Annotated in this window: 60 protein-coding genes (2 of these 60 running past the window's edge); 36 read left to right on the top strand and 24 right to left on the bottom strand. The window is 38.4% G+C overall.

What is annotated here, in order from left to right:
- From LC419_RS13485 to LC419_RS13475, 3 genes are all read left to right on the top strand, one after another.
- Window positions 1-855, top strand: partial view of a hypothetical protein gene (locus tag LC419_RS13485; protein WP_223607851.1) — the final stretch only. 951 nt of this gene lie to the left of the window's left edge; the window shows 855 of its 1,806 coding nt (coding positions 952-1,806); the start codon falls outside the window, past its left edge; the stop codon is at window positions 853-855.
- Between the two features lie 222 nt (window positions 856-1,077).
- Window positions 1,078-2,022, top strand: a complete 945-nt coding sequence (locus LC419_RS13480) for an aldo/keto reductase (RefSeq protein WP_223607850.1) — start codon at window positions 1,078-1,080, stop codon at window positions 2,020-2,022.
- Window positions 2,023-2,237: 215 nt separating this feature from the next.
- Window positions 2,238-3,506, top strand: a complete 1,269-nt coding sequence (locus LC419_RS13475; RefSeq protein WP_223607849.1) for a hypothetical protein — start codon at window positions 2,238-2,240, stop codon at window positions 3,504-3,506.
- An 82-nt stretch (window positions 3,507-3,588) separates the two neighbouring features.
- On the opposite strand, the gene LC419_RS13470 is transcribed toward LC419_RS13475, so the two are convergent.
- A complete protein-coding gene (locus LC419_RS13470; protein WP_223607848.1) occupies window positions 3,589-5,433 on the bottom strand; it encodes a chloride channel protein in 1,845 nt (614 codons plus the stop codon).
- 358 nt (window positions 5,434-5,791) lie between these two features.
- On the opposite strand from LC419_RS13470, the gene LC419_RS13465 reads away from it, so the two are divergent.
- The 5 genes from LC419_RS13465 to LC419_RS13445 all read left to right on the top strand — a co-directional run bounded on the left by LC419_RS13465 (window position 5,792) and on the right by LC419_RS13445 (window position 10,109).
- Window positions 5,792-6,619 (top strand): complement C1q domain-containing protein, encoded by an 828-nt coding sequence (locus LC419_RS13465; protein ID WP_223607847.1) that lies wholly within the window; start codon window positions 5,792-5,794, stop codon window positions 6,617-6,619.
- A 10-nt stretch (window positions 6,620-6,629) separates the two neighbouring features.
- Window positions 6,630-7,460 (top strand): hypothetical protein, encoded by an 831-nt coding sequence (locus LC419_RS13460; protein WP_223607846.1) that lies wholly within the window; start codon window positions 6,630-6,632, stop codon window positions 7,458-7,460.
- A 10-nt stretch (window positions 7,461-7,470) separates the two neighbouring features.
- Window positions 7,471-8,367, top strand: a complete 897-nt coding sequence (locus LC419_RS13455; protein ID WP_223607845.1) for a hypothetical protein — start codon at window positions 7,471-7,473, stop codon at window positions 8,365-8,367.
- A gap of 183 nt (window positions 8,368-8,550) precedes the next feature.
- Window positions 8,551-9,543, top strand: coding sequence for an aldo/keto reductase (locus LC419_RS13450; protein WP_223607844.1), 993 nt, complete (start codon window positions 8,551-8,553; stop codon window positions 9,541-9,543).
- Window positions 9,544-9,575: 32 nt separating this feature from the next.
- Window positions 9,576-10,109: a hypothetical protein gene (locus tag LC419_RS13445; RefSeq protein ID WP_223607843.1), complete on the top strand. Its 534-nt coding sequence runs from the start codon at window positions 9,576-9,578 to the stop codon at window positions 10,107-10,109.
- A gap of 173 nt (window positions 10,110-10,282) precedes the next feature.
- Here LC419_RS13445 and LC419_RS13440 read toward each other — a convergent pair whose 3' ends face one another.
- Window positions 10,283-11,086 (bottom strand): SDR family oxidoreductase, encoded by an 804-nt coding sequence (locus LC419_RS13440; protein WP_223607842.1) that lies wholly within the window; start codon window positions 11,084-11,086, stop codon window positions 10,283-10,285.
- Window positions 11,087-11,201: 115 nt separating this feature from the next.
- Complete coding sequence (locus LC419_RS13435) at window positions 11,202-12,860, bottom strand: FAD-binding dehydrogenase (RefSeq protein WP_223607841.1); 1,659 nt, start codon at window positions 12,858-12,860, stop codon at window positions 11,202-11,204.
- Between the two features lie 149 nt (window positions 12,861-13,009).
- Between LC419_RS13435 and LC419_RS13430 the strand changes: the two genes are divergently transcribed.
- The 4 genes from LC419_RS13430 to LC419_RS13415 all read left to right on the top strand — a co-directional run bounded on the left by LC419_RS13430 (window position 13,010) and on the right by LC419_RS13415 (window position 16,467).
- Window positions 13,010-13,444, top strand: coding sequence for a rhodanese-like domain-containing protein (locus LC419_RS13430; protein WP_223607840.1), 435 nt, complete (start codon window positions 13,010-13,012; stop codon window positions 13,442-13,444).
- A gap of 1 nt (window position 13,445) precedes the next feature.
- A complete protein-coding gene (locus tag LC419_RS13425) occupies window positions 13,446-13,955 on the top strand; it encodes a TlpA disulfide reductase family protein (RefSeq protein ID WP_223607839.1) in 510 nt (169 codons plus the stop codon).
- Window positions 13,956-14,075: 120 nt separating this feature from the next.
- Window positions 14,076-15,551: a PLP-dependent aminotransferase family protein gene (locus tag LC419_RS13420; protein WP_223607838.1), complete on the top strand. Its 1,476-nt coding sequence runs from the start codon at window positions 14,076-14,078 to the stop codon at window positions 15,549-15,551.
- Window positions 15,552-15,927: 376 nt separating this feature from the next.
- Window positions 15,928-16,467, top strand: coding sequence for a GNAT family N-acetyltransferase (locus LC419_RS13415; protein WP_223607837.1), 540 nt, complete (start codon window positions 15,928-15,930; stop codon window positions 16,465-16,467).
- A gap of 90 nt (window positions 16,468-16,557) precedes the next feature.
- Here the strand turns inward: LC419_RS13415 and LC419_RS13410 are convergent, their stop codons facing one another.
- The 3 genes from LC419_RS13410 to LC419_RS13400 form a co-directional block, all read right to left on the bottom strand.
- Window positions 16,558-16,725, bottom strand: coding sequence for a lmo0937 family membrane protein (locus tag LC419_RS13410; protein WP_139222110.1), 168 nt, complete (start codon window positions 16,723-16,725; stop codon window positions 16,558-16,560).
- A 226-nt stretch (window positions 16,726-16,951) separates the two neighbouring features.
- On the bottom strand, window positions 16,952-17,338 hold the full coding sequence (locus LC419_RS13405; protein ID WP_223607836.1) for a DoxX family protein: 387 nt from the start codon (window positions 17,336-17,338) through the stop codon (window positions 16,952-16,954).
- 180 nt (window positions 17,339-17,518) lie between these two features.
- Window positions 17,519-18,496, bottom strand: a complete 978-nt coding sequence (locus LC419_RS13400) for a polysaccharide deacetylase family protein (RefSeq protein WP_223607835.1) — start codon at window positions 18,494-18,496, stop codon at window positions 17,519-17,521.
- 88 nt (window positions 18,497-18,584) lie between these two features.
- Here LC419_RS13400 and LC419_RS13395 point away from each other — a divergent pair, with 88 nt between their 5' ends.
- Window positions 18,585-19,436 carry an AraC family transcriptional regulator gene (locus LC419_RS13395; protein ID WP_223607834.1) on the top strand — a complete coding sequence of 284 codons (852 nt, stop codon included), beginning with the start codon at window positions 18,585-18,587 and terminating at the stop codon, window positions 19,434-19,436.
- Window positions 19,437-19,475: 39 nt separating this feature from the next.
- Complete coding sequence (locus LC419_RS13390) at window positions 19,476-19,940, top strand: NUDIX domain-containing protein (protein ID WP_223607833.1); 465 nt, start codon at window positions 19,476-19,478, stop codon at window positions 19,938-19,940.
- 4 nt (window positions 19,941-19,944) lie between these two features.
- Here the strand turns inward: LC419_RS13390 and LC419_RS13385 are convergent, their stop codons facing one another.
- A complete protein-coding gene (locus LC419_RS13385) occupies window positions 19,945-20,472 on the bottom strand; it encodes a hypothetical protein (protein ID WP_223607832.1) in 528 nt (175 codons plus the stop codon).
- 162 nt (window positions 20,473-20,634) lie between these two features.
- Between LC419_RS13385 and LC419_RS13380 the strand changes: the two genes are divergently transcribed.
- Together LC419_RS13380 and LC419_RS13375 are read left to right on the top strand one after the other, a co-directional pair.
- On the top strand, window positions 20,635-20,973 hold the full coding sequence (locus LC419_RS13380) for a MerC domain-containing protein (RefSeq protein ID WP_223607831.1): 339 nt from the start codon (window positions 20,635-20,637) through the stop codon (window positions 20,971-20,973).
- Between the two features lie 192 nt (window positions 20,974-21,165).
- Entirely contained in the window at window positions 21,166-22,563 is a 1,398-nt protein-coding gene (locus LC419_RS13375) for an alkaline phosphatase (protein ID WP_223607830.1), read from the top strand.
- A 53-nt stretch (window positions 22,564-22,616) separates the two neighbouring features.
- Here the strand turns inward: LC419_RS13375 and LC419_RS13370 are convergent, their stop codons facing one another.
- Entirely contained in the window at window positions 22,617-23,225 is a 609-nt protein-coding gene (locus tag LC419_RS13370) for a DNA-3-methyladenine glycosylase (protein ID WP_223607829.1), read from the bottom strand.
- A gap of 192 nt (window positions 23,226-23,417) precedes the next feature.
- Here LC419_RS13370 and LC419_RS13365 point away from each other — a divergent pair, with 192 nt between their 5' ends.
- Both LC419_RS13365 and LC419_RS13360 read left to right on the top strand, forming a co-directional pair.
- Entirely contained in the window at window positions 23,418-23,762 is a 345-nt protein-coding gene (locus LC419_RS13365; protein WP_223607828.1) for a hypothetical protein, read from the top strand.
- Between the two features lie 97 nt (window positions 23,763-23,859).
- Window positions 23,860-24,249 (top strand): hypothetical protein, encoded by a 390-nt coding sequence (locus LC419_RS13360; protein ID WP_223607827.1) that lies wholly within the window; start codon window positions 23,860-23,862, stop codon window positions 24,247-24,249.
- A gap of 200 nt (window positions 24,250-24,449) precedes the next feature.
- Here LC419_RS13360 and LC419_RS13355 read toward each other — a convergent pair whose 3' ends face one another.
- From LC419_RS13355 to LC419_RS13345, 3 genes are all read right to left on the bottom strand, one after another.
- Entirely contained in the window at window positions 24,450-25,016 is a 567-nt protein-coding gene (locus tag LC419_RS13355) for a ferritin-like domain-containing protein (RefSeq protein WP_223607826.1), read from the bottom strand.
- 144 nt (window positions 25,017-25,160) lie between these two features.
- Window positions 25,161-25,391: a hypothetical protein gene (locus tag LC419_RS13350; RefSeq protein WP_223607825.1), complete on the bottom strand. Its 231-nt coding sequence runs from the start codon at window positions 25,389-25,391 to the stop codon at window positions 25,161-25,163.
- A 10-nt stretch (window positions 25,392-25,401) separates the two neighbouring features.
- A complete protein-coding gene (locus tag LC419_RS13345; RefSeq protein WP_223607824.1) occupies window positions 25,402-25,629 on the bottom strand; it encodes a glutathione synthase in 228 nt (75 codons plus the stop codon).
- Window positions 25,630-25,796: 167 nt separating this feature from the next.
- On the opposite strand from LC419_RS13345, the gene xth reads away from it, so the two are divergent.
- Window positions 25,797-26,570, top strand: coding sequence for an exodeoxyribonuclease III (gene xth, locus LC419_RS13340; RefSeq protein ID WP_223607823.1), 774 nt, complete (start codon window positions 25,797-25,799; stop codon window positions 26,568-26,570).
- Window positions 26,571-26,591: 21 nt separating this feature from the next.
- On the opposite strand, the gene LC419_RS13335 is transcribed toward xth, so the two are convergent.
- Together LC419_RS13335 and LC419_RS13330 are read right to left on the bottom strand one after the other, a co-directional pair.
- Window positions 26,592-27,206 (bottom strand): alpha-ketoglutarate-dependent dioxygenase AlkB, encoded by a 615-nt coding sequence (locus tag LC419_RS13335; protein WP_223607822.1) that lies wholly within the window; start codon window positions 27,204-27,206, stop codon window positions 26,592-26,594.
- A gap of 19 nt (window positions 27,207-27,225) precedes the next feature.
- A complete protein-coding gene (locus LC419_RS13330) occupies window positions 27,226-28,011 on the bottom strand; it encodes a LexA family transcriptional regulator (RefSeq protein ID WP_223607821.1) in 786 nt (261 codons plus the stop codon).
- A gap of 350 nt (window positions 28,012-28,361) precedes the next feature.
- Between LC419_RS13330 and dinB the strand changes: the two genes are divergently transcribed.
- Both dinB and LC419_RS13320 read left to right on the top strand, forming a co-directional pair.
- Window positions 28,362-29,507, top strand: coding sequence for a DNA polymerase IV (dinB, locus tag LC419_RS13325; protein ID WP_223607820.1), 1,146 nt, complete (start codon window positions 28,362-28,364; stop codon window positions 29,505-29,507).
- A 20-nt stretch (window positions 29,508-29,527) separates the two neighbouring features.
- On the top strand, window positions 29,528-32,581 hold the full coding sequence (locus tag LC419_RS13320; protein ID WP_223607819.1) for a DNA polymerase III subunit alpha: 3,054 nt from the start codon (window positions 29,528-29,530) through the stop codon (window positions 32,579-32,581).
- A 33-nt stretch (window positions 32,582-32,614) separates the two neighbouring features.
- On the opposite strand, the gene LC419_RS13315 is transcribed toward LC419_RS13320, so the two are convergent.
- The gene (locus LC419_RS13315; RefSeq protein ID WP_223607818.1) at window positions 32,615-35,482 is read right to left on the bottom strand and encodes an AsmA-like C-terminal region-containing protein; all 2,868 of its coding nucleotides are present in this window, start codon (window positions 35,480-35,482) and stop codon (window positions 32,615-32,617) included.
- Window positions 35,483-35,562: 80 nt separating this feature from the next.
- A complete protein-coding gene (locus LC419_RS13310) occupies window positions 35,563-35,874 on the bottom strand; it encodes a hypothetical protein (RefSeq protein WP_223607817.1) in 312 nt (103 codons plus the stop codon).
- A 43-nt stretch (window positions 35,875-35,917) separates the two neighbouring features.
- On the opposite strand from LC419_RS13310, the gene LC419_RS13305 reads away from it, so the two are divergent.
- Entirely contained in the window at window positions 35,918-36,061 is a 144-nt protein-coding gene (locus LC419_RS13305) for a hypothetical protein (RefSeq protein WP_223607816.1), read from the top strand.
- A gap of 134 nt (window positions 36,062-36,195) precedes the next feature.
- Here the strand turns inward: LC419_RS13305 and map are convergent, their stop codons facing one another.
- Together map and LC419_RS13295 are read right to left on the bottom strand one after the other, a co-directional pair.
- Entirely contained in the window at window positions 36,196-36,960 is a 765-nt protein-coding gene (gene map, locus LC419_RS13300; protein ID WP_223607815.1) for a type I methionyl aminopeptidase, read from the bottom strand.
- A gap of 315 nt (window positions 36,961-37,275) precedes the next feature.
- Window positions 37,276-38,238: a beta-1,6-N-acetylglucosaminyltransferase gene (locus tag LC419_RS13295; protein ID WP_223607814.1), complete on the bottom strand. Its 963-nt coding sequence runs from the start codon at window positions 38,236-38,238 to the stop codon at window positions 37,276-37,278.
- A gap of 467 nt (window positions 38,239-38,705) precedes the next feature.
- On the opposite strand from LC419_RS13295, the gene LC419_RS13290 reads away from it, so the two are divergent.
- The 3 genes from LC419_RS13290 (at window position 38,706) to LC419_RS13280 (ending at window position 42,631) form a co-directional block, all read left to right on the top strand.
- Complete coding sequence (locus LC419_RS13290; protein ID WP_034725567.1) at window positions 38,706-38,990, top strand: hypothetical protein; 285 nt, start codon at window positions 38,706-38,708, stop codon at window positions 38,988-38,990.
- A gap of 303 nt (window positions 38,991-39,293) precedes the next feature.
- On the top strand, window positions 39,294-40,661 hold the full coding sequence (locus LC419_RS13285) for a PQQ-dependent sugar dehydrogenase (protein WP_223607813.1): 1,368 nt from the start codon (window positions 39,294-39,296) through the stop codon (window positions 40,659-40,661).
- Window positions 40,662-41,137: 476 nt separating this feature from the next.
- Window positions 41,138-42,631 carry a BspA family leucine-rich repeat surface protein gene (locus LC419_RS13280; RefSeq protein WP_223607812.1) on the top strand — a complete coding sequence of 498 codons (1,494 nt, stop codon included), beginning with the start codon at window positions 41,138-41,140 and terminating at the stop codon, window positions 42,629-42,631.
- A gap of 135 nt (window positions 42,632-42,766) precedes the next feature.
- Here the strand turns inward: LC419_RS13280 and LC419_RS13275 are convergent, their stop codons facing one another.
- From LC419_RS13275 to LC419_RS13260, 4 genes are all read right to left on the bottom strand, one after another.
- Window positions 42,767-43,285 (bottom strand): hypothetical protein, encoded by a 519-nt coding sequence (locus LC419_RS13275; protein WP_223607811.1) that lies wholly within the window; start codon window positions 43,283-43,285, stop codon window positions 42,767-42,769.
- Between the two features lie 15 nt (window positions 43,286-43,300).
- Window positions 43,301-43,678, bottom strand: coding sequence for a hypothetical protein (locus tag LC419_RS13270; RefSeq protein ID WP_223607810.1), 378 nt, complete (start codon window positions 43,676-43,678; stop codon window positions 43,301-43,303).
- Between the two features lie 349 nt (window positions 43,679-44,027).
- Window positions 44,028-44,621, bottom strand: a complete 594-nt coding sequence (locus tag LC419_RS13265; RefSeq protein WP_223607809.1) for a hypothetical protein — start codon at window positions 44,619-44,621, stop codon at window positions 44,028-44,030.
- Window positions 44,622-44,658: 37 nt separating this feature from the next.
- Window positions 44,659-45,177, bottom strand: a complete 519-nt coding sequence (locus LC419_RS13260) for a hypothetical protein (protein ID WP_223607808.1) — start codon at window positions 45,175-45,177, stop codon at window positions 44,659-44,661.
- Window positions 45,178-45,436: 259 nt separating this feature from the next.
- On the opposite strand from LC419_RS13260, the gene LC419_RS13255 reads away from it, so the two are divergent.
- The 9 genes from LC419_RS13255 to LC419_RS13215 all read left to right on the top strand — a co-directional run bounded on the left by LC419_RS13255 (window position 45,437) and on the right by LC419_RS13215 (window position 51,939).
- A complete protein-coding gene (locus LC419_RS13255) occupies window positions 45,437-46,306 on the top strand; it encodes a DMT family transporter (protein ID WP_223607807.1) in 870 nt (289 codons plus the stop codon).
- Window positions 46,307-46,461: 155 nt separating this feature from the next.
- A complete protein-coding gene (locus tag LC419_RS13250; protein WP_223607806.1) occupies window positions 46,462-47,274 on the top strand; it encodes a DUF6597 domain-containing transcriptional factor in 813 nt (270 codons plus the stop codon).
- 72 nt (window positions 47,275-47,346) lie between these two features.
- The gene (locus LC419_RS13245) at window positions 47,347-47,820 is read left to right on the top strand and encodes a DUF6265 family protein (RefSeq protein WP_223607805.1); all 474 of its coding nucleotides are present in this window, start codon (window positions 47,347-47,349) and stop codon (window positions 47,818-47,820) included.
- A gap of 263 nt (window positions 47,821-48,083) precedes the next feature.
- Window positions 48,084-48,761 carry a hypothetical protein gene (locus LC419_RS13240; RefSeq protein ID WP_223607804.1) on the top strand — a complete coding sequence of 226 codons (678 nt, stop codon included), beginning with the start codon at window positions 48,084-48,086 and terminating at the stop codon, window positions 48,759-48,761.
- 331 nt (window positions 48,762-49,092) lie between these two features.
- Window positions 49,093-49,422 (top strand): helix-turn-helix transcriptional regulator, encoded by a 330-nt coding sequence (locus LC419_RS13235; RefSeq protein WP_223607803.1) that lies wholly within the window; start codon window positions 49,093-49,095, stop codon window positions 49,420-49,422.
- A gap of 82 nt (window positions 49,423-49,504) precedes the next feature.
- The gene (locus tag LC419_RS13230) at window positions 49,505-49,966 is read left to right on the top strand and encodes an SRPBCC domain-containing protein (protein WP_223607802.1); all 462 of its coding nucleotides are present in this window, start codon (window positions 49,505-49,507) and stop codon (window positions 49,964-49,966) included.
- A gap of 172 nt (window positions 49,967-50,138) precedes the next feature.
- A complete protein-coding gene (locus tag LC419_RS13225; RefSeq protein WP_223607801.1) occupies window positions 50,139-50,717 on the top strand; it encodes a YdeI family protein in 579 nt (192 codons plus the stop codon).
- Between the two features lie 220 nt (window positions 50,718-50,937).
- Window positions 50,938-51,336 carry a DoxX family protein gene (locus tag LC419_RS13220; RefSeq protein WP_223607800.1) on the top strand — a complete coding sequence of 133 codons (399 nt, stop codon included), beginning with the start codon at window positions 50,938-50,940 and terminating at the stop codon, window positions 51,334-51,336.
- Between the two features lie 45 nt (window positions 51,337-51,381).
- Window positions 51,382-51,939, top strand: coding sequence for a DUF4256 domain-containing protein (locus LC419_RS13215; RefSeq protein WP_223607799.1), 558 nt, complete (start codon window positions 51,382-51,384; stop codon window positions 51,937-51,939).
- Between the two features lie 454 nt (window positions 51,940-52,393).
- Here the strand turns inward: LC419_RS13215 and LC419_RS13210 are convergent, their stop codons facing one another.
- Window positions 52,394-53,353, bottom strand: coding sequence for a hypothetical protein (locus LC419_RS13210; protein ID WP_223607798.1), 960 nt, complete (start codon window positions 53,351-53,353; stop codon window positions 52,394-52,396).
- A 223-nt stretch (window positions 53,354-53,576) separates the two neighbouring features.
- On the opposite strand from LC419_RS13210, the gene LC419_RS13205 reads away from it, so the two are divergent.
- Window positions 53,577-54,077: a hypothetical protein gene (locus LC419_RS13205; RefSeq protein WP_223607797.1), complete on the top strand. Its 501-nt coding sequence runs from the start codon at window positions 53,577-53,579 to the stop codon at window positions 54,075-54,077.
- A gap of 91 nt (window positions 54,078-54,168) precedes the next feature.
- Window positions 54,169-54,492 (top strand): hypothetical protein, encoded by a 324-nt coding sequence (locus LC419_RS13200; RefSeq protein WP_223607796.1) that lies wholly within the window; start codon window positions 54,169-54,171, stop codon window positions 54,490-54,492.
- A gap of 116 nt (window positions 54,493-54,608) precedes the next feature.
- Here the strand turns inward: LC419_RS13200 and LC419_RS13195 are convergent, their stop codons facing one another.
- Both LC419_RS13195 and LC419_RS13190 read right to left on the bottom strand, forming a co-directional pair.
- Window positions 54,609-57,368 (bottom strand): polysaccharide lyase family 8 super-sandwich domain-containing protein, encoded by a 2,760-nt coding sequence (locus tag LC419_RS13195; protein ID WP_223607795.1) that lies wholly within the window; start codon window positions 57,366-57,368, stop codon window positions 54,609-54,611.
- A 67-nt stretch (window positions 57,369-57,435) separates the two neighbouring features.
- Window positions 57,436-57,671 carry the 3' end of a low specificity L-threonine aldolase gene (locus LC419_RS13190; protein WP_223607794.1) on the bottom strand. It continues 796 nt past the right edge of the window, so the window shows 236 of its 1,032 coding nt (coding positions 797-1,032); its start codon lies beyond the right edge, outside the window; its stop codon occupies window positions 57,436-57,438.

Here is a 57,671-nt window from a genome sequence, read left to right as displayed (position 1 = left end):
TCCGAAGAACATGAGTTTCTGCTTGAAAACTATCAGGTAGACAGCGTAGGATGGGGATCGCCGTTTTTATTGGTTCCTGAAGCAACTTCTGTAGATACGGAAACCAGAAACCTGCTTGTAAAATCAAAAGAAGAGGACTTTTATCTGAGTAATATTTCACCTTTGGGCGTACCTTTCAATACGGTAAAAGGAACTTCCAATGAATTACTGAAAGAACAGAAAGAAGCCGCCGGGAAATACGGAAGCTCGTGTCCGAAAAAACTGCTGGCATTAAGCAAAGAATTTTCACCGCAGGGAACGTGTACTGCTTCTAAAAAATACCAGGATATTAAATTAAAAGAACTTCAGGCTGATCTTGAAATGACATCTGAGGAGTTTAACAAAAGGAAAACGGAAATTACGGATAAAGCCTGCCTGTGTGTAGGTTTGGTGAATGCCGCCTATATGGAGCAGGATCTGGAAATAAAAGGAGAAAAACAAGGCGTAGTGATCTGTCCGGGACCAAATCTTGCCTTTTTTGACAAAGAAGTTTCGCTTTCGGAAATGGTACAGCATATTTATGGAAATGCCAATATCCTTCCGGATAATCAGCGTCCGAATATGTTCATCAATGAACTGAAAATGTACGTTGATTATCTTAGAAAAGAAATCGCGAATTCTTCAGCACAAATTACCCATTCCCAAACGAAAAAATGGAATGCGTTCAAGAAAAATGTTCTGGAAGGTATTGAATATTACCATCAACTGTTTCATACATCCACTTTCTTCAAAAGCGGGTTGAAAACCATAGACCTGCAGCTGCAGGAATACAAACTGATGCTGGCAGCCATTGAGGTTCCTCAGGTTGAAAAGTAACAGTATTTTTTTTAATTGATAGATCAAACAGCTTTCATCGTGGAAGCTGTTTTTTATTTGATTCTGATGATGTAAAAACCTATTTAATAATGATAAAAAAGTAGAAATAATCACCTTTTCCATTTATACTAACTATAAACGGTATGCTTATTTTGAATCTGAATCCTCTCTGATATTCCTTACCTTAGATCCTTCTTAAATTTTTAATTACAATTCATTTTTATGGAAAAAAGGAATATAAAAAATACCGATCTGTCGGTAGCTCCTGTCAATTTTGGAGGAAATGTTTTCGGATGGACGCTGGATGAGAAACAGTCTTTTGATATATTGGATCAATTCACAGAAGCCGGATTCAATTTTATAGACACTGCTGACACCTATTCATGGTGGGTGAACGGAAAAGGAGGCCAGTCTGAGGAAATCATCGGAAAGTGGATGAAGAGCCGTGGTAACCGTCAGGACATCGTCTTAGCCACAAAGGTAGGATCCGAAACTAAAGAACACGGTTTTGACATCAGCAAAAAACATATTCTGAAATCGGTAGATGAATCGCTACAGAGACTTCAGACCGATCATATTGATCTTTATTACACCCATTTTGACGATCATACTACGCCAGTGGAAGAAACGCTTTCCGCGTACGATGAAATCATTAAAGCTGGAAAAGTACGCTATATCGCGGCATCCAATCTTTCTCCCGAGCGTCTGAAAGCATCATTTGAAGCGGCAGAAAAAAACAATCTTCCTAAATATGTGGCACTGCAGCCTCATTATAATTTAATGGAAAGAGAAGGCTTTGAAAAAAATTATGCTCCGCTGGTAAAAGAATTTGATTTAAGCGTATTCCCTTATTGGTCATTGGCTGCGGGTTTCCTTACCGGAAAATACCGTACAGAAGCTGATCTGGGTAAAAGCCAGAGAGGTGAGGGCGTGAGAAAATACCTTAATGATAAAGGACTTGAAGTGTTAAAAGCTTTGGATCAGGTGAGTGAAAAGCATCAGACGACACAAGGGACCACTGCTTTAGCATGGCTTTTGGCTAATCCACTGATCACAGCACCCATCGTAAGTGCCACCAGCGCATCTCAGCTGGATACCTTATTCAAAGCTCCGGAACTTATTCTTGATCAGGAAGATATTGAACTTCTTAATCGGGCGAGTAACTAACTTCAACTCAGAAACTTTATTTTAACTCAATAAAAAGATCCGTTCGGTAGGTACTGAGCGGATCTTTATTTGTGGAAATATCATGATAAAAAAGAAGCTAACCGCATTTGTGAATATGTTGTGAATGTACTGTTAAATATGGAAAAATTAATTATTTTTTATTTCTCATTAATTGGATTTATTAATATATTTGCGCCCTTTAAATACTAAGAACAATGAAGAAAAAACTACTGCCGCTATTCCTTTTTGGAGGTATGCTGGCCTTATTTTCACTACAGGGGTGTGCTCATGATGCACTAGAAACCGAAACTGAAACTGTGAAGCTTCAGGAAAATCCGCTTTCTTACATCAGAAAAAACTATGTAAAGGATATGGCCGCTATTTCGGGAAAGCAGATCGAATGGCAAAATGCAAGAACTTTTAAACATGAGAATAACGTTATTCTGATCTCAGTGCCGGTAAAAAATGAAAGCGAAAAATTGATTGAAGAACTGACATTCAGGATTGATGGTGACAAGGTTTCCGGTCATTTATGGAAATTCGAAGGTAATGAAAAATTTTCTGCTGAAGATCACAGACTCGCCGCTCACGAGATCATGAAAAAGATGACGGGAAATGTTACCTACATCGCATTGGAAGGTTCTATGAGATACCAAATCAAGGTGGTTGACGGAAAAATCATTTCGGATATTTCCTCCAAATTTTCGGGAGATGGAGATATGGATTCCTGTGGTAAAAAATGCCATGGTTCCATAGAAGAGGTCGTGATCACAGTACCTAACCCACCAACCAATCCACAGCCTCCGACAGGTCCGCCGATTCCTCCAATCACTGTCATTCCGCCTACCAATAACCCGAATGATCCCTGTACAAAAGCTCAGGCAGGTTCACAAAAAGCCACAGAAAATTCTAAAACACAGAAATTCAGTGAGGCGAAACAGGGAATTATCAATAATTTCAATCAAAACGGAAAAGAAAATGGAGTAGGTCTGGGACGAGACACTCCGAACGGTGAGCTTAAGGCAACCGGTGTACAGGAATTAAATGCCAACAGCGGGAATATCAGTAATCCATACAATTATCCTGAAGCTGATATCCATAACCATCCGGGGAATACGCCACCTTCTGCAGGAGATGTTTACAGTATGATCAGCTATCACAACAGCCATCAAAGCTTTAATACCAGATATATTGTAACTCCCGGTGGTACAGTCTACGCACTGGTCGTTACCAATGCAAACTTATTTGAATCTTTTATCTCGAACTATCCTCCAAGTCAGATTCCGGGTTTTGCCCCGAATTTTTCAGGAAGCATGTTTGACGATTATACAGATATTCCAAACAGAGAAACCGGGCTGGCGCATGTCCTGGATAAATACAATTCAGGAATTGCATTAACAAAAATGGATGCCAATGGTAATTTTAAGAAAATCAATGCCAAGCCGAACAGCAATGGAGGTTATTCGCAAACCCCTTGTCCATAATCTTTGAAATAATTGATATTGTAAAAGCGGCCTTAAAAGGCCGCTTTTTTATGTTTTCAGAATGTTTCTTAAGGTTAAAAATTTAATCAGAATATTCCTTTAAAAGCTGTCTGTAGCTCATCAGGATAGAAGATTTTGAAATAAATCCGATGAAATCATTGTTTTCACTGGTTACGGGAAGATTCCAGACGCCGGTATCATCAAAGATCTGAAGGATTTCCAAAGGCTGATTTTCCCGGTAAATGACTGCCGGCGGAGTTTTCATAATCTGAGCTACTGTTTGTAAATTGTCTATTTCCTTGTTAAATAGATACGGACGGATATCATCCAAAGTAAGAATTCCTTTCAGTTTTCCGGCTTCATCCGTGGCTGCGTAAATATTTTTGTTTCCGTTTTTTACCAGTTCAAATAAGTCATTAACAGAAGCATTTTCATTGATCGTTTCTGAAAATTTATCGATAAAATCTTCCGTTCTCAAGGCAAAAAGAAGGTTTTTATCATGCTTGCTGGTGAATATTTTCCCTTGATCAGCCAGAGATTTTAATTCCGGGGAAATCGGGGAGAACCATTTGGCGATAAGATAAGAAATAATAGAAACGATCATTAACGGAATAAAAAGATCATACCCGAAACTGGATTCAGCAATCAGGAATATGGCTGTAAGAGGGGCATACAGTACGCCACTCATGGCTCCGGCCATTCCTACCAGAACAAGATTCGTTACCGGAACTTCTGTAAATCCGATATGCTGACAGACCAATGCGAATAAATATCCCACGGTACCGCCTGCAAAAAGTGACGGAGCAAAATTTCCTCCGTTTCCTCCGCTGAAGATCGTAAATGACGTTGCAAAAGCTTTTAAAAGACACACCAGCACCAAAAATATAATGATGGTCCAGTCTCCGATCTCAAAATATCTGAAAAAACTGTTTCTGATAATAGAGTGGGTACTTCCGTTGGTAAATGCTTTTACCGTTTCATATCCTTCCCCAAATAATGGCGGAAAAAGAACACAAAGCAGTGACAGCACCAGACCTCCAAACATCGCTTTTCGCATTCTGGAAAGCTTAAGCCCTTTGATAAAATGCTCTACTTTTTGAGAAATCACGACAAAATAGCGTGCATACAATCCGGTTACAATCCCCAGAATAAGGTAATAAGGAACATTTTTATAATTAAAAGCCTCTCTCGCATAAAATCTGAAAAGGATATCTTCCTGAAGCAAAACCCGCGATAAAAGACTTCCACAAACCGCCGCCACTACCAGAGGAATAAAGTCTGTAAAGACGACACCTGTCAGAAGAATTTCAAAAGCAAACATAATCCCGGCAATCGGAGCATTGAATGCTGAAGCGATTCCCGCCGTAGCGCCTGCAGCCAATAAAAGCGTACGCTCCTTGTAACTGAGTCGGTAAGTTTGTGCATAATTGGAACCGATAGCTGCACCGGTAACCGCAATAGGACTTTCCAATCCGGCAGAACCTCCGAGTCCAACCGTCACCGCGCTCTGAATTACCTGTGAATACATTTTTACAGAAGCCACGATGCTTGAATTCTGGGCAATTTCATACAAAATAGCACCGATTCCTTTTCGGTCCTGACCTTTAAACAGAGTAATCACGATCGCAGTTGTCAATACAATTCCCAAAAAAGGAAAGACAATATAAAACAGGATTTGATACTCAAAATGGATATGGGTAATAAAATTGTGAATGGTATGAACAAGCGTTTTCAGAATTACTCCGGCCAGACCGGCAGTACATCCCACAAGGATTCCGGAAAGCACCAGAAACTGATTTCTGCTGAGTCTGTTATTCAGCCAATGCAGGATAAGCTCATAGCTGCGTGCCTTTTCCAGGCCGTACTCCTGAAAGTCTCGTTTAAATTTTAGAAAGCTTAAATATTTTTTTTTATTGTGAATTTTCACCTGGGAACCAATTTTAAAACCATAATGGTTCCGTAAATTTATGAAATATCTTGATAAGGAATTTTGGTACAACTGCCAAAAAACAGCAATGACTACATCTAAACACCTGATAGGTAGTTAATTATTTAATTTTAAATTTTTCTAATAAATTTTTAATAACAGAGATTACGGTTTTAATTAATATGCTTTTTTAAGGTAATTTATCCATTTTATATTCATGCTATAACTTTAGTTTTCTTTTTTTTAAATTCTTTCAAAAAGAATACTTTACTTTGCAGTCTGGAATTCAACAGTTAATGAATTATCTAAAAATAATTTAGATTTCATTAAAACAAGAACCATAAAAAAACACAACATAATGAAAAAAAACCTGCTATCACTGGCTCTGGTGATGTCGTCACTTATGAGCGCACAGATAGGAATCAACACCAGTTACCCACTGGGAAATTTGCACATAGACGGGGCAAAAGATAATGCCACTTCGGCAACTCCCGCACAGATCAGCAACGACCTTATCATTACCAGCACAGGCTTTATAGGAGCAGGGGTCTCCAATCCCGTTGTAAAACTTGATATGAGATCTTCAGGATTACAGAATGCAGTAGGACTAGGGTCCACAACGATGACAGCCAATGCTGCCGGTGCAGGTGCGGTAAGATATGAACCTACCCAGGCCAAAATTCAGGTATCTGACGGAAATGTCTGGGAAACCACCTTGATCCTGCCTACGAAAGCCGTAGTCGTTGCAAGAATGACAAGCCCGTTCTCAGTAGCCTACAATTCCGATGTTAATATTACCGGCTGGGACGAAGTGAGAGATCTCTCCAATAGCTTTGATCCTTCCACGGGAATTTTTACTGCCCCACGAGCTGGAGTGTATACGTTTCTGATGACCTATAATTTTGTTTCCGGCTCAGTCGCCAATTCTTCTGAAGTGACCAGCCAGTTTTACAGCCCCACTACAGGTGCTATTCTGGCCCGTTCCTACAAGACCTTTGCGCGCGCCAATGAAGATGCTCAGGTGGGTGGTTCTGCAGCGATTACGGTGAGTTTAAATGCCAGTCAGACGGTACGTCCTCAACTTAATCAGAATATTACAGGATCTGCGGTAAGAGCTTTAAGGGTAAACGCAGACTGGTCCAATCCGGATGCAGGTTTCAACAATCTGACTATTATTGAACATTAAAAACACAAAAATGAAAATGAAGACGCTCTATAAAGGATTGATCTTTTTCCTTCCCTTCTTTGTACAGGCACAAACCGGGGTATTCACGAAAGACCCCATGCAGACCTTTCATGTAGATGCTGCGAAAGATAACAGTAGTGTGCCCCCTTCGGCACCCCAGATATTAAATGATATTGTGGTGACATCTGAAGGCAAGCTGGGCGTGGGACTGTTAAATCCCAAAACAAAAGTAGATGTCCGTTCTGTCGATCAGAAAGGGATTATCGGCTTGGGTACGAGTACACAGACCGCTGCAGCTGCCGGTGGCGGAGCAATACGATACAATGCAGGAAATATTATCCAGTACTCCGACGGTGTGGCCTGGCATAATCTTCCCATGACATTGCCCCCAAAAGCACTGGTGCTGGCCAATAAAAGCAGCGCCCTAACTTTTACAAATAACGCGATCACACAGGTAGATGGATGGTCTGTACTTACCGATGCTCAGTCTAACTTTATGGCTAGTTCAGGAACTTTTACAGCACCGAGAAACGGATTTTATATTGTGTCTTTCAATATTACCCTGGCAGATGCAAATATTGCACAGAATTCGAGGATAGAGACCATTATTGAAAGTAGTACGGCCACGAATAATATCCAGACCTACAGGAGCGTAAATTCCTATCCTGCATGGGATGTTTCTACGGTCAGTAATATCGTAGGAGGCAACTGTACCGCTATTTTTAATTTGTCAACAGGCAATACGATTCAATTTAAAGTGTTTCACAATTTCGGAGGCAACAGAAGCATAAACACAGCTAACAGCGGTACCAATAACAGTATCAGCATTTACGAACTATAAACAAAGGATGATGAAATTAAATAAAAAAATGATGCTGTTCATAGGTCTTGGAGTTCTTTCCAACGCTGCGTCAGCACAGATAGGTATCGGTATTAATAATCCAAGCTCAGCCAATGCCGTTGAGATCAATGCGACTGAAAAAGTTGTAATCGACAAAACAGGAAAAATAGGCGCAGGAGTAGCGGCTCCCAAAATGGCGATTGATCTCAGAAATGGTGTTAATGGTTCTATGGCGATAGGAATGACCAATCAAACCGCTGCAGAAGCCGGCGCCGGGGCTGTACGTTACAATCCGAATCCAGCCATCGGAGTACAGGGATACATCGAATACTCTGACGGAACGGTTTGGGTACCTATTCTTCCGTATGGAAAACCGAGAATCGTAGTGATGGCAGAGAAAACCAACAATAATTCCACCGTTTTTGAAACCGGTCTCTGGCCGATAGGTGACTATACAGACGGAATTCCGGGAAGATCTTCTGCTTATCTTACTTCATGGACAGAAAAGCTGGATTCGGATTCCGGGCAGCCAAGAACAAATTTTAACCCTTCCACAGGAGAGTTTATAGCTCCAAGAGCAGGGGTCTATTTTGTGACTTTTACTTTTGCGCTTGCACCGAGCCAGGTGAACACCAGTTTCGGACAAAATCAGACAGAGGCTATCTGGGAAGTAAGGAATCCTTCAAATGCAGTGATACAGAGAATCAAAACCAACAACGGTTATCCACAGGATACGGGAAATGCTCCCAATGCTGTGATCGTAGGATCGGCAAGTACCGCAAGTTTATATCTGAATGCAGGGGATAAACTAAGACCTTTCGTATGGATCAATGTATCCTGGGATCCGGATAAGCGGCCTCTTTTGAATACGGGTGGTTACAATGTCTTAACGGTTGTTGAGCTCTAATGCTGCAAGCCTTATTGAATTTTAACCCTTCAATTAATTGATTTAATAAATACATTAAACTATTGTATTACAGTTGTTTTAACCTATTTATTTAAAGTGTATTTCTTATCTTTTTTTACTTTCATGGGTAAGCCCTGCACGATGTTTGCATCCTGTTTATGACCAACACTTAAATACAGTCATATGAAAACAGATGCTTTAATAGAAAAACACAGATTAGGAATAGGGGGAGTAGCCATAGGAACTGCCTTCGAAAATATAAGTGACGAAGAATCTCATCAGATTCTGCAGGCCGCATGGGACTTGGGTATCCGCTATTACGATACCTCTCCGTGGTACGGACTTACAAAAAGTGAAAGAAGATTCGGAGACTTTCTGAAAGGCCAGGACAGGAATGATTTTGTATTTTCAACCAAAGTAGGAAGATTGTTCCATGAAGTCCCGGAGTCTGAAGTTCCGCCTACCATGTGGAAAAAACCTTTGAATTATGATTTTAAGCATGATTATACCGCAGATGCTATAAAAAGATCCATTGCAGACAGTTTGCAGAGGACAGGGCTGAATTATATTGACATCGTTTATATTCATGATCTGTCTGAAGATCAGGTGGGAGACCGCTATCCTTATTTTCTGAAACAGGCGAGAGAAGGAGCATTCAAAGTTCTTTCCGAGCTGCGCGATCAGGGTGTTATCAAAGCCTGGGGAATGGGAGTGAATAAGATTGAACCCATCTTAGACTGTATTGAATCGGCAGATCCCGATATCTGTCTTTCTGCTACCCAATATTCAATCCTGGAACATGAAGATGCGGTTGACAGACTTCTTCCGGCTGTAAAAAAAGCAGGTGTAAAACTGGTTTCCGGAGCAGGGTATAACTCAGGATACATTGCAGGTAGAGAAAGATATAACTACAAAGATGTGATTCCAAAAGGGATGGCTGAAAAACGGGCCGGAATTGCTGATATTGCCAGAAAATATAATACAGATATTGTACACGCCGCCCTGCATTTTGTCCTGGCTTCTGATGAATTTGCTTCGATAATTCCCGGAGCGAGTACAACAGATCAGGTGAAAGATAATGTGGATGCGCTTAATGCAGATATTCCTTCAGACTTCTGGAATGAACTCAAATCTGAAGGATTGATCTACGAAAAAGCTCAGCTTCCCAACCGTTAGACATATATTTAATTACTTATAAACTAATTCTTATGATCCGGAAAATAAATGTAACGGCGCTGATCATTTTGGGAATGACCCTTCTTCATTCCTGCAGCGATAAAAAGGCTGAAAATCTTCAATCTGTTCTCACTAAAAAAGAATCCCAGACCTCCGGCATGCTGATTGGTGAAAAAGGATTTGAATCCGCGAAACTGGATTATCTGATCGCTCATGATTACATAAAAGCGCTGTATATCATCGACAAAGAGGAAGCTGAATTCAACAGGATCATTACAGATATTGAAAAAATAGATACTGAAGGTATTAAGAATGGAAAAGAAGTTAAGCAGGCAGCGGTCAATTATTATGTTGTGCTGAAAGAACTTTTTATGTTTTCAAGAAAAGAAATTGAACAGGAAAAACTGATGCGGTACAGTAAGGATGAAAAGGTAATCCGTGCTGCACAGGATAAGATGCTTGAACTGGGTCGCGAAAAGCAACAACTGTATCAGAAAGTGTTCAAAGCAGATGAAAAACTTTTTACCATACAAAGACAGTTTGAATCTGAGAATCAGTTGAAATAACCTGATTTTAAGCTGGAAGATGGAAGTTTATCGATGTTAAGGATTTCAACCTTGACATCGATTTTTCTTTTTGCTGCATTTTCAATGATGATGGTTAATAAAACTGCACGGGAGCGATGTTTTATACTTCAATAACTTCCCTCTTCCAGCTTCCAACTTCCTGATATTAACAATTAAACCACTTTTGCTTTACGCACAATTCTCGCGAGCAGACCTGGAAAAAATCTCTTCAGATAAGTTCCCATCACTTCCTGACCGCCAATAGCCGCCTGGTTTTTCTTTTTCTCTATTGCAGCAAGCATCTTTCTGGCAAAAACATCAGCAGGCATTCCGTTTCCCGTAGCATCATCCATTGTTCCCTGCAGAGAACCATCGCCAGTGACTGCATTAATAGAAATATTCGTCTGTATAAAACCGGGGCAGATGAGTGTTACCAGAATTTTCCTCGTGTATAATTCAGCACGCAACGCATCAAAAAAACCGTGAAGGGCATGCTTTGCAGCGGCATAACTGCTTCTCATCGGAGCTCCGAAAACTCCCATAAGACTGGTTACGACAGCAATCTGACCACCACCGTCCCTTATCATATAAGGAAGAACTGTTTTAGTAAGGGCCACGGTTCCTAAAAAATCAACATCCATCAGTCGTTTGTCTACTTCAATATCTGTTTCCATAGCGAGAGATCGCTGTGAAAGCCCTGCATTGTTGATCAGAATGTCAATTTTCCCGAATTTTTCTATCGCTTCTGCTGCAATATCCGGCATCTTTTTATACTCTTCCAGATCCAATGGCAGTACAGCAAAACGGGAAGCATCCAGTCCTGCCTTTTCAGCAACGGCATACAGTTGTTCTCTATTTCTTGAGGAAAGAATCAATTTCGCACTGGTTTTGGCAGCCAGCTCATTGACCAGCGCTTCTCCGATTCCTGATGAAGCTCCTGTAAGCCAAACCACTTTATGATCAAAATATCTGTTCATTGTATTGGTATCTAAAATCTTGTTTCTTGGCTCTTATTTCTTAAATCTATCATTCACCATTCACTTGCAAAGCAAAATTTACCTTTCACCATTGACATTTAAGAATTGAAACTCTCTAAAGTCCAGCAATATATCGCCCGGCTGTCATCCCTGAGAAGATACATCCACCCAGAAATGTTCCTTCTAGCGCTCTGTAGCCATGCATTCCGCCACCTCCAAAGCCTGCGGCTTCTCCCGCTGCATAAAGCCCTTCAATGACACTGTCGTCTTCCCTTAAGACCTGTCCGTTGAGATTGGTCTTAATTCCTCCGAGTGTTTTCCGGGTAAGAATATTGAGACGGACAGCGATGAGAGGGCCGTTTTCAGGGGCTAATATTTTATGCGGAGCGGCTACACGGCCTAATTTATCCCCTAAATAATTTCGTGTATTCCGGATATAATTGACCTGGGTATCTTTTGAATACTTATTGTCCAGTTCACGGTCTCTGGCTTCGATCTGTTCTTTAATTTTTTCATAGTTTAAAAGACGCTTGCCGGACAGTTCGTTCATTCTTTCTACCAGATCTTTCAGATCATTGGAAACAATAAAATCCTTTCCGTGTTCCTTAAAAGCTTCTACAGGTCCCGGTGCTTTTTTTCCAAAGATTCTTTTTAGGAAAAGTCCGTAATCTTTATTCGTAATATCCGGATTCTGTTCTGATCCCGAAAGGGCAAATTCTTTCTTAATAATCTTCTGTGTCAGAATAAACCATGAATAGGAAAACCCAGTATCCTGTATGTGTTTCAGTGTTCCTAATGTATCAAATCCGGGCAGAAAAGGAGCGGGGAGACGATTTCCATTAGCATCAAACCACAACGAAGACGGACCGGGTAATATTCTTATGCCGTGTTTGGGCCATATCGGGTTCCAGTTTTGTATGCCTTCCGTATAATGCCACATTCTGTCAGGGTTGATAATATGTGCTCCGGAATTTTCTGTAATCCCGATCATTTTACCATCCACATAACCGGGAACACCACAAATCATATTTTCAGGGGCTTTTCCTAATCTTTCCGGCCAGTTTTTCCTTACCAGCTCTTGATTGGCACCAATTCCGCCGGATGCCACAATGACGTGAGGAGCATGATATTCAAAGGGAGCGATCACATTTCTGTTGGTTTCAACGCCTCTTTCTTTGTCATCATTTTCAAGGATATCGCCTTTAAGACCTTTAATTTTGCCATTTTCTGTGATCAGTTCAGTGACTCTATGCCTGAATTCCATCTGTAGAAGACCATTTTCCTTAGCCTCGTAAGCTTTTTCTACAAAAGGTTTTATGACGCCTGTTCCGGTTCCCCAACTGACATGAAACCGTGGCACAGAATTCCCATGGCCGGTTGCTGATCCGTCACCACGTTCTGCCCATCCTACCATAAACATTAGCTTAATCCCCAGTTTAGAAATATAAGTGTACTTCTCATTGGCCGCGAATTTCAAATAAGCTTCTGCCCATTTTCTGGGCCAGTAATCTTCCTCACGGTCAAAACCAGCCGTCCCTTTCCAGTCCTGAAGAGCTAGTTCATAAGAATCTTTAATTCCCATTCTTCGCTGTTGGGGAGAATTGATCAGAAATAGTCCTCCAAATGACCAGAATGCCTGCCCACCGATGTTCTGTTTCGTTTCCTGATCCAGAAGAAGCACTTTTTTCCCGACGTTGGTAATTTCCATAGCAGCCGTAAGTCCTGCTAATCCAGTTCCTACAATAATAACGTCAGGCTGGAACTTTTCTTCCATGGTATTGATTGGGTTTTGTTTGTACTTTCATGATATATCTACAATAAATATATAAATTTTTTAAGCTCAGATGGATTAAAACAGATCAAACTTCCTTATGCTTACCATAGATCTGATGGCTAATTTCATATCTTTGTTAAAAAAGAAGAATGAAATATTTGTTTATCATGGCTTGTATGGTCTGTTCCATGTTCAGCCAGTTTTCCGCACAGCAGAAACAGGATCCGTGGAATGAAAGTCAACTAATGGATCCCGCGCTTTTAGCCGCAAGAATCACAGAAAACAAAACAAAAGACGTCGTAATCATTTCTGTGGGTCCGGAAGCTATTATCAAAGGCTCCGTGGATATCGGTCCAACCCATGAACCTGAAAATCTTGAAAAATTAAGAAACTATCTCAAAAACATCCCGAAAGGAAAAGAAGTAGTGATTTACTGCGGTTGCTGTCCTTTTGTGAAATGTCCAAACATCCGTCCTGCATTTAATCTGCTACAGGAAATGGGATTCAAAAATGCCAAACTTTTGAACCTTCCCAAAAATATCAAAGTAGACTGGCTGGACAAAGATTATCCTACCAATGATTAGTATGAGAGCTTTTCTTACTTTATTTTCTGTACTTATTCTTACAGGATATACCGCTGCACAGCAGACTAAAATAGAGATTGGCCATCAAGCCCCTGAAATCACTTTATCAAAACCAGATGGCAGCTCATTTTCTCTTTCATCATTAAAAGGAAAAGTCGTCCTGATCGATTTCTGGGCTACCTGGTGCGCTCCGTGCGTTGGTGAACAGCCGGAACTGAAAACTTTATACAACACTTTTTCTGATCAGGTGAAAGGACAACAGTTTGAAATCTTAGGCGTTTCTTTGGATAAGAACAAAGAGAGCTGGCAAAAAGCTATAGACCGTTTCGTCATCAACTGGATTCAGGTGAGTGACTTGAAATTCTGGAAAAGTCCTGTAGCTAAAGCCTATAATATCGAGGAGCTTCCTTTTAATGTGATTATAGATGGGGAAGGGAAAATTATAGCTAAAAATCTTCACGGGAAGGAGCTGGAGGAGTTTCTTGGTACGTACTTCAGAAAAAAGAAATAATAGTAAATATGTCATTACAGAGCGGTCGTTGTACCGCTCTTTTTTATTGAGAGATTTTTTTTGGCTTCATGAAAATATTCAGGCAATATTGGTTTATATTTATGATTCAATATATGTAAAATGGATAGTCCAATATTCAAGCAGATTCTGAATGATTTTGAACTGAACCGCAGTTTAGAAAAGCCTGTTTACCTTCAGCTTGCCGATCGTATTCTTTCTTTGATAAAGACCGGAAAGATTCAATCCGGGCAGAAGTTACCCAGTTCGAGACAGCTGGCTGATATTTTGAATATTAATAGAATTACCGTTTCTAAAGCTTATGAAGAATTACAGACTCAGGGCTGGCTGGAAAGCTTTGTAGGAAAGGGAACCTTTATCTCCTCCTATCTTCCTGAATACAAACCTGAAACCCTTCAGGGCTCTCATCAGCTTATTCCACAAAAACAGGCAGGGTTTAAGATCGATCAAAAGGATTATCTTGTGACTTTTTCTCCGGTCAAAGCAAAACTTCATCTGGACGATGGATTTCCCGATCCTACGCTTGCTCCGCTCCATGAATTATACCGGGCTTACAGAAATCAGCTGACCAGAAGCGGACTCTATGACAAATTCGGAAACTACAGCTATCCGGATGGTTCCGTTTATTACAGAGAAGCTATTTCAAAATATCTGACTGAAAGCAGAGGACTGAAAACGACCTTAAAAAATATTCTTTCTGTGCGGGGTACTTTAATGGGTCTTAATACTGTCTGCAATGGATTGATAGAGCCCGGAGACACTATTGTTTCCGGCTATCCGGGATGGGGAAGGGCTGAAGCGAATTTTGCTCATGCCAAAGCCAATCACATGATGATTCCTGTGGACGAACATGGTCTTGTAGTAGATGAATTGAAAAAAATCTGTGAAAAGCAACAGGTGAGAATGGTTTATGTAACTCCACATCATCATTTTCCGACTACGGTTCCGCTTCGTATCGACAGAAGACTTGAGCTGCTGAGACTGGCGAAAGAATATCAGTTCATTATCTTTGAGGACGATTACGATTTTGATTTTCATTACAGTCATCGACCGCTGCTTCCATTAGCAAGTGCGGATGAAAACGGAATGGTGATTTATTGTGGTTCATTCAGTAAAACGCTTTCTCCTGCTTTCAGGATGGGCTATCTGGTGGCTTCTGAAAATGTGATCGAATATCTTTCTAAAATACGTCTTTTGCTGGATCGTCAGGGAGATCATATTCTGGATAATGCCATGGGAGAAATTCTGAATGATGGCACGGTACAGCGATACCTCAGAAAAACGTTGTTGGTCTACGAAGAAAGAAGGAATTTTTTCTGTCAACAACTAAGCGATAAACTGAAAGATGCCGTGGAATTTACAATACCCACCGGAGGAATGTCTGTCTGGACAAAATTTGACAGGTCCATTGACCTTGAAAAATTAGCTAAAAAAGCTTTGTCAAAAGGATTATATGTATCAGACGGAAAAGCTCACCGATATCCTCAATTTGATGAAAATGCCTTAAGATTAGGATTTGCATCACCGTCTCTTGAAGAACTGGAAAGGAGTGTAGCTATTTTGAAGGAAGTCTTGTAAAATAAAATTAGGCCCAGTCTTAAAACCTTTGTAGAATTTTTGTATTGATGCATTCTCACAGATTTAGCTGAAGGAACAGATTCTCATTTCACACTTTTTAAACATTAAAATCAATGAAGAATGTAAGGTTAGTTAAGATAAGCTATACGTCTTGAAGCGAAGCTAAAACCTAATATTCTTAAAAGCTTAACACAATCTTAATGGTTTGAATTTTTTTAGCAGATTATAATGGTATAACAGATTAGGACGCAAAAATCTGCATCTCAAGTTTTGCAATTGGTCTTAAATTGGTCTATTCATTTTATTCATAATGGACTATTTGTGACCTCCAATACTGGTTTAATTTTGTACAAGTTAAACCCGTAAAATTTATATGATGAATTTCAATATTCAACCTATTTTAGAAAATGAAAAAGTGCGTCTTATGCCTTTGAAGAAAGAAGATTTCGAAGTGCTGTACGCCTTAGCTTCCGATCCCAAAATATGGGAACAGCATCCGCAGAAAAACCGCTGGAAAAAAGAAGAATTTGACAAGTTCTTTGAAGGGGCAATGGTAAGCAAGGGAGCTTTTAAAATTATAGATAAAGAGACCAATACGATCATCGGAAGTACCCGTTTCTATGATTATCATGAAGAGGAAGACATTATATTCATCGGTTATACTTTTTTCACAAGAGATTATTGGGGAACAGGGATCAATCCTTCGGTGAAATCGCTGATGATGAGTTATATTTTACAATTTGTTTCCAAGGTGGGATTTCATGTAGGCGCGCATAACATCCGCTCTCAGATTGCGGTAGGCCGTATTGGCGGGGAGAAAACAGCAGAGCAGGAAATAGCCTATTTTGGAGAAAGTCCCCAGATCAATTTCATTTATGAAATTACCAGAAGCAAGTGGGAATCTGTGAATTTATAAAATGTAATGATATAATTTTCAGTTTCCAATGATCTGATTAAAAGCTATTTCCTGCCGTTTACTGTTATTTTTAAGGATTACAATAATAGATTAAAGTGGTTTTTTACCCGAAATGATATTGTAAAGAACTACAATAATGGCAATAACCAATAAAACGTGAACTAAATATCCGGTACTTATACCAGGCACGATGTTTAACATTCCTAGAAGCCAAACGACAATACAAATGACAGCGACTAACCATAATAAATTTCTCATGACTTTAAATTTTTAATGTTATTTGCTTAATTTAATACACATTCTATGCCTTTATAGGTTAAAAGATTAAAATGTGGTACCTATATTGTTTTATCACTTAAAATTAGACAGGTTATTTTATATTTTCAACAAGTCTTTAAATCACTAAATAACAGTGCTTTAAATCCGAATAAATAAAAAAATGGAAGGGACAGAAATGAATATCTGCCCCTTTTTATTTAAACCTTTATTTTCGATCTAAAGCATAGCGGTTATCTTCCAGTCTGCTGATCAGAATATAGAAGAATAAGGCATAAATCATCTGTATTCCCATAGCTTCCCAGTTTTCAATGGTACTGCTTCCGAAAAGCAGCGCAATGATGAGCACGGCTCCTGCACAATTGGCGATCCGGGTCTTAAAACCAAGGATAAGCATTGCCCCAATCAGAAATTCAAGGAAGGGTAGAGTTGTACTGAACAGATGCACAAGCGGCGGTGGCAGCCAGCTTTTTTCAAAACTTTTCGTCATTCCTTCTGCAAAAACAGAGAGTTTAGGGATTCTGGCTAAACCGTGCCCCAAAAGATTTATACCCATGGATGCACGCAACAGGAAATAGGCTATATTTTTATTCATAATGTTTCATTTTTTTTAGATGGAAGAGGGAAGTTTGTACAAGCCGAAAGTCACTACTTGTCTTATTATTTAATATTTGTATTTCAAATGATTAAACGTAAATAATCTCTATCAAAGGTCTGTCAGACCATGATCGTCTTTCAGAACCTCAATATTCCATCTTCATACTCCCAAACCTTCCTAGTTATTATATTTCTCCTCACTATTGTCCACGGGAGTTTGCGGATCAGTGACCACCATTTTTGCGATATCGTCTTTACGCATAAAAACAACGCCTTGCTTTTCCTTGGTATATTTAATGAATTCTTCCATTGCATGGACCATTGCAGGTGTTCCGCCAATTCTGTCGTGAAAACTGATGCTCATCATTCTTCTCTTTGAAGCTCCTTCTTCATACAAACGGTCAAATTCAAATTTTAGCTGGTTAAGAAACTGATCCGGACTCCAGTTTTTTCCTTCCATATTGACAATATCATTATTTCGGAGCGTGTAAGGCATCACAACAAAGTTTTTTCCACTTACTTTGGTGATAAAAGGCTCATCACGGCTTAGGTCATCAATGTGATAAAGAAAACCCAGTTCCTGCAGGACTTTTAAGGTATTCGGACTTCTTCGGAGCCAGTTACAATTATAGCCTACTGCTTTTTGTCCGGTAATTTTTTCCACTGCATCTACGCCATCTTTTACAAAACGAAGTTCATCAGCATAGTTTTTATTCCATTGGTTGTCCCAGGCAATTCCGTGGGCTGCGATTTCATGTCCTCCGGCGGCAATCGCTTTTGCAATATCGGGGTATTTTTCAGCGGCGGTTCCTACAACGTGGGAAGTTACTTTAATGTCATACTTTTTCCAGAGATCCAGCATGCGGTAGATTCCTTCATTGGCTCCGTACCGGTACCAGCTTTCTGCTGGCAGATCGGGTTGTCCTTTGGGAAGGGGAGTTCCGCTGAACGGACTTTCTGCCCCTTCGGGTTGTCCACCCGTTTCAAACTGCATGGATACTGAAATAACGAGCTGAGCACCGTTTGGCCAGTGTTTTTTAGAAGCTGTTTCCGTTTTAGCAGATGATTCCGCCCGATCTTTTTTATTTTGATCAAAGCAGGAAACCATGAATATCGCGGAAGCAATAACTAAGGCGGATTGTTTTAAATATTTCATTTTTAATGGTTTATTCCGCAAAATTGTTCAAAAAACGAATAATCTCTATTGTAATAATTTATGCTAAATTTGTAAAAATCCATGTTTCATGAAACGTATTGTGAATTTCAGTTCTTTTAATGTATTCAGTATTGAGAAAGAGGTTTGGGACATTGAATACCACAACCATAATTTCTACGAACTGATCGTTATTGAAAGCGGCAAAGGAATACATCATCTGAACGGCGTTACTTTTACCTATAAAAAAGGGGATGTTTTTCTGCTTCGGCCGAGTGATGCGCACGAATTTTCTATAAAAAACAAAACCACATTCATTTATATAAAGTTCACAGAGCAACATATCTGGGAAAGTCTGCAGACCGATAAGAAAAAAGAACTGAGCAAGGTTGTTCAAATGCTGATGGAAGACCGTTCTTTCGTGTATGAATCAGCGATTAAAAATAAGGCCGACAGAGAACACATTTTGCAGCTTGCCCGAATCCTTCTCCATGAATTCACGGACAAAAATCTGTACCATAAAGAAACGTGCGCAGATCTTTTTTCAGCGATGATGACTATTCTCATCAGGAATACGATGAACAGCGGTGGTTTGGAACAAATTGCGCAGGGGTTGAATCAGGCGGAAAGAATTCTGTATTATATCAATGTAAATGCAATGAATCCGGACAAGATGAAGCTTGAGCATTTGGCGCGGGAATTCATGCTTTCACCCAATTATATCAGTATCTACATTAAAAAGCAGACTGGATTTTCCGTACAGCAGCATGTCATGCAGCATAAAATAAAAGCGGCAGAAAAGCTTCTGAAACAAAGCAATTATAATATTAATGAAATTGCAGATCAGCTTGGATTTAATGATGCCAGTCATTTTAATAAAATCTTTAAAAGCTATACAAATACGGCTCCATCCGCATTCAGGAAAAGCGGTAAACCTGTCTGATCAGTAGTTTTTCTTCTAAAATAATGTATCTTTAAGACAATGAAAACAAGTGCGGGTATTTTATTGTTTAAAAGAGATCAGAATCATTTATATTACTTTCTGGTGCATCCCGGAGGTCCTTTTTGGAAGCATAAGGATGAAGGAGCCTGGTCTATCCCGAAAGGTGAAATCTCACCCGATGAAGATCCACTCGAACGTGCACTTATTGAATTTAAAGAAGAAACCGGTCAATCCGTGGAAGGAGAGTTCATTCCGTTGCAGCCTGTTAAGCAGAAAGGCGGGAAAACAGTCTATGCCTGGGCGTTAGAAAAAGACATTGAAACCTCAGGACTTTACAGCAATACCGTAGAAATAGAATGGCCTCCAAGATCCTCTGCAATGATTGAAATTCCGGAAGTCGACCAATGGGAATGGTTTGAATCAGCAGAAGCGCAAAAAAGGATCAATATAGCACAGGCCGGCTTTATCACGGAACTGGAAAAAATACTAAAGGAAAAAGAGTAGGGTTTTATTTTTTGATCCCGATCGTCTTTAAAGCTTTAGCCGTCAGGAAAATAGTATCGAAAACAGTAAGCGATTCCACATCCGGAAATGCAGGTGACATCAGATCGCTTTTATTGAAGGACAGTTCAATACTTGGGTTATAGGAAGCTTCAATCCTTACCACAGAATATCCGTTGTAGGCTACGGTAAAGCCCTCAAACACACAGTTTTGCTCTGCCTTCTGGTATTGAATATTCTCTTCAAATCCGGTTGCATTATTTCTTTTCCCGTCATTATGTTCAAGGGATTTCCATGCGGTATAATTTTTCGGTTCTTTCAGTGCATTTCCTTGTGCATCTACAGGAACAAACATTCCAAGCGTTAAAGGTTTTCTCAGAAATTGGGCATAGTTTTTCATCAGGCTCAAGGTCTGAAGATCGGCGTATCCTTCGTTGGAGTAATACTCGATGACAAAATCCGTCATCGGAATCAGCTTATGGGAAGCTTCGGTGGGCATATTGGGTGTTTTCTTTTGTGAAAATAAAATTAGCATTTTTATTGGGTTCAAACAAGACTAATGGCAAGATAAAAGCAGTGTTTCAACCGGATAGGGCTAATTTGTTTTGATTATTAATTGCAACAAAGTTGCGTTATTTAGTTTTTATCTCTACTTTTGCCATAGAATTACAATAAGAAATTTAAATCCCTTTAGTTTATGAAATCGAAAATTCTTGATGCAGTTGGAATTTCTGCGGCAGTTCTGTGTCTTATTCATTGTATTGCTTTTCCTTTGTTAATGATCATTCCCCTGGGAATATCGCACAATCCTTATATCGATCTGGCTTTCCTTGTTATTGGTGCCGTAGTAGTTTACAGAGTGACCAGACGTATGACCAGCCGATGGCTGAAACTGTTGTTCTGGGCTTCCATTGTTCTGATCTCTGTTTCCGTTTTGGCCGATTTTATCTTTGAAGTTCATATCCCTTTGATTTATGCAGGTGCAGCAGGATTAATTGCAGGTCATATTATTAATTTTAAAAATCATAAACACTAGATTTTGGATATAAGGAAATTAAAAGGGACAGGATTCTAATTACCGGAAAACTGTTAAAATTATCGCTCAACAATAACTTCCATCCTCCCTCTTCCAGCTTCCAGCCTTAATTCAAAATTCATAATTAATTAACGCAACGTTGATTCAATAAATAAAATAGTTTTCTAACTTTCTCTACGAAATTGTATGATCATGGACAGACGTAAATTTTTAAAAGGTTCAGCATTACTGTCAGGCCTTCTTACTTTAAACCCGGTTGATTTCTTTGCTAATAATGGGAAAAACATCCCGGATTCCGGGAAAAAGGCAAAGAATATTATTTTCATGGTCAGTGACGGAATGAGCTCAGGAACTTTGGCCATGGCCAATCTTTATTCCCAGAATATCTTGGGTAAAAACGGCAACTGGATGAATCTCTATCATGAAAATAAAGTTTCACGGGCGCTTATGGATACGGCTTCAGCCAGTTCTGTCGTGACGGATTCGGCTGCAGCCAGTTCTTCTTTCGGTGGCGGATTCCGGGTGAAAAACGGGGTCCTGAATGTTGGAGCCAACGGTGAAAAATATCTTCCCATCTGGCAAAAATTCAAAAAAGCAGGAAAAAAGACGGGTTGTGTAACGACTGTAACCATTACCCATGCAACGCCGGCGGGCTTCTGTGTGAATTCAGACAGCAGAAATGCAGAAAGTGAAATTGCGGAAATGTATGCTGAAATAGGTTTTGATGTGATGATGGGCGGCGGTGATGAATTTTTTAACCCTTCAAAAAGGAAAGATCAAAAAGATGTGTACGCCCTTTACAAACAGAAAGGTTATCAGGTTCTGAAAAACAAAACCGATCTTAAAAATACAGAAAAAGGGAAGAAGATTTTAGGGGTCTTCAATTCCGGAGCTTTGCCATATTCCATCGACAGAGCTCATATTTCCGAACTTCAGACTACGCCGTCTCTTGCCGAAATGGCGCAAACAGCCATTGATCAGATGAAAGATCATAAGGAAGGTTTCGTATTACAGATCGAAGGCGGAAAAGTAGATTGGGCAGCTCATGCCAATGATATTGCTGCTTTGATTCATGATCAGCTTGCCTTTGACGAAGCCGTAAAAACAGCCATTGATTTTGCAGAGAAAGATGAAAATACTCTCGTCATTATCACTACAGACCACGGGAATGCCAATCCGGGAACCATCTACGGTGCTGATGCCACGAAAAACTTTAACAGCATCTCCAATTATCAATACACCAATGAATATATTCTGAATGCTATCCATCCGGATTTTAATCTTCAGAAAATGAAAGACTGGATCTATGAAACCAATGCAATAAGCCTTGCCGATGACGAAGCCAAACATTTGCTCAGCTTTTATTCAGGGCTGGAAAAGCAGGAAGCCGGACTTTACAACTATAAAAAACTGCCATTCAAGGCCTATTCAGATATTCAGAAGAAGCATAATTCTGTCGGCTGGATCAGTATGGATCATTCGGGAGATTATGTTGAAGTCGCGGTTTATGGCCCGGGAAGAGAGCTTTTGCCGGCTTTTATTAAAAATACGGATTTGCATTATCTGATGTTGAAAGCGGCGCAGGTATAGGTTAATTTATTTGCCCATTCTGTCACTTTTCGTGGAAAAAAGGGAAGGAGGAGCTAGGATCTGGGCTTGCTTACGTATTTATTTCCCCTGACATAAAACCGCCAAGGCAGCAATGCATCTTCCTGTGCATAGGCAACTCCAATGCGAGGTCCTGCAATAATGTCTTCGGAACCATATCTGATCCCATGATCTTCAATCCAGATTTCATTTTCAGTCAGATCTTTTTTGTTAAAAGAACGGTCGATTCCTAAAGCCTTAGCTGCTGAACCGGGACCGGATGAAATAGCAGCTTTATCAGCCGGCATATTTCTTCTGAGTTCCATGATTTCCTGCCCAATCAGAGGCTCAACAGCGCGTACCAAAACGGCATGCGGCTCGCCATCCACAGAAGTTACCACATTAAAGAGATGATGGATTCCATAGCATAAATAAACATAGGAAACACCACCTTGACTGTATAGCGTTTCAGTGCGTTCCGTACGGCGGCCTCCGTAAGCATGGGAAGCTTTATCTACTACACCGAAATAGGCTTCGGTTTCGACAATAATACCTGCCGTTATTTCACCATTTATTTCTGTAAAAAGTACTTTTCCCAAAAGATCTTTGGCCAAAAAAATAACATCCTGATTCAGGTAATAGGAAAGAGGCAGCTTTAAATTCATAGTTTTAAACTTAAACAAAAATAAACATCTGAAATCTATTATCAAAGTATTTAAAGTCCTACAGAGGACTCAGGTTTTGGAAGATCATTTAAAAACAGGATAGGCACAAAAACTTTTATCTAAAATTATCAATTTCAACCCTGAATGATTTATCTTAGATACCTTATTGGTATTTAAAAATAATTTGAACTTATGGGCAATTATCATTTTTCAGACACCCCGGATCCGGACACCAGTCCGTTTGGAGAGAGGCTTGCCAATCTTGTTGCAGATCAACTACAGACCGGTGAGATTCTGGCCTACGGTCATCGGGATTATTGTGGAATGGGCATGAAAGTAAATGAAGATCAGCAATTTTTATACGGAGAAGTATATGACGGGGATTTTGATTCTCCGAGAATTTTTGAAACGCGGGATTTATTTGTCACCTGGCTTTCCGCACAATCTACAGCATCACTGGCACGATTGGATGACAAAGAGTTTTTCCAGGGAAATCAGGTTATTACAAAAAAGCGCCTGCTGGATTTTATCAGCTGATCAATAATGTACAACGATCTAAATTTCTGTTATGGAAACATTTAATATATCAACAACAAATAACGATAGAAAAAGATTGAAAACTCGGGGGAACTTTTTGAAATGTATTCCTGCAATATTATTTGCAATCCCTTTTTCTATCATTTCCTGTACTCCGGATGGTGCAAAAAAAACTACACAAAAAACGGAACCTCTTTGCTGGAAGGATATCCGGGTGGGAGAACTTCCTCCGGAAGGAGCCTATGGCGGCATCGACAGTCTGGTAAAAAAATGGAATTTATGTTATGAACGGATAGAAACCGGATGTGAAGTCACCGACAGTATTACCAGGCTACAAAGGAAATACGACCGTTCCAATGGGATATATTTTAAAAGTCTTGAGAAAAAACTGGGAAAGAACTGGAAACAGCAGTTTGATAAGGAACTTCAGGTCGCAGACCGTATTAACTGGATAAAAATCAACAAACAAATAGACCGTTTGAATTAATAATTTCTATGTACATATTAGAGTTCCAATCTCAACAATTAAAAGGCAGGAAGCTGGAAGAGAAATGCCGGAAGTTACTTGTTGGATATGTAATTTCTGACTGTCGTTATAGAAGTTGAAGTAATCTTTACAGTAAAACTACATTCTGACATTCTGACTTTAACAACTTTTCTGTTCCAGCTCCAAGCTTTCTTACTTTATTATTTCGCTTTGCTGTTAATCGCAGTATCCGCTATTTTACTTAACAACTGATCGCATTTCTTTTCTTCAGTCAAAGTAGCGAGAAGATTTTTAAGACAATCTTTTTCATTAAGAACTTTCGCGTAAGCAGCTAATGAACCATAGGTGGCAATTTCGTAATGTTCAACTTTTTGAGCAGCAGCAATGATCCCTGCATCTCTTACAGCTCCCTGCTCGGTTTCCTCCATAATGCCTTTTCCTTCATCCAGTAGTCCCTGCATCGCATCGCATTTTTTAGCCTGAGCCTTTTTTCCGAGTGCAGCGAAACATTCTTCCAGCCTTTTCACATGAACCTGAGTTTCATTAAAATGCTTTTCAATAGCCGTTTTCAGTTTTTTATCTGTAGCATTTTTATGCATTTTCGGAAGCGCTTTTACAAGAGCTTTCTCTGCCCAGTAAATATCTTTCAGTGAATCCTCAAATAAGTCTTTCAGCTGTTTGGCAGCATCTTTTTTAGCCGGAGTTTTCCCTGTTTTCTTCGTCACAGTTTTCGACGCCGTCTTTTGTGCTGTTTTTTTAGTTGCCATAATAATTATAATTTAGTGATTAGTGTTTATGACCTGCAATTATAGGACCAGTATGCCGTTTCGGGTACTGATGTGGTATCCGGTGTACTGTTGTTTTGAACAACAGTAAATTATATAATTTAAAAAATATGAATGCGTAGACGATTAGCTTTCGTTCTCCTTATTGAAGCTAACGACCTCATACTCGTCATTCGAGCAGTATTCTTTGCAGCTGTTGTCTTTAAAATCATCCGGATTTTTAGAAAAAGCTTCAATATATTTCGCACTTTCAGCTGTATCAGCAGGGACAATAATAATATGATAGCTTTTCAGTACAGATTCATCCGCTTTTTGTAAAGCTTCTTTTTTATAGGTTAAGGCTTCGCTGTATTTCATAAGATATTTTTTAGTTTTCAAAAATAAGTCTGCCGTCAAAAGGTTCGCTCCATTTTATAAAGACCCGGTCATTCAGTCTGGTGATCATGGCCTGTACGGTTTCAAATTCCCCGTCTTCCTTTTTCCTTTCAACGGTTAAATTTGATCCCTGGCCGATTTCGTCTTTACTGTATTCCAGCTGATATTGATTTTCATTATTCAATATGAATTCTGCTTTGGTGAAGTTTTTACTTAACATGGGACAATGTTTTATTTTTTAAGCTAATGAATAAACTATGCCAACATGAATCCGGCTCTTAACTGAGTGAAGAATAATTCATTAAAAATACCTTGCTTTTCCTCAATGGGATGGAATAATTATTGCCATCTGAAAAGAAATCACCAGTCTTTTAATCACCTCAAAATATGAAAATAGCAACCTATAATGTGAACGGGATCAATGGCCGTCTTCCGGTACTCCTGCAATGGCTGAAAGAAGCCAGTCCTGATATTGTCTGTCTTCAGGAATTAAAAGCGCCACAGGAACGTTTTCCCCTGAAAGAAATCAATGCTGCAGGATATCAGGCCCTATGGAAGGGGCAGAAAAGCTGGAATGGGGTAGCCATACTTACCAAAGACCTTGAAATTACTGAAGTTCAGGATAGTTTGCCCGGAGATCCGGAAGATCTGCAGAGCCGTTATATTGAAGCTATTATTGATCAGATGGTGGTATGCTGTATGTATATCCCCAATGGAAATCCTTATCCGGGGCCTAAATTTGACTATAAACTAGACTGGATCAAGCGTTTAAAAAAGCGAACGAATGAATTAATCAAAATGGAGCTTCCTGCCATACTCATCGGCGATTTCAATATGATTCCGGAACCGATAGATGTATACAAACCTGAACGCTGGGAAAATGATGCATTATACAGAACAGAAGTCAGAAAAGCTTACAAAGAGCTGCAAAATAAAGGCTGGCTGGATTCTATCCGTACGCTCTATCCCGATGAAACGGTTTACACCTTTTGGGATTATTTATACAAAGCCTATGACAGAAATGCAGGGATAAGACTGGATCATATCCTGCTGAGTCCTTATCTGCATTCAAGCTTAAAGTCGGGTGGAGTAGACCGTCATGTCCGGGGGTGGACAAAAAGCAGTGATCATGCGCCGGTATGGATTCAGCTGGAAAAATAGATAATTTCAAGATCAGGTGAATCACGATATTTCATGAACAAGTCTGAATGTAAGATTGATCCGTGATTTCATAGGTTGTACAGACTTGGCAATGCGGTGTTCCCAATTCAGCTGAAGATCTCCTTTCATGATCAGCAGAGAACCGTGCTGAAGTGGTAAACTGTATTTATTCCGGTGGTCATCCGCTTTCCGGAAATCAAAATTCCTGACCTGTCCGAGACTTACAGAAGCAATGATCGGACGTGTTCCCAGTTCACTGTCTTTATCCTGATGCCAGGCAACCGAATCATTCCCGTCACGGTATAAATTCAACAATACAGAATTAAACTGGTATCTCGATGATTGCTCTATCTTCTGTTTCAAAGCTAACAGTTCCGGTAGCCAGGGATTAACGTTAAAATCATTTCCACCCAGTTTGTAGGTTTTGCTTTCGTCTCCGTACCAGGCTGTCAATCGGGGCGTCAAAACCATTTTATCATACATTTTCTGGGTTCTCTGTTTCCACGGAGCAGTACGGATCAGAAGCTCCTCCAGCTGAGAAGCTTCATGTTCCGGCAAAAAATGATCTGTATATTCCAGCAGCTCTTTCGGAAACCGGAAAAATTCTTCTGAATCAAATAAACTAAGCTGATCCATTGCATGGTATGTATTAACGTTATGAAGACTTCCGGCGCCCTGAAACTTTACGGTCCAGATCTTTGATATCCTGTTTCAGTTCGCGGAACATTTCTTTAAAATTATAGCTTTCATAATCACCCGGTTCAAAGTCTTCCGGGAAAATTCCTGAAGCATACTGCCAGATCTCTACAATCTCGTTAAACGGAATGTCATAAGGTTCATAAAAAGAATTATCAGCACTTACACAAACGGAGTTCCCTTTTGTTTCTTTAAAACGTTTATAGGTAATTCCATCATTTAATGTAATGAAGACATAGGTTTTCCCCGGTTTCAGTTCACTGATCCCTTCTACATATTTTCCTACGATATACGAACCGTTTCTGAATGGTGGCATAGAGTCTCCATCTGCAGGAAAAGCCCTATATTTGCCGTTCGTAAGGAAGGGAAGAGCAATTCTCTGAAGACTTTCGATGTAGCCGATGTCACTGTATCCCTCAAGGTATCCCATGGATGCTTTTTGAGGAATGATCTCAATGGTATCATTTCCAAGGTGATCTACAGCTACCGGCAGGACAATTCTGTTATCAGGAAGTTTCAGCATTTCTTCCATCGGGTATTTGCGGATATCTACAGAGACCAGCAGGTCGATGCTGACGTGAAAATATTTGGACATTTTGACAAGCAGCTCGATAGGCGGTTCAGATACTCCGTTCTCATATTTGGAATAGCGTACGCGGGAAATCACCAGTTCAGTGGCTACAGCCTGTTGGGAAAGGCTTCTCTTGCCTCTCAAAAAACGGATATTATTTGAAAAAATTGACATTGATACAAAATATATCAACAAAAGTACAAATTTTGATTCAAAACATTCCCCTATTCATCAAATAAACTCATCTATTCCACGGTTAATCCTGAAAATTAAACACTTCCGGAACTTTATTTTAAAATAATTTCATCAAAAAAAACTTAGGATCATTCATCTCATCATTTTAACGTTATTTTTTGATTTTCCATTAATTGATTTCTGACAGATTTCGCAGATTTTTTTGAAACTTCTCTGATCTTCTTTTCAAAGGAAGGGAAACCCCTATGATCCCTCAAAAAATAAATATTGATACAAAATATATCATTTAAAATACAAAGTTTGATTCAAAACATATCTAATTTTGTATCATGGAACGTGCGATTGTACATATGGACCTGGATACATTTTTTGTATCCTGTGAGCGTCTTGTCAATTCTAAATTTAACGGAATCCCCCTGATCATCGGAGGTGGAGACAGGGGCGTTGTGGCTTCATGTTCCTATGAAGCACGTCATTTCGGGGTACGTTCTGCCATGCCGATCAGGATGGCACTCAGGCTTTGTCCGGATGCAAAAGTCGTTCGTGGAGATCATGAAATGTATTCCAGACTTTCCCATACTGTAACCGATATTATCCAGGAAAAGGTGCCTTTAATGGAAAAAGCAAGTATTGACGAATTCTATCTGGATCTTTCCGGAATGGATAAGTTTTTCGGTTGCTACAAATGGACCGATGAGATCGCTGCTGCCGTCACCAGAGAAACAGGACTTCCGATAAGTTTTGCCCTGTCTACGAATAAAACGGTTTCCAAAATCGGAACGGGAGAAGCCAAACCCGGAAAAATGGAAATCAAACTTCAGGAAGTCAAACCTTTTCTGGATCCTCTGTCCATAAAAAAAATCCCGATGGTAGGAGACAAAACCTTTCATCTGCTTTCCCGGGTAGGAATCCGCACCATCCAGACCTTATCTGAAATGCCGGTATTAGTTCTTCAGCAGATGATTGGACAAAACGGTAGTGAACTGTGGAAAAAAGCAAACGGAATCGATGAAAATCCCGTGATCCCTTATTCCGAAAGAAAATCAATATCTACAGAAAGAACTTTTACTTCAGACACGATGGATATTCCTGAGCTCAGACGGCTGATCTCCGGAATGGTTGAGCAGCTGACCTATCAGCTTAGAAAAGAAAAATGGCTGACATCCACCGTGGCCGTGAAGATCCGCTATGCTAATTTTGATACGGAAACCAAACAGTCCAGAGTGGCATATACTTCTGCGGATCACACTTTGTCAAGGGTTGCTTTGGACCTGTTTAACAAAGCATATACCAGAAGAATGAGACTCCGTCTGGTAGGATTGCGTTTTACCGGACTGGTTCATGGCAGCCATCAGATGAATCTTTTTGAAGATACCGAAGAACAGATGAGTCTTTATCAGGCCATGGATGATCTCAAAAACCGCTTTGGATCCCATGCGGTAGGCAGAGCTTCCGGGTTCGATTTCGGAAAATAAAAATCAATAAAACCCAGATTATGTTTCTCAACTGTCATTCCTATCACAGCCTCCGTTACGGAACTTTATCCGTGAAAGAACTGGTTGCCAAGGCGCATTCATTGGGCATCAGGGAACTCGTGCTTACGGATATCAATACGGTTACCGGTATTTATGAGTTTAAAAAGGAATGCGAAGAACAGGGAATTCAACCTGTTGCCGGTGTTGAGATCAGGAAAGAGGGCAGGCTTCTCTATATTGCAGTGGCCAAAGAGTTCAGTGGCATAGGAGAAGTGAATAAAATGATCACAGATCATCATTGTGACGGTAAGGATTTGCATGAAACAGCTCCGGAATTTGAGAATGTGTTCGTGATTTATCCGATTGAAAACATGCCGGAAATACTGAAAGACCACGAGTTTATTGGCATCCGGGAAGAGGAACTTACGCTTCTTATCCGCCCAGAACTTCAGAAGATGATCTCCAAAATGGTTGTTCTTCAGCCTGTCACCTTCAGTACCAAACAGGAATACCACCTTCACCGAATTCTCAGAGCTATCGATAACAATACGCTGCTCAGCAAACTTGAAGAAACAGATATATGCAGGAAATCTGAATATCTGAGGGCTGAAAAAAACATTCTTGACGCGTTTCAGAGATATCAGGAAATCATTCAAAATACAAAACATATTTTCAGCAGCTGCAGTTTTGAATTTGATTTTAAAAAAGTCAGAAACAAACTTCATTTTACAAAATCCAAGGAAAGTGACCTGAAATTCCTGAGCAGACTTGCTTATTTAGGACTGAAAAAACGATACGGTCTGGGGCATGAGGAAGCAGGCAAAAGAGTAGAAAAGGAACTCAAAGTGATCGACGAACTTAATTTCTCCTCTTACTTTCTGATCACCTGGGATATTGTGCGATACAGCAACAGGATGGGATTTATGCATGTAGGGCGGGGAAGCGGAGCCAACAGTATGGTAAGCTACTGCCTGGGAATTACAGATATCTGTCCTTTGGAACTGGATCTTTATTTTGAACGTTTTCTGAACCTTAACCGCCTCAGACCTCCTGACTTTGATGTCGACTGGAGCTGGCAGGAGAGGGATGCGATGCTGCAGTATATCGTTGACCGCTATGGTAAAGATCATGTGGCTTTCTGCGGAACCAATGTAGAATTTAAATACAGATCGATATTCCGGGAAGTGGGAAAAGCTTTTGGACTGCCTAAGGAAGAACTTGATAACCTCGCCACCCAATCCGTGGAAACCTATGACCGAAATAAGGTAGTGGATATGGTTGCCAAATATGGTAAACTGCTGGAAAAATTCCCTAACCAAAGGAGCATGCACGCCTGTGGGATCCTGATCTCTGAAGAACCGATCACTCACTTTACAGCACTGGAAATGCCCCCGAAAGGATTTCCGATTGTACAGTTTGACATGTATACTGCGGAAGACATAGGACTGGAAAAGTTTGATATCCTTTCCCAGAGAGGCCTGGGAACCATTAATGATACCGTAAAATTAATCAAGGAAACCAGAGGAATTACCGTGGATATCCGGGATACAAGCATTTCTAAAGATGAAGCTGTTGCCAACGAACATCTGGCTCAGGGAAAAACGATAGGCTGTTTCTATATCGAATCTCCTGCAATGCGTGGTCTTTTAAGAAGATTAAAATGTGATAATTACAGAACACTGGTCGCCGCGTCATCCATCATCAGACCCGGAGTAGCGCAAAGCGGAATGATGCGTGAATATATTTTCCGGCATAATCATCCGGACAGGTTTGAGTATTTCCATGATGTTTTTAAAGAACATCTGGGAGAGACTTACGGGATTATGGTGTATCAGGAAGATGTGATCAAAATTGCGCAGTATTTTGGCGGGCTGTCACTGGCTGATGGAGATATTTTACGGCGTGCCATGAGTGGAAAAGGACGTTCACTGTCTAAACTTCAGGAAGTAAGAACCAACTTTTTCAATTCCTGCATGGACCTGGGACACCCGGAAGATCTTTCCGCTGAAGTTTACCGGCAGATCGAGTCATTTGCAGGTTATTCTTTCTGTAAGGCCCACTCAGCTTCATATGCCGTGGAAAGCTATCAGAGTCTTTATCTGAAAGTCTATTATCCGCTGGAATTCATGGTTTCGGTTATTAATAATCAGGGGGGATTCTACCGGACTGAGGTGTATATTCATGAGGCCAGAATGTCCGGGGCATCTGTTCAGACTCCCTGCGTTAATACCAGTGGTTTTCAGACGGTATTGAGAGGAAAGGACATTTACCTTGGTTTTATGCTTCTGCAGGGTCTGGAGACCAGATTAGCCCACGGAATTGCTGAAGAAAGGGAGAAAAACGGAAATTATAAATCGTTGGAGGATTTTATCCGTCGTGTTCCCGTGGGTATTGAAACCATACAGACCCTTATTTTTATCGGAGCATTCCGTTTTACAGGAAAACCGAAGAATGAACTTTTGGTAGAAGCCCGATTGCTGCTGATCAATTTTAAGCCTGAAAACAGAGGACTGATGCTGATCGAGGAACCTGTCCAGGAATATAAGCTGCCACAACTGAAACGGGAACATTTTGAGGATGCTTTTGATGAAATCGAGATCATAGGATTTCCGGTTTCCTGCAGTCCGTTTGACCTGCTGCAAACCCGGTACAGAGGGTCCGTTTTTGTAAAAGATCTTGTCATCTACCATAAGAAGCAGGTGAAAATGCTGGCCTATCTGATCTCCAGAAAACATGTCCCGACTAAAAAGGGAACCATGTATTTTGGAACATGGACAGATGTGAACGGAGATTATTTTGATACCGCTCATTTTCCGGACAGCCTGAATGACTATCCATTTCAGGGTGGCGGATGTTATCTGCTGCTGGGAACTGTAGAAGTGGATTATCATTTCCCGACCGTCACCATTCATAAGATGGCAAAAATGCAGATGATCCCTGATCCGAGGTATGCGTATGATAAAGATAAACAGTATGATATTCACCGGCAGATTAAAGAAGATGTGAGTATGACCTCCAGAAAGCCTTATCCACAGGCGCATGAGATTGGTCTGCCAAGACAGAAATTCCAATAAAATAAAGACTGCCACACCGGACAGTCTTTCTTTTTATTTTTCCTTAAGATCTTTGTTGATCTGCTTTTCTGCTTTTTTAGCCCGCTCTTCCTGAGCTTCTTTTTCTTTCCGCTGTTGCCTTCTTGTTTTTTTCTCGGCCCGTCTTTCTTCACGGATCACTTTATTTGATTTCTGATTATATAGAGCATCTACAATTCCCTGCCCGGTTTTACTGAAAATCTTGATTTTCGGTTTGCTGTGAGTTCCCGTAACAACAATTGGGAAGCCAATCCAGCCACCGGGAGGAAGACCTACTCTTACTCTTAAGTCCAATAATCCGTTGAAACTTGTCGTTCCGCTGATGGACGGTCTCAGAACGGAAACTTTAAAGGTGAATTTATCTACATGGATCAGGTTGTTTTTGATATTGGTTTCAATCGTTACGCCTTTCATATCCGGATTGTCAAAAGCCTTTGCCCCGATATTATCCCCGACAGCAGAAAGCATTTTCAGGTTTTTCACTTCTACATCCCGTAGATTAACCGTTCCGCCACCTTCAAGTGAAGGGTAAATCGGGCTCATATTTTTATCAAAATCACCTTTCAGTTTATAATCCAGGGATACGATTCCTTTGACATCTTTGGCTGCAGTGGCCATTTCACGCACCATATCAATTTCTTTGTAAGCCCGCTGAACATCAAAATCCTGAACTTTAAGGGCTACATCATAATTAGCCGTCAGTGGAGATTCGTTCTGATAACGGGCATCAATATTCATGCGGCTTCCGATAATGTCAAACGAGGTATTTTTAAGATAAACCTCGCCTTTATTCACAGAAGCATTTCCTTTCAGATGATTAAGTGTTAGTCCTTTAAATTCAACCTTTTGCGCATTGGCTTCCAGAGAAACATCCAGGTTTTTAGGGATGATGACCACGCCGCTGCTTTTCGGGTTTTCTACTTTTGCGTACTCCACTTCGATAGATGTATCGGTATTATCGCCATTTTTAAGCGCCATAAATTCATCGATCAGAATGTAATTGGAATTCAAGGTAAACTTCCCGTGAAGCGTTCCTTTTCTTTCGATAAAATAATTGATGGTATTAAGAAGATAACCATTCAGGGCAAAATCAGATTTTCCGTAGGTGGCCAGGAATTTTCTGAACCACATTTTTTCATTTTCAAACTGGAAATTTCCTTCTCTGATAAAAAATGATTTTGGAAGGTATTCTGTCGTGGCTTTAATGTTCTTTAAAATTAAAGTTCCTTTGTTGTCAAGTTTGCTGTACTGGCCTGTTGTGGCATAACTCTGGCGGCCATTGAGGGAAAGGTCAGCCATAATCAATCCACTGATGTCAAATCCTTTTTTCGCAAAAACTTTATAAATTCTTCCGATATTCAATACGCCTTTTGCGCGGACTTTATACAGCAAATCTTCAAAGTTTTGGAGATCGGCATTCACAAAAACAGGATTTCCTTCAAAATCAAAGCTGAAAGGGTCCAGTTTTACGCCGAGGCTTTTGAAAGTCCCGTCGGTATTGATCATATTCGCTACCACATTGATATTCTGGATAGGGTTGGGATAGTATTTTGTTTTGATCAGACCGTTTTTAAGATTCAGGTAGCCATTGGTTTTCGGGAACAGCTTTTTATCAAGACTGAAAATTCCATTGGCTTTAATATTGGTATCCATCAATCCCCGGATATCAATATCTTTCAGTCCTAAAGCACGGCTCAACGTCTTAAGGTCTACAGCCCCTTTGATATTGGCATCTACCTGCATTTCATTCAGGCCTTTGGTTTTTACATAAGCGCGGAAATTATTATTCGGTCCCAGATCAAAGCTCAGTCTTTTTAAGTCTATAGCAAGCTGATCGGTATCTAATGATGGTAAATCCACATTCAAATCCATATTCAGATTATTCATCGGAACAGGTGCTTTTCCATTAGCAACAAAGCCATTTTTAACCAAAAGGCGTACTTTGACTCTCGGTTTCATACTTTTTGGTTCACTGAATCTGCCTTTGATATGAAAATACAGATCACTGTTACCTTCTATTTTAGTGTCTTTGGCCCAGTCGAGATATTGCGGAGGCAGCACAGAGATCATTTCACGGATCGTTGTTTTTTCCGAAGCCGCCTTAATATCCATATTATATCCATCCTTAAGAATGCTTATAAAACCGATGAATTTCAAAGGGAGATCATTAATCCTCAACTCATTCTTTTTTAATACAAAAGTTAAGGCATTGGTGTTAATTCGGGTAATCAGGTCAGCATGTAAGGTTTTTTGTTTGGCGTAATAAATTCTGTTCAGACTGAAATCCACTTTATCAATATCAAGATTGGTCTGAAGATCAAAAATATCCTCACTCAATCCGCCTTTCCCTGTATAATTCAGCCCTTTGGCATCTACTAAAACCCTTGCAGAATGGTCATTATATTTAATATTCCAGTTTTTAAACCTGATCAGATCCAATTTTATTGAAGCTCCCGTTTCTGTAGTATCTTTAGGTTTTCCGGAAGGTTTGGAGACGTAAACATTGTAATTCGCTTCTCCTTTGCTGTTGACAAAAACATTGGCATTGGCATCGGTGACATAAATTTCATCAATTTTCACTTCACGGTTGAAAATCAGATTTTTAAGATTGATTCCCACTGCGACTTCTTTGGCCGTCAGTAAAGTGTCGTTCTGAAAAGGTTTTGAGCCCTGTAAAACGAGGTTATCCACAGAAACCGTAAGAGAAGGGAAGTGCCGGAAGAACGTGAGATGCGTTTTTTTATAATCGAGTTTTCCCGCAAGATGTTGATTCGCAAATATTTTTACCTGCTGAGAAATCGTCCCCGGAAAAAGTATGGGAATGATAAACATTAAAAATAAAATAGCTGCTATTGAAATTCCTGTCCATTTTAGAATTTTCAAAATTATTTTTTTAAAATTTTCCATAAATCCATAATTTTGATGAATATTGACAATAATAATTAGTTATTTCTAATCTAAAATCAAGCCATTCGCTCATTCTCCTTTTCTTTAATATTATTTTTTTGTAAGTTCGCGCCGCGGTAAAATAAGCTAAAAGAAATAGATAAAAATATCTGTTCATCGCTATTAACGTTAAAATCTATGAGAAAAAAATTATTGACTGTATTGTCTTTTGGTCTTATCCTTTCAACCACTTCATGTGCAAGTATTTTTACAGGAACTAAAGATTCAATATCATTTACATCATCGCCAGAAGGAGCCAAAGTATTCCATAAAGGTGTAGAAAAATGTACAACACCGTGTACGGCTGATATTTCAAGGTCGCTGAGCAAACAGACTGTTACCTTTTAAAAAGAAGGATATAATACGAAGGAGGTGAAGCTGGTGAAAAACTTTAATGCAGTAACCCTGCTGAATATTCTTCTTGGTGGAGCCATCGGTGTAGGAATTGATGCTGCAACAGGTTCTCTGACTAAATACTCTCCAAAACAATACACCGTTGAATTAGAAAATAAATAAAACCGGATTATCCAACATAAAAAAGCATCTGTAAAATGTACAGATGCTTTTGTTTTATAGTAAAAAATGAAGAGAGTCAAGTCAATGAAAGGTCTGATAAAAACTTCCATCATCCTTCTTCCTGCTTCCAATCTCTAGTTCAAGATCTCATTCATTTCAGTTAAAATGATAGGTTTCCCATCGGTTACAACAATGGTATGTTCGTGCTGTGCCATATAGCCGCCTTTGTTGCCTACCATCGTCCAGCCGTCATTCAGTTCTACTGCAATATTGGAGGATGTAGAGATAAAAGTCTCAATGGCCACCACGGAATTCTTTTTAAACCTTCTGGAGTCATATCGGTTTCTGTAATTCATCAGTTCATCCGGCTGTTCGTGCAGGCTTCTTCCGATGCCATGCCCGGCCAGGTTTCTGATGACTTTAAACCCTCTTTTTTTAGCTTCGGTTTCCATGAGAAATCCTATGTCTGCTATTTTTACGCCGCCTTTTATATTGTTGATGGCTTTCTGTAAAATTTCTTTGGAAGCATTCACAAGTTTCTGGTGCTGATGAATATCTTTCCCGATCACAAAAGAACCGCCGTTATCAGACCAGTACCCGTCGAGTTCTGCAGAAACATCAATATTGATGAGATCTCCTTCCTTTAAAACTCTTTTGTCAGTAGGAATACCGTGGCAGAACTCATTGTCTACACTGATGCAGGTCCAGCCGGGAAATCCGTAGGTAAGATGCGGCGCAGATTTCGCCCCAAAATCAGAGAGAATCTTCGCTCCATATTCATCAAGGTCTTTCGTGGTCATGCCGGGTTTAGCGTACTGAATCATTTCTTTTAAAGTATAGGCCACAGCTTCACTCGCTTTCTGCATTCCTGCCAACTCCTGTTCATTGGTTATAGACATAGTCTTTTATTTACGGTTAAATAATTATTTAGAAACGGCAAAGTTAACAAATAAAAAATATTTCAATCCGACAAAAGGAACTGCTCAATTACTGTTCTTAATATTTCAAGTGATTTCACTTCCATAAATCTTGTTTTTCTGAGCACAAAATTAGGAAGACTCTGAGCCACTTTAGTCACCCAGTTTTATAAAACAAGATGGCCCAGATGACCGGAAAAAATCTTCCCCAATTTTCTGCAAATAAAAACCCTGACCGATTGAGCCAGGGTACCTATAGATATTGAAACCTCTTTCAAGGATTCAATTCAATAATTTCTAATTGAGGTGGTTTAAATTGTTGGTAATACTTTTTATATCATTCACTTTGATCAGGGTTTCAAAAGGTTCGTCGTATTGAATTTTAATCGAGTCAATAATTTGATTGTCTACATGGTCATCAAACTTTCGTGCAAAGAGGTGATTGCCGGTTTGCAGAAAATCCAGATCCGTCTCAGTGAACGTTTTGGGGCGTAATTTAATATCACCGTCAGGAATCCAGATGATGGCTCTTTTGTCGTCATCTACCAGAATACCGTCGAAAGAAGTATTCATCAGAACAGTCTGGAAAAATGACTCATCTGCAATCAAGGTATTCAGGTAATAGTCTTCAAACTTTTTCACTTCGGTACTGTTGCAGATAAATTCACAACAGCTTCTGGTAAGGATCATCCACTGTCCGCCAATATAAGGAATGACATCTTTCATAAAACCTCTCGCATGCGTTTTCTCAGACATTTTATCTTCGGATTCTTCAAAGTAGTTTTCGATCCTGTTCATGGTTTCAGGTCTGCTTTTTTCCTGATCAGCAATTTTTATGTAACTCTTCCCATTGTTCTTTGAAAGAAAATCTTTGATGATTTCCTGTGATTTTAAAGGATAATCCTGACCACTTAAATTGATAAAGTAGTCCCATTTCATCTTCATCTCCAAAAGATATTTCATTCCATCCAGTTCAGCCTGAACCATGCTGTAACCTCCCCAAACAACATTTTTACTCTTAAGAATATGCACATTCGGATATTTTTGCAAAAAGACACCTACCTCTTCACCAATTTCCTCATGGGCTTTTTTATCGATGTGAATAAGATAAAAATTGGAAGGATCGTAGATGGCCTCGAAAAGTCGTTTGAATTGATCGGGTAAACGATGTACCAGGATCAGGTACGCAATATTGACAGATTTCACCGGAATATTGCCGATACTATGCCCATTGTTATCGTTTGGGTAAACATTATTCATTTTATATTATTTAAAAATTATGAATGTTTACAACTTATTTTATAAAGTATTAATAGACATTTCCGTAAATATACAAAAAATAAATAACATTTTTTAACAAAAACACAATTCAAAAGAATCAAGTAGGGCTGGGATGAATTTTTCAGGTTGTTGAATTTTAAAGAAGTAGAATAAAGAATTGGTGACGCAATTTCATTTTTATTTTTAATAGAAATAAGCATGAATGTAAGGGATCAATAAAAGTTTAAAATTCAGGGGAAAAATTTAATTTCATAAATATCCCCTGTAAATTGTTCATTTTCATGAAAATAAGAAAGATAATTCAAATAATGATATATTCATTAAATATCGTTTATATTAATCAAATATTAATTTATAAATATATTTAATTATTTTTTTCGAAATAATATAAACATATTGTAATTATTCTTATCTTAGTGATGTAATAACAATATAAAATTATACTCATGAAAAATTTTAAAAAATTGAACAGAAACGAATTGAAAACTATTTCAGGTGACGGAATCTTTGATAACATCGGAGGTGTTATCGGAGGACTAGGTGGAGTAGTTGGCGGAGTTGTAGGTGGTGTAGGTACTATCGTAGGTGGCGTTGTAGGTGGCGTTACCAATACAGTAGGAGGTGCTGTAAACGGTGTAGGTGTTCTTGTAGGGAATACATTATGCCAGGTACAGTGCGTTGTAAACGGCGTTGTACACATCCAGGTCCTTTCATGTGGATCTACTTGCTAAGCCAAGCCATTAAAATTAAAAAAGTATACCGCCCTGAAAAGGGCGGTTTTTTTATGCAAATCTATGAAGATTAAGAAGTTTAGATTCAAATCCCGGCTTCAAGAAAAAAAATTAAATTAAAATAAAAACCGAAAATGTGTGAATTAAATACAAGAGAATAAATTTTTTATAATTTAAAATTAATGCTTTCAACAAAACTTTAGGATAAACCATATAACAATCTATAAACCAGCATTTAAATAAATAAAAAGAATCTTGTTTGTATACTTTTTTTTCTAAATTTGAATACTCAATATTAAAATTATGATGAAAATTTACACTCTCGCTATTGCTGCATTGATTAATGTTCAACTTTTTGCACAAACAAACGATTATTCCATAAGAGAAGTTAAAAACGGATTATACATTCCCTGGGAAATGGTTAGTGCACCGGATGGCAATATCTGGTTTACACAAAGACATGGTGCTATTTCGAGACTCAACCCGGTGACCGGTGAAATAAAGCAACTTATCCTTGAACAAAACGTGTCCATCAATAACGGCGAAGGGGGAATGCTTGGTTTGGCCCTACATCCTGATTTCCCTAATACACCTGAAGTATTCTGCTCTTACAATTATTTGGCAAACGGGAATGACTATCGGGAAAAATTAGTGGTGTATGAATATAACCCAACTACAGATGCACTTACTTATAAAAGATTAATCGTAGATTTTATAGATGCCGCTGTCATCCATAATGGCAGCCGTTTGCTCATCAGCAATAATATGCTGTATATGACTACAGGCGATGCAGCAGATCAAACTCTTCCTCAAAATACATCATCACTGAACGGTAAAATTCTCCGCTATAATCTTGACGGTACTATCCCTGCCGGCAATCCCATACCTGGCTCTGCAGTATGGAGTTATGGTCATCGTAATCCGCAAGGGCTAACTATGATGGGCAATAAACTTGTCAGCAGTGAACACGGTCCCAGTAACGATGACGAGATCAACATCATAGAAGCTGGCAGGAACTATGGCTGGCCCAATGTTGAAGGCTATTGCAATTTACCGGGGGAGATCACTTTTTGCAACGCCAACAATGTTTATGAACCTGCTAAATCCTGGACCCCAACGATTGCTGTATGCGGTATTGAATTTTACACCCATTCGCTCTTCCCTCAATGGCAAAATAAACTGCTCCTGGCTTCATTGAAAAATCAGGCTATATATGTGCTCACATTCAATGCTAATCAAAGCAGTATCATTTCAGAAGTAGATATACCTCAGGTAAGTTTTGGAAGAATAAGGGATGTGTTGGCAGCACCTAACGGAAAAATTTATTTTAGCACGAGTAACTCAAATAATGTGAACAACAAGATCGATAAAATTTACGAAATATATGATCCTACACCCACTAATTTAGATACAAAGGAAACCAATAATTTAAAAAATAATTGGACGGTAAGTCCCGTTCCTGCCAATCATACCATCACCATACAACACAAATCGAATAGGGGGATCGCAGAGATTGATCTGGTAGATATGAGTGGAAAACTCATAAAGCAATCGCATTATCAAGGAAAACAAATGCAGATTGATATTACCGGCCTCGCGACGGGATTCTATTACCTGAAGATTAAAGAAAACGGTTCTGTATCACAAATTTTAAAAATTCAGAAACAATAAATCTATTTCTTATAACGATTATAAAACAGCACCTTCAGAAATGACAGGTGCTATTTTATATTAACAAACACCTATTGTAATTTTATTTTTGTCCATTTTTGACGTTCAGCTTACTCAGAAAAAACCGGTTTATTCATTACATTCCGGTCAAATCTCATAAAGAAAAACATACAAAATAATATCGTCATAAAATTATATTACGACATGTTCTGTCGCTGTGCGTCTATATCTTTGTATCAGAGATAAGATCAAGAATCCCGGGAAATTATTGTCTTACCCAACGAAATTTTAACCTTAAAAATTATGATTATGAAAATCCAGCATGTGAAGTTTTTAATTCCAACAATCTTTATGATAAAGCAGGAGGGTAGTGATAGCAATCCACCAGTCAGGAAAGGAAAATAATTCATTTTAAATTAACCGTACTTTCTTTTTTTTTGTGAAATAACTCTTATTTTTGTGAAATTTTTTAAATTATGTATAAAAAACAACTAATTACCATTTTCTTATTTTTATTTTTCAGTTCTTATGCACAGACTGAATTTATTACTTTGTGGAAACCCAATGTAACCGGTACCATCGATAATGCCATATCTTTTGGTGGAACCGGAACCAGTTATACCATTAACTGGGAAGAAGTAGGATATCCTCAACATAGTGGAGTTCTTAATTCTGTCACATCCAGCAGTAGCAGTCCTACTGTCATTCCTTTTGGAACCTCTTTAAATGCAAACCCTCTCCAAGCCACCTACAAAGTGAAGGTATCCAATGGCAGTGGATTATTTTATGGGTTTAAGGCTAACGTCAACTCAATCACTGAAAATCCGGAACTTATCGAAGTGAGTCAATGGGGAAACATTATTTGGCTTGAGCAATTCAATAGAGGATTTGCGAAATGTCCGAACCTTGACGTAACTGCTACAGATGCCCCCAATCTGACACAAATTAATAACTTATCTGAAATGTTCATCTATTGTCCATCTCTGATTGGCAATAATTCATTTTCTAATTGGAATACAAGTAGTATTACTAACATGAGCGGTATGTTTAGCAGAGCAACATTATTTAATCAAAATATCGGAACCTGGAATACGGCTAATGTAACCAACTTTAGTGATATGTTTTCGTTGGCATCTTCTTTTAATCAAAATATCTCTAACTGGAATACGGGGTCCGGAACCAATTTCTCTTCAATGTTTACGTTTGCAGTGGCTTTCAACCAGCCATTAAATTCATGGAATACATCAAATGCTACTAATTTTCGCTATGTATTCTCTAATGCTACATCCTTTAATCAACCCCTTAATAATTGGAATACGGGTAATGTAAAAGATTTTGAGCAAATGTTTACCAATGCTAAATCCTTTAATCAACCTATTGGAAACTGGGATGTGAGTAAAGTTAATATTTCTATTGGATTTAATATGTTTAATGGTGCTTTGAATTTTAATCAGGATATTTCTACCTGGAACATTAAGCTTCAAAACTTTCTTGATAATTCAATCTATTTCGGATTAAAAAATACGGGTTTATCATGCACCAATTATAATAAATTTCTAATTGCTCTCATCAATAATCCTACATGGGCCAGCTCAGGAATAGTATCTGGAACGATAGATGCAACAGGGCTAACTTATTCTACACCGCAAGCCATTATGGCAAGGGCTCAATTGGTTAACAAAGGGTTTAATATTATTGGAGATACCTATAACTCCGCTTGCAACGGAAGTTTATCAACTGGAGAAATTTCAACGCCATTAAAAACTCCGGCTTATCCTAACCCGACAACAGGAGTGATCACTGTGGAGTCTGCTGAAAACGAAAATGCTTATTTATATGACAGCACGGGTAGAATTATTAAAAATTTGACTTTAAGCAAAGGAAAAAACAGCATTGATCTTAGTGAATATCCATCAGGGAATTACCTGTTAAAAGGCGATACAACTTTTAGTAAAATAGTTAAGAAATAAGTTGTTTCAGAGATCGGTTTACCGAACGGTTACTTATATAAATTAATCTTCGGAGTCTTTGTTTACATCCTAAAAAATAACCCTACAATTGCTTATTGTAGGGTTATTTTCTTTTATATTTAGAATAAAAAATCCTTAGAATATCGTAAGAACTTGTTGGGCGGGTGTAACCAAAGTATTAGTAGTAGCGATCCTACCGGATGGAGTGGCCCCCGAATTGTATGTAGGTGTACCTGGCTCTGTACAGCCTCTTCCTAAATCAATTGTTTCACCATTGGCAAATACGATTGTAATACTCTGCCAATTAATAATAGATGATATAGCAGTTGGTATGGTTGCCCCGGCACTTACATTATATATGGCATCAGGAATACCTATATAGTGTGACATAATATCCCATTGATTTATTGGTGGTGTTTTTGTTGCACTGGTATTCATTAAATCATAAGTAACAGTGGTGCCGGGTTGAATTAATCCTGATGTTTCTCCAGAAGCAATCGGATGGCAATCATATCGCCAAGTTGTTGGATCTGTGACTTTAATTTTCAATTTCGTAACAGCAACAGGGCTAAAATTATAAACGACTAACGGGTATTGCTGAGCTTTAATAATTACAGCTAAAAGAACTAAAAGCAGTGGAAGAATTTTTCTCATATTTTCTGTGATGTATTATGGTTTTTGTTCATTTGACATGGAAATAAAGGCTTGTGAAATAATGGCATCATCTTCTAAGCCATTTACTTTATCTTTAGACATTCCTGTTGACAGTAAAACCATTTTTGCCGGTTCTAATATGATTTTTTTTCTTGAAGGGCCAAATCCCTGGCTCCCAGAATTGGTTTCAATTTCTTCTTTGATTAGTGTTGGGTTATTTGCATTAACCAATGCTTTTTTAAAGTCATCAATTGCTTGATTTTTAGAAGGAATTGATTGGTTAGTGCGTGCTTCTAATGGGTTTCTCGTCAGATTATTTTCTTCAGAACCTTCTAATGAACATGAAATCATCGATAGGGAAGATAAAAAAGACAAAAAAAATACTTTTTTCATATTTTAAAAATTAATTTGATAGTGATCAAAAATAGTAAAAAAAATAATACACAATACATTGAAATAATGTTTTTAATTAAATTTTTTAGTTATTATTAAATATTCAGTAAAAAAAAATCAATTATGATACCGAAAATAAAGAATTAAAGACGTTAGCTAAATAGAAAAAAAAGACGTTTATCAATTAGTATGGTTTGAAAAAGTTGACCTAATAATCTCTAGCGTTAAATAAACATAAGATCGACTTCCTCAAATCAATTCAATTCATAACAAATAATCAATTTAACATAATATAAATTATAGGCAAAATAAAATTACAGCATCATACCTTAAAAACATTCAATATCTGCTATCTCCCGAATTTCTCTTCCAGATACTCTTTGACAACATCCACAAACTCTTCCTTTGTCATATACCTGTCCAGAAAGTCATCCAGGCTTCTTTCGTTTTCAATTTCCTGAAAATACACTTCATGGTCCGTACTGTAAACCGTTGGGTTCATAGGATTCGGATCTGTTAAGCATACAAAATAATGATCCGGATATCCATACGAATATATGATACAAATAAAATCCATTTCTGTTCCCTGTACGGTTTTCCTGAGTTCATCTTCTTCTACAAACCCGTCAAGCTCACCATCATCTTTTGAATTTTTTTTAAACGGCGTAAACAGCCAGTCTTTATAAAAATCCTGCCCATATGTTTGCTCATGTTCTGAAAAATAATGCTCAACCAAATCTTCGTAGAATTTTTCATGATGATCGATGTATGTCGGTTTATTCTTTTCATAAAATGCATCAATCCCATACACATCCCATTCTTTATCATACAGATAAGAGCTGAATTGGATGCTTTGCCAGTTTTCTGCAAAGGTTTTATCTGCACTCACATGATCAGTATTGCCGCCTAAAACATTGAGCTTTTCTAATATTCCCGTATACATTATGTTAAATTGATATTATAACAGGTTTAAAATCAGACTAATATTTTCCGTCATTCCACAACTTTTCCGTTGTTTCTTCCTGACTGTACTCAAAATAATTCCCGTTTTTATCCTTATTTCTCTGGAACAGCTTTATATGATATGTTTTGAAATTCAGCTTCAAAAACTGATGATAATAACCATTTCCAAAGCATACATGGCTGTAAAACTGTGCTATAAAGCCTTCTCTGTCAGGTGTATCAAAAGTTTTAAGCCGTTTTACGATCTCCGAAAGTTCAGTTTTTGTGATACCTTCCACCATGAAAGGTTCCGGTAAAGCTATATCAAAAGCGAGATTCTCTGCTCCATCCTCTTCCCACCATTCCCAGAGATTAAATCCGGACATCTCCTTCCCTGTCATTTTATGCAGCGTCTTCTCAAGTTTTTGGTAAGCTGAATGATCTTCATCTCCATGCTCATCACAGTAATCTGTATATTCTAAAATAAGCCGTAATACCTCAGGATAAAGCTTTTCAGCAGTCGTAAAATCAGGCTCAATCTCCTTTCGTAATTCCATATCATCTGAATAAAATTCCTTTCCGCACTAAATTACATAATTTTTAACACCCCAATCATTTCGTTTTAGTCTGTTTTACCTATATTTGATCTCAATACAATAGATATGAACCACGCGAGCTGTTTGCCTCCTCCTAGATTCTAATATTTTCAATTCTATTTGAAGTATGTTCATGCCGTTAATTTTTTTACCGGCTTAAATTGCAATGCTTCAGATTCTGATAAAAAATAATATTACAAATCTTTACAGTTCATTATCAATGAAAAAATCATATTTATTATTGCATCTGGCCGTGATCCTGGCCGGCTTTACAGGCATTTTCGGAAAACTCATATCTCTCAACGAAGGACTACTGGTGTGGTACCAACTTTTCTTTTCGGCCATCATTTTATTTGTTATTTTAAAACTGCTGAGAATCCCCTATAGCATTTCTTCCCGGGAAAAAGTCCGTATAATGAAAGCCGGGCTGCTCATCACGCTTCACTGGCTTTTTTTCTACGCCAGTATTAAATACTCCAATATTTCAATCGGCGTGGTTTGTTATTGTCTGACCAGTTTTTTTACCGCTGTATTCAAACCTATAATTGATCAAGAGAAATTTAAAATTTCAGAATTATTTCTCAGTACCTTTACTTTGTTTGGGGTCAGTCTGATCTTTCATTTTGATACCTCTTATCAGCTTGGAATTATTTTAGGCGTTATTTCCTCTGCTTTTGGTGCACTCTACACCGTTTATAATAACCGGCTGGTGAGGCATTTTGATACCAAAGTCATCAACTTTTACCAGATGATGGGCGGAACTTTAGGCCTCGGAGCATTTTTGCCCGTTTATCTCCTCATTTTCCCGGCAGATAGCATAGTACCTGACTTAAAAAACACTGTCTATTTGGGCATTTTAGCACTTTTTTGTACAGTGGGGCTATATGTTGCATTTGCAGAGGTTTTAAAGAAAATTCCAGCCTTTACCGTGAATTTAACGTTCAATCTGGAACCGGTTTATGCGATCATTATAGCATTTTTATTTTTTGGAGAAAGCAAAGAAGTCGGACCGGCATTCTATATAGGAATTTCGCTGATCACTACTTCGGTGGTTTTGCAGACATTGATTTCAATCCGGAAAAAAGTATAGTTAATTCATTCAAACAAAGCGTGGAGATTTTATATTCTCTGCGTTTTGTTTAATAAAATAAATCACAATTTTGAGATTTTTTGTAAAATATGCTTACCTCCGATTTTATTTAGTAGTTTTAAGAACCTAATTGATGAAAAATTAATGATTAAACAATGAACTATCAAACCTTCCCACCAAGTCCTGAACTCTCCGCTCTTATCAAGTGCTATTGGACCCTGGAAAGCCCTAAGGAAGACGTTCCTCAGCAGCAAACCATTGTTCCGGACGGTTGTATGGAAATGATTTTTCATTATGGTGATCTTTACAAACAATATATGGATGACGGCCAGGCGGTAGTTCAGCCCAGAAGCTGTGTTTTTGGCCAGCTTACCAAACCATTGGTTATAGAATCCACAGGCACTACGGGGATGTTCTCTGTCCGTTTTCAGTATGAAGGTTTTATTCCGTTTGCTACCATTCCCATTAAAGAAATGGACGATAAAGCAATTCCGCTCGATCAACTTTTCGGAGAAGATGGAATTGAACTGGAGAAAAATATGCTGAAAACCAAGACGCCTGAAGAAAAAATACAGATTGTTGAAGAATTTTTGCTCAAAAAACTGGACGCTGATGTCATTGACAAAATTGTACGGTCTACGATAGATACCCTAATTACCGCTAATGGTCAGATTTCAATCGGTGAACTGTCCAAACAGACCAATATCAACCGTCGACAGCTGGAGCGAAAGTTTTCCTCTGCGATAGGTTTAAGTCCTAAACAGCTTTCAAAAACAATAAGACTGCAAACAACCCTGAAACTCTTACTCAATAAAGAATTTACAACACTTACCGCCTTAGCACACGAATCTGAATATTATGATCAGGCCCATTTTATCAAGGATTTTAAAGAATTTACAGGATTGACGCCTAAAGAATTTTACGGTGAACATCTGAAAATGTCTTTCCTTTTTTTCGGAACAGATTAACCTTGTCGCATTTTTACAATTTTAGCCTTAATCATATGCTGAACTTTGTCTTCATAATAAAATATCAAGACAATGAAAACAAAACTGATTCTCTCCGCCATCGTACTGGCGATTCTCTCTGCCTGGACTATCCAACAGAATGAACTACAAAAACTGGACTGGCTCATCGGTACCTGGGAAACCAAAACGCCCAAAGGAAGCCTCTACGAAACCTGGACCCGAAAAAGCGACACCGAATTCCAGGGGAAAAGCTACTACCTGAATAAAAAAGACACCATCATGTTTGAATTTGTACGTCTGGTAGAAAAAGACAAAAAACTACATTATATGGTATCCGTAAAGGGTCAGCATAATGAAATACCTGTTGATTTTGTTTCAACACCCGGCTTAAGTCCCACCTCCCTTATATTTGAAAACCAACAGAATGACTTTCCGCAAATCATTACCTATAAAAAAATAAGTAAGAATTCTCTAATTGCCGAGATTTCAGGTGTCTTAAAAGGCAAAAAAGAGAATCAAATATTCGCCATGAAAAAGATAAAATAAAAATTTTCAACTTAAAAGATATGGCTCGGCCGCCTTCGGCGGCCGAGCTCACTTACCCTTCCTTAGCTCCCTCAAAATATAAATTCATCATCATAAGATTTGAGACTCTCCATTATTAAAACATTATATTACAAACAAATTATCGAATAAATATTTGAGACCAAACAGGCAAAACCTACAAAATTAATCACAATTAAGTGAAAAACAAATTAAAAAAAATCTTTATTTTCGCTTAGATTCGCACCACTCAAAATAACAAACGCATGAAAGATTTTTTCAATTTTTTAGGAGAAGATAAAATTTTACAATTTGTTAAGGAATATTTGCCTTTTTTAATCATTGTCCCTTCATTATTAGGTATAATTAAACAAATTGTTCAGATAAGCATGCATTCCCCAAATCTTGTAAGCAAATGCTTTTCAATAACTCAGATTGTTCTGGATGGTACTTTGGTTTTGCTTAATATGCCATTAATGTTATTAGGATTATTATTATACTATATATTTAGAAATTTCCCTGAGAAAAAACACAAAATAGGAATACTCCTATTCACAATTATAGCAATACTATTATATTCATATTTGTTTTACATGACCAATAATTTCCCGAGCATTCTACAACTTTTATTTTATATATTCTTAAACATTGCATTGGTAATATGTTATCACTATCAGAAAAAATTTTTAATCCAGAAATATGGTAAAATAGCTTATATAACAACTATGGCGCTTGTCTTTTCCGGTCTTAATAATATTACAAATACAGGAAGTGAACAACATATATATAATTTCAGAGTTCTTAAAGATCAGCTCAAAGTAAAACATCCTGACATCATATTCTTATATTCTAATGATAAATGCCTCCTTTATGATCTGGATCCAAACAAAAGCGATTATTTTATTATGGAGTATGATGATATTTATTTGAAAGATAAAAAATAATACATTACTTACTTAACCTTTATCAGAAGGTTTTCGGCGGCCTCCGGCCGCCGAAAACCTATCCATATACCTTCATCAGACAGTTCATTTTTCACTTCTTTGCAACCCTAAAATAAACAGCAGCAATTTTAAAACTTTACGTTTACAATAGGATACATCTGTTCAATCTGCATGATCTGCGGGAGATAATGTATAAGCTCCATACTTTAATCTGCCTTACAAGCTCTCGGACCATCTATCCAAGAGCTTTTATCATTTAAAATCAATAATTTATAAAAAAACTTGCGTAGTCAAATAACTTCATTTAAATTTGTAGTCAAATAACTACACAATGAATTTAAGAAGAGATGTATTCCAGGCTATAGCAGACCCTACCAGAAGATCTATCCTGATGCTGGTGGCCGCAAAGTCCATGACCGCCGGAGCCATCGCTTCCAATTTTGATACCGCGAGGCCTACTGTTTCCAAACATCTTCAGATCCTTACAGAATGCGAATTGCTGAGATCTGAACAAAACGGCCGTGAAATTATCTACCACCTAAATCCCAATAAAATGAAAGAAATAGCCGATTTTATAGAACCTTTCCGCCAGATGTGGGACGACCGGTTCAACAAACTGGAAAGTGTAATGAAAGCCTATCAGAACATTAGTAATACGTAATGGACAATGAGTAATAAGACCTTCTAACCTTCACTTCTAATACTCTCCCGCTCTAAAACCCTCAAACACACAAACTCAAAATATGGAACTCAAAACAAAAATCCACGCCGAAGATGGCAAACAGGAAATATTCATCACAAGAGAATTTGATCTTCCGGTAGAATTGCTTTTCAAAGCCTACACTGAAGCTGAAATTGTTGAACAATGGATGAGCACCAAAGTATTGAAGCTTGAAAACAAACCACATGGCGGCTATCAGTTTGAAACAACCAATCCTCAAGGTGATGTAGTTTTCCGTGCCAATGGGACCATTCACGAGTTTATTCCCGAACAGAAAATCACAAGAACGTTTCAGATGGAAAACACACCATTCCCTGTTCAGATCGATTTCTTGGAATTTGAAAAACTGACTGATCACACCAGTAAACTCACCATTCAAACCGTCTACAAATCTGTTGATTTCAGAGATCAAATGCTGAAATTACCTTTTGCACAGGGGCTTAATATGGCGCATAACAGATTGGAAGAAGTTTTTAGAAAATAGAAATTAGAAGCTAGATGTTAGATGTTAGATGTTAGATGTTAGATGTTAGATGTTAGAAGGTCGCCGTTTTAAATCATCCCAAAAAATCTCATATATTAAAACTCAAAAACCCTCAAACTCTCCCACTCTAATTCTAATACTCTAACACTCTCAAACCCTCAAACTCAACACCATGAATCCAAAAGTTGATTTTTTCTTTGATAAAGCCGATCAATGGCAGAAAGAATTCGAAAAATTAAGAACAATTCTTCTTGATACAGGTCTTGAAGAAGAACTGAAATGGGGCTGTCCATGCTACACCTATCATGGCAGAAATATCGTTTTGATCCACGGATTTAAAGAATATTGTGCCCTGCTTTTTTTTAAGGGTGCTTTACTCAAAGACACCCATCATATTTTGATCCAGCAGTCTGAAAATGTACAGGCTGCACGACAAATCCGTTTTACAACACTGAAAGAAATCATTGATCTCGAAAAAGTGATTCCAATCTATGTATATGAAGCGGTAGAAACTGAAAAATCAGGGATAAAAGTTCCGATGAAGAAAACCAAAGACTTCGAAATACCTGAAGAATTTCAAAACAAATTAGATCAAAATCCGGAATTAAAGGAAGCTTTCGAAGCCCTTACTCCCGGGAGACAAAGAGCCTACCTGCTCCATTTTTCTTCAGCAAAACAATCCAAAACAAGAGAAGAAAGAATTCAAAAATATATTCCTCAGATCCTTACAGGAAAAGGTCTGAAAGATTAACTTAATCTGAGTTCGGAATAAGAAGTTATAATTAAAAGGCAGGAAGATGGAAGCTGGAGGATGGAAGTTACTATTGGCCAGTAAGTATTTAACAATTCCTTTTAAATGTCTTGAAATAGTTCTAAGAAGATTAATAAAAACAGATTGTATTCTATCTTTGGACTTCAATAACTTCCCGCTTCGAGCTTCTGACTTCCTTACATAATAATAAAAAAATACTATGGAAACACAGAACAAATCACAAAAAAGAAACAGAATCATTTACTGGATTTTCACCATCTGGATGGCACTCGGAATGGTTTCTACAGCCATTGTTCAGCTCATGAAAAATAAAGATGAACTCGCCAATTTCACTACCCTTGGCTATCCTGCTTACCTGATGACCATCATCGGGGTTTGGAAGCTTTTGGGAGTCATCGCGGTATTGATCCCGAAACGTCCGTTACTGAAAGAATGGGCATATGCCGGATTTTTCTTCGTTATGTCAGGCGCTTTGATCTCTCATATCATTGTTGGTGATACTTTGGGACGAACTCTTCCGGCTTTATTATTGTTGATTTTAGTCGGTATTTCGTGGTATTTCAGGCCTGCAGACCGAAAAATATCTGCTATTAATTAAATCAAGCTTTAAAAACATCAATGCCATCACTTCAATAAACAAAATATGAGCAAAAAGAAACTAACAGCCGAACAAAGCGGAGCACTTTTAAAAGTCTTAAAAACCCGTTTTGAGAAAAACATGAACCGCCATAAAGGCCTGAGCTGGGAAAAGATACAGTCAAAGCTGGAAGCAGCCCCCGAAAAGCTCTGGTCATTGAACGCAATGGAAGAAACAGAAGGTGAACCTGACGTAGTAGTGTACGACAAAAAAACAGATGAATACATCTTTTTCGATTGTTCTCCCGAAAGCCCGAAACGCAGAAGTCTCTGCTACGATTACCAGGCCTGGGACTCCCGCAAAGCCAATAAACCCGCAAGCAATGCCATTGATAAAGCTGCTGAAATGGGAATTGATCTCCTAACCGAAGAACAATACCGCCAACTTCAGGAACTCGGAAAATTTGATTTAAAAACATCCAGCTGGGTGAAAACGCCTGCCAACATCAGAGAACTTGGAGGTGCTATCTTCTGCGACCGCCGGTATAATACGGTTTTCATGTATCACAATGGGGCGGATTCTTATTATGCGGCGAGAGGATTTAGAGGAATGTTGAAAGTGTAACGAGTTTTACGGGATACAAGATTCGTGTTCTTGCCATTCTTCAATACTTTTGTTTTAAAATATTGATTGTAAGCTCTCGCATTTTATGCAGATCAAGCAGTTTAACGAATGTAAACATCTGTGGAACTCTGTGTCATCAGTGGTTGATGAGTAAGAAAAACTTCATTTATAAGCTCACAGATTTCTCAGATGAAACAGATTTTTCTGCATGCTTTTTTTAAAACATTAAGATCAATGAAGGAGGTAAGATATACAACTTAAAGCGAAGCTAAAACTTAATATTCTTAAAAACTTAACAGAGAATCTTAATGGTTTGAATTTTTTCTCTTGCAGATTAATTGATGATGCAGATTCTTTTAATACTATTAAGTTTATTAAGCGCAAACATCTGTTTAATCTGTAAAATCTGCGGGAGCTTAAAAATATATGCATCCACGATCTACCAGAGCACAAATTAATCCTTTCTAAGCCAAGGCGATTCAACACTCCAAAAAATAATATTCACACCCAAATAATGTTCAGCGTAATTCACAAACTCTTCCTTGGTAAAAGGCTTCTTCGTTTTTGGATTTTTATAGGTTAATGTAGGTTCCTGCACTGCCATAGCCACTAAAGGCAATTTTCCTTTGTATTGATTGAAAAACGGATAGGAATTTTTCATCTGGGCTTTTTTGTTGGGAACAATATCCGGTCCGCCCAATGCGATGTTATTTTTATGGGCAAATTCAAATAATCTCGACATATATTGATGATCATTCTCCCATTCACACGGGAAAAAATTCACATATTGCAGAACGTAGGAAGTTTTAAAAGCACTTCTGGCATACTTTAAATTATCCAGTTCAGCCTGAAAATATCTGTCACAGCTGAATCCCGTTTTATCCTTTTTCATATCAATATCTATGGAAGTTTCAGGCAAATTGATTCCCTGGATTTTTCCGTCAAATTTTTCCGCCAGTGCTCCTATCAACTTCTGATATCTCTGTTGAACGGCAGGATTCCACTGCTGTGTTACCCAACCATTACCGATAGGCTTATTTTCACCGGGATTGTCATATTGAGGAACCAATCCGCCATTATACTCTCTTTCGTTTAAAATGTAATCCGGGACATATCTGGCTTCCGGTTCAAAGAAACGGTCCTGAAGCTGAATGAATAATTTTCTGTTTAGGCCTGATAAATAGTTCAGATCATTTTCAATTCTTGAAAAATCATAAACATCTTTCGCTGTTTCTAACGCCCGCCAGTTATATACAATCTGTACTCCACCTATATCTTTCCTGGTAATCATTTTTTCAATGTTTTTAAGGTCTCCTGATGAAGTGTAGATATAATTTTGAGGAGTCTGCGCTGTTAAAAGCTGTAAACTAAGAGTCAACCAGCCCAAAACTGCCAACTTAAATAATCGTGTCATACCTGTGAAATTAAAAGATTAATAGTCATCATTTTTCGTGCCCAAATTGGTTTTAGACTTAGATAAAGCTTTTAATAAAAATGATCATTCCTTTTTATTTTGAATATATTACAGATTATTTTTATGGAGAATTATTTCTATTTGTATCTAATTTTCTTTCATATTTGAATACTATTACTAATTTAGTAGATTGAAATTTGAATTTAATATAACAACATTGGGTATGAAAAAATTAATCTTACTGGGTTCAGTATCGGTTTTACTGATTAACTGTAATAAAAAAACGGAAACTCCGGCTCCTGCAGCTAAAACAGACACAGCCGCAGTGGTAGAACCTGTCGTAGATACATTGGGACCAAAATCATTCTGTTATATGGCCGTTACAGGAAAAGACAGCGTCTTTGCATCCATCGATGATAACTTAGGAACCATTACCGGAAAAATAGCTTATAAAAACAATGAAAAAGACAGTTCAAAAGGAGATGTAACCGGCTTTAAATCTGGAGATACATTGAAACTGACGTATGAATTCCAGTCTGAAGGAACAAAAAGCAAGAGAGATATTTTCTTTATTCAGAAAGATAATACTTTAACCGAAGGAATCGGTGACCACAAAGAAGAAGATGGCCAGTCTAAATATGCCGATGAAAAAAAGATCAGCTACAAAGACGGACAAAAACTGGAGCCGGCGGACTGTAAAGTGGTTGCAAAGGCTTTAAAATAATATAAAAATCAATTATTCTCCGGTATTTGAAATATTCTGCATGGTATTTGCTATAGAAGTGGCTCACTAGAAACAACAATAAAGTAGTATTATGCAGCATTTTCAATTTCAGCCATTTTCAAAAAGTGAATTTATAGAGCGCTTAAAGAAAACCTTTCCTCAATATAAAATTCAGACCGGTTTTGGAGCACTTCAGGTAAGAACCAGCGTATTTACCCTAACCGGAAACGTGAAAATCACAACCAATCCTGAAATAGGAAAAGTAAGCACGGAAACCTGCCTGGATTCAGCGGTTCTTTACCTTATTTTCTGTTTTCCGGTCGGCATTTATATGATGATGAAAAAACAGAAAGTGAAAAAGTTTGAAAGCGAGGTCATTGCGGGAATAAAAAAAATACTGACTGAAGACCAATAATCAATGTCAATCTAAAAAAATAAATGCTGTCTCAATTCTGGAACAGCATTTATTTTTTGTATCAAATCATTTATTCTTTTAATTAACAACGGATTGCACAGATGTTTGTGCTTCATTTACTTTTTCAAAATTTTAAAAGATTCAGCCCCTATTTTTATGAAATATATTCCTGATGGAAGGTTTTTGAGATTAAGAGTAGCCTTATTTCTTACAACTTTATAAACAACCTTCTGATCCAGATTTCTTTGCAAATGATCATAAACACTTATCTGCGGTACGTTATCATGTGTAATAATGTGAACAATATCGGCCGTAGGATTCGGATAAATCTGATATTGTTGTTCTTTTGTTGCAGATGCTGTTGATAAGGTAGATGCCTGTTTTAAAGAAGCCTGTACCGTAAAGCCATTCTTAGTCATAAAAGACAGTTCAGTAGCCCCACCGGCAATCTGCAAGCTAACATCAGGATTAGGAGCAGCCAATTCCCATAAACCGGAAAGCCGGACCGTCACCGTTTCACTCTGGGGAACCCTGTGGAATCTGGAGGCTACACTGCTTATCTGAGAATAGGTATACGATTCGTTATCGGCGAGCAAACCCAGACTTGGATTCGTAAGACTGATCTTCAATGCTGTATTGTTGTTGCTTTTCTGAGTCATAATAATCGCCGGTTTACTCGATTTTTCTACGACATCAAAATTAAAAGTTGTTGCCGCATCCCATATCACATAATTATAAGTGGATTGCGGAATGTACACAGCTACATGAGCCTGAGTATCCTGTTTTAAGACCGAGAAAAAACTGGTGAAGTTTGTAAAGAAATTTTCAGTGGAAGCTCCCCCCTGCAATTGGATCCCGTACTGATAAGTTGAAGCCTGCGGACCAGTTCCATGGTTAATAAACGCTTTGTTAAAATCCCCCGTTGTACTTGTCGTATTGGCCTGGTTAGGAGATGTCTGGCTGCTTCTGTTTATCGCAATCTGATTACCATTGTAGGTGTTATTAGGCACGACATAGCCGTTCCCATAAGAATCCGTAGCCCATAATCCCCCACTGTTAGCATTAAATGTATTATTACCTGAAATTACGGTTCCATTAATGATGCTTGTATTAGCTGTGCCTGATATGGGAGTCTGAAATATTGTCGTATGGATCGGGTAGGTTCCACCCACATCTTTAATATCGGACCCCAGACACAATACTTTATCTCCAAAGAAAAAATAACTTTTAAGCGCCGTCATTCCTGTTGTTGAGTTAGCATCTTTATAGTCTATAGCAAAAACACCATTTGTTTTGTCGATGTTGGCGTGTCCCAGAAAATTTTTGCCATTCATTAAACGCATTCCATAGTTCCCCAGGATACTGAACGGAACATTGGCTACTGTAGTTCCGGGAACATGGCTCCAATCCCAGCCGTTATATAACAGAGCAACATCATTACTTAAGAAAGAATTTCCCTGAGTAAGAATTTCTGTAGCTCCTGCTGATGAATAGGCTCCCAGCCTGTTTTCATCACCGCCGTTTTCAAAATGCCAGATGTTTTTACTTGTCCCTTTAACACTGATTTGCCAGCCATTAAATTTATGAACACTGAGGCCGGCATAAGGAAATCCAAAATGTCCGGAAGCCAGTTCTGCCGAAGGTGTCAGACCTGAATTCATTGTACTTACCATATCCTCCATTCCTCCTAAGCTATGAATAACATTGATACTTACGGTATTTTCTCTTGTCAATCGGTTATTGGCATTCACAGAGATATTCCATAGTCTGATGAATTCTTTACCTGCATCTTCATTTTCTACAGGATCGGCAATATACAGATAAGCCAAAGCCGGTCTCAGTAGATGATATGAAGCTGTGGTGAAAGGAAAACGCCCGGCAAGCCCCTGTGGCATGGTAAAATCTTTACTGAATGTTCTGTAATTCAATATCGCTTTTTTTAAGTTTTGTCGGGCTACAGGAGACAATTCGTAGGGTGAACTTTTAAGCATCCTATTCAGAATGGATGCCTGATGAAGAGCATCCAAACCATAAGAATTAGAATAAGCCCCTCTATGATGAAAGGTAATAAAATCAGGTTTTATACTGTCTGCCCATCCATTGGCTATTAACAAAGCATTATTGATAAAGCTTTTCAAATGGTTCATATTATTAAGCCGGGAAGCTTCAGAATCTTCCTGAGCCAATACATAGCAAAACCTTTGTTGTAGGGAAGCTCTTATGACATCACTGTTATATCCCGGATAAGTAAAATTGAAGTGAGGAAACTCCGGAGACAAAAAATAGGTTATTCCATTAAGGGCGCCCATATGATGATTGAATTTTCCGGCAGCTTTCAGCTCATTTTTCATAAGCAATATAGATGTTGCGTATGCAGAAGACCTTAAAGCTATACCGTGACTGCTTGTAACAACTTCTTCATTTCCAATATTAATATCATACTCAAAATTGGTAGATGCAGAAACGCCTTTGTCCTCAATATATTTGAAAATCTTTAATATATCTTCTTTTAAAGCCGAACTGTTATAATAGGGATTAGGCGAAGATGCAGAACCTTTAATCTTATACAGATAAACAAGTCGGATCAAAGATTTTTCCGTGATATTAAAAAATTCATTTTTATCGGCATCCACAGAAAAATCCCAGACATTTCCGGGATTTATAAAATCATATTGGGATAAGTTTAATGCTTGTGTTCCTGCATTTTTAAAGCTGTTATAACGATCGTTAACAGAGGAATTATTATAATTCACATTCTCGCCGGTCAGCCAGTTTCTATAGTGATCAGCCACCTGATTGATTGCAGGGTTCTGAGCTGTCATATGACCACTCATTCCTGATACAACGATTAAAAATAGTAATGTCTTTTTTTTCATTTTGTAATTGAATATATGTGTTTTATGGTATAAATTTAATTACTTTTTTTGAAATTCCGTCAACACATTATATTTTAGCATGAATAGTTTCAATAAAATGTTCTACTGCTTCATCACCTGTATTCCACGAAGTAATAAGACGGATGGCAGAAAACTGTTCATCTATCTTTTTCCAGACGTAGAATTCAAAATCTTCTGAGAGAATTTCAATCATTTCATTACTGATAATCGGAAAAATCTGGTTGGTGTAGGTATCAGAAAGAAACTGTACTCCCCTTTCCTTCATGGCATTTTTAATCTTCA

It is taken from the genome of Chryseobacterium sp. OSA05B, from assembly GCF_019970065.1.
GTDB lineage: Bacteria > Bacteroidota > Bacteroidia > Flavobacteriales > Weeksellaceae > Chryseobacterium.
Note: the sequence above shows the minus strand (reverse complement) of the source record. Positions and strands in the feature narration are given on the sequence as shown.

Bases quoted from the DNA above. Each gene is read 5' to 3' on its own strand.
- LC419_RS13210 (WP_223607798.1), bottom strand. From the start codon at position 53,353: ATGACACGATTATTTAAGTTGGCAGTTTTGGGCTGGTTGACTCTTAGT.
- LC419_RS13235 (WP_223607803.1), top strand. From the start codon at position 49,093: ATGAATTTAAGAAGAGATGTATTCCAGGCTATAGCAGACCCTACCAGA.
- LC419_RS13330 (WP_223607821.1), bottom strand. From the start codon at position 28,011: ATGTCAATTTTTTCAAATAATATCCGTTTTTTGAGAGGCAAGAGAAGC.
- LC419_RS13435 (WP_223607841.1), bottom strand. From the start codon at position 12,860: ATGGAAGAAAAGTTCCAGCCTGACGTTATTATTGTAGGAACTGGATTA.
- LC419_RS13385 (WP_223607832.1), bottom strand. From the start codon at position 20,472: ATGCTAATTTTATTTTCACAAAAGAAAACACCCAATATGCCCACCGAA.
- LC419_RS13275 (WP_223607811.1), bottom strand. From the start codon at position 43,285: ATGAGAAAAATTCTTCCACTGCTTTTAGTTCTTTTAGCTGTAATTATT.
- LC419_RS13480 (WP_223607850.1), top strand. From the start codon at position 1,078: ATGGAAAAAAGGAATATAAAAAATACCGATCTGTCGGTAGCTCCTGTC.
- LC419_RS13225 (WP_223607801.1), top strand. From the start codon at position 50,139: ATGAATCCAAAAGTTGATTTTTTCTTTGATAAAGCCGATCAATGGCAG.
- LC419_RS13370 (WP_223607829.1), bottom strand. From the start codon at position 23,225: ATGAATTTAAAGCTGCCTCTTTCCTATTACCTGAATCAGGATGTTATT.
- LC419_RS13390 (WP_223607833.1), top strand. From the start codon at position 19,476: ATGAAAACAAGTGCGGGTATTTTATTGTTTAAAAGAGATCAGAATCAT.
- LC419_RS13280 (WP_223607812.1), top strand. From the start codon at position 41,138: ATGTATAAAAAACAACTAATTACCATTTTCTTATTTTTATTTTTCAGT.
- LC419_RS13245 (WP_223607805.1), top strand. From the start codon at position 47,347: ATGAAAACAAAACTGATTCTCTCCGCCATCGTACTGGCGATTCTCTCT.
- LC419_RS13460 (WP_223607846.1), top strand. From the start codon at position 6,630: ATGAAAATGAAGACGCTCTATAAAGGATTGATCTTTTTCCTTCCCTTC.
- LC419_RS13405 (WP_223607836.1), bottom strand. From the start codon at position 17,338: ATGAATAAAAATATAGCCTATTTCCTGTTGCGTGCATCCATGGGTATA.
- LC419_RS13420 (WP_223607838.1), top strand. From the start codon at position 14,076: ATGGATAGTCCAATATTCAAGCAGATTCTGAATGATTTTGAACTGAAC.
- LC419_RS13200 (WP_223607796.1), top strand. From the start codon at position 54,169: ATGCAGCATTTTCAATTTCAGCCATTTTCAAAAAGTGAATTTATAGAG.
- LC419_RS13455 (WP_223607845.1), top strand. From the start codon at position 7,471: ATGAAATTAAATAAAAAAATGATGCTGTTCATAGGTCTTGGAGTTCTT.
- LC419_RS13465 (WP_223607847.1), top strand. From the start codon at position 5,792: ATGAAAAAAAACCTGCTATCACTGGCTCTGGTGATGTCGTCACTTATG.
- LC419_RS13260 (WP_223607808.1), bottom strand. From the start codon at position 45,177: ATGGAATTACGAAAGGAGATTGAGCCTGATTTTACGACTGCTGAAAAG.
- LC419_RS13380 (WP_223607831.1), top strand. From the start codon at position 20,635: ATGAAATCGAAAATTCTTGATGCAGTTGGAATTTCTGCGGCAGTTCTG.
- map (WP_223607815.1), bottom strand. From the start codon at position 36,960: ATGTCTATAACCAATGAACAGGAGTTGGCAGGAATGCAGAAAGCGAGT.
- LC419_RS13270 (WP_223607810.1), bottom strand. From the start codon at position 43,678: ATGAAAAAAGTATTTTTTTTGTCTTTTTTATCTTCCCTATCGATGATT.
- LC419_RS13215 (WP_223607799.1), top strand. From the start codon at position 51,382: ATGAGCAAAAAGAAACTAACAGCCGAACAAAGCGGAGCACTTTTAAAA.
- LC419_RS13265 (WP_223607809.1), bottom strand. From the start codon at position 44,621: ATGTATACGGGAATATTAGAAAAGCTCAATGTTTTAGGCGGCAATACT.
- LC419_RS13440 (WP_223607842.1), bottom strand. From the start codon at position 11,086: ATGAACAGATATTTTGATCATAAAGTGGTTTGGCTTACAGGAGCTTCA.
- LC419_RS13290 (WP_034725567.1), top strand. From the start codon at position 38,706: ATGAAAAATTTTAAAAAATTGAACAGAAACGAATTGAAAACTATTTCA.
- LC419_RS13250 (WP_223607806.1), top strand. From the start codon at position 46,462: ATGAACTATCAAACCTTCCCACCAAGTCCTGAACTCTCCGCTCTTATC.
- LC419_RS13335 (WP_223607822.1), bottom strand. From the start codon at position 27,206: ATGGATCAGCTTAGTTTATTTGATTCAGAAGAATTTTTCCGGTTTCCG.
- LC419_RS13365 (WP_223607828.1), top strand. From the start codon at position 23,418: ATGGGCAATTATCATTTTTCAGACACCCCGGATCCGGACACCAGTCCG.
- LC419_RS13320 (WP_223607819.1), top strand. From the start codon at position 29,528: ATGTTTCTCAACTGTCATTCCTATCACAGCCTCCGTTACGGAACTTTA.
- LC419_RS13255 (WP_223607807.1), top strand. From the start codon at position 45,437: ATGAAAAAATCATATTTATTATTGCATCTGGCCGTGATCCTGGCCGGC.
- LC419_RS13295 (WP_223607814.1), bottom strand. From the start codon at position 38,238: ATGAATAATGTTTACCCAAACGATAACAATGGGCATAGTATCGGCAAT.
- LC419_RS13375 (WP_223607830.1), top strand. From the start codon at position 21,166: ATGGACAGACGTAAATTTTTAAAAGGTTCAGCATTACTGTCAGGCCTT.
- LC419_RS13400 (WP_223607835.1), bottom strand. From the start codon at position 18,496: ATGAAATATTTAAAACAATCCGCCTTAGTTATTGCTTCCGCGATATTC.
- LC419_RS13355 (WP_223607826.1), bottom strand. From the start codon at position 25,016: ATGGCAACTAAAAAAACAGCACAAAAGACGGCGTCGAAAACTGTGACG.
- LC419_RS13220 (WP_223607800.1), top strand. From the start codon at position 50,938: ATGGAAACACAGAACAAATCACAAAAAAGAAACAGAATCATTTACTGG.
- LC419_RS13475 (WP_223607849.1), top strand. From the start codon at position 2,238: ATGAAGAAAAAACTACTGCCGCTATTCCTTTTTGGAGGTATGCTGGCC.
- LC419_RS13415 (WP_223607837.1), top strand. From the start codon at position 15,928: ATGAATTTCAATATTCAACCTATTTTAGAAAATGAAAAAGTGCGTCTT.
- xth (WP_223607823.1), top strand. From the start codon at position 25,797: ATGAAAATAGCAACCTATAATGTGAACGGGATCAATGGCCGTCTTCCG.
- LC419_RS13430 (WP_223607840.1), top strand. From the start codon at position 13,010: ATGAAATATTTGTTTATCATGGCTTGTATGGTCTGTTCCATGTTCAGC.
- dinB (WP_223607820.1), top strand. From the start codon at position 28,362: ATGGAACGTGCGATTGTACATATGGACCTGGATACATTTTTTGTATCC.
- LC419_RS13450 (WP_223607844.1), top strand. From the start codon at position 8,551: ATGAAAACAGATGCTTTAATAGAAAAACACAGATTAGGAATAGGGGGA.
- LC419_RS13195 (WP_223607795.1), bottom strand. From the start codon at position 57,368: ATGAAAAAAAAGACATTACTATTTTTAATCGTTGTATCAGGAATGAGT.
- LC419_RS13205 (WP_223607797.1), top strand. From the start codon at position 53,577: ATGAAAAAATTAATCTTACTGGGTTCAGTATCGGTTTTACTGATTAAC.
- LC419_RS13410 (WP_139222110.1), bottom strand. From the start codon at position 16,725: ATGAGAAATTTATTATGGTTAGTCGCTGTCATTTGTATTGTCGTTTGG.
- LC419_RS13445 (WP_223607843.1), top strand. From the start codon at position 9,576: ATGATCCGGAAAATAAATGTAACGGCGCTGATCATTTTGGGAATGACC.
- LC419_RS13240 (WP_223607804.1), top strand. From the start codon at position 48,084: ATGAAAGATTTTTTCAATTTTTTAGGAGAAGATAAAATTTTACAATTT.
- LC419_RS13285 (WP_223607813.1), top strand. From the start codon at position 39,294: ATGATGAAAATTTACACTCTCGCTATTGCTGCATTGATTAATGTTCAA.
- LC419_RS13345 (WP_223607824.1), bottom strand. From the start codon at position 25,629: ATGTTAAGTAAAAACTTCACCAAAGCAGAATTCATATTGAATAATGAA.
- LC419_RS13350 (WP_223607825.1), bottom strand. From the start codon at position 25,391: ATGAAATACAGCGAAGCCTTAACCTATAAAAAAGAAGCTTTACAAAAA.
- LC419_RS13425 (WP_223607839.1), top strand. From the start codon at position 13,446: ATGAGAGCTTTTCTTACTTTATTTTCTGTACTTATTCTTACAGGATAT.
- LC419_RS13395 (WP_223607834.1), top strand. From the start codon at position 18,585: ATGAAACGTATTGTGAATTTCAGTTCTTTTAATGTATTCAGTATTGAG.
- LC419_RS13230 (WP_223607802.1), top strand. From the start codon at position 49,505: ATGGAACTCAAAACAAAAATCCACGCCGAAGATGGCAAACAGGAAATA.